Origin of the sequence: Streptomyces changanensis (genome assembly GCF_024600715.1) — a bacterium.
Taxonomy (GTDB): domain Bacteria; phylum Actinomycetota; class Actinomycetes; order Streptomycetales; family Streptomycetaceae; genus Streptomyces; species Streptomyces changanensis.
In genome coordinates this window covers 4,280,125-4,337,034 of the sequence record NZ_CP102332.1, presented here as the reverse complement: position 1 = coordinate 4,337,034, position 56,910 = coordinate 4,280,125, and the positions used below count along the sequence as shown (strand labels likewise).

Genomic DNA, 56,910 nt, shown 5'->3' with positions numbered 1-56,910 from the left:
CGACTACCGGGTCGTCTGCACGATCGACAACGGAGAGCTCGTGGTGTGGGTCGTCCACGTCGGGCATCGCGCCACCGTTTACGACACCTGACGCCGACTGATCCAGCGTCAGAACATCCCGCACCCATCCAGCACGGTGACAGCGAAGGGGTCGACTCCGGGAGGAGTCGACCCCTTCGACCGCACGCCTGACGGATCACCCAGCGCGGTAACGGATTCATCACACGTTGAAGCGGAACTCCACCACGTCGCCGTCCTGCATCACGTACTCCTTGCCCTCCATGCGGGCCTTGCCGGCGGCGCGGGCCTCGGCGACCGAGCCGGTGGCGACCAGGTCGTCGTAGGAGATGACCTCGGCCTTGATGAAGCCCTTCTGGAAGTCGGTGTGGATCACACCGGCCGCCTCGGGGGCCGTCGCGCCCTTCTTGATCGTCCAGGCGCGGGACTCCTTCGGGCCGGCCGTCAGGTACGTCTGGAGGCCCAGGGTGGTGAAGCCGACGCGGGCCAGGGTGGCGAGGCCGGGCTCCTCGGCGCCGACGGACTGCAGGAGCTCCATGGCGTCCTCGTCGTCCAGCTCGGCGAGGTCCGCCTCCAGCTTGGCGTTGAGGAAGATCGCCTCGGCGGGGGCGACCAGCGCGCGCTGCTCGTCCTTGAACGCCTCGTCCGTCAGCTCGTCCTCGTCGACGTTGAAGACGTAGAGGAAGGGCTTGGTGGTGAGCAGGTGGAGGTCGTGGAGGAGCTCCGCCTTCTCGCCGCCCTGGACGATGCCCTGCGAGAAGAGGGTGTCGCCGCGCTCCAGGATCTCCTTGGCGGCCTCGACCGCCGCGACCTTCGGCGCCACGTCCTTCTTGATCCGGGACTCCTTCTGGAGGCGCGGAAGAACCTTCTCGATGGTCTGGAGGTCGGCGAGGATCAGCTCGGTGTTGATCGTCTCGATGTCGTCCTTGGGCGAGACCTTGCCGTCGACGTGGACGACGTTCTCGTCCTTGAAGGCGCGGATGACCTGGCAGATCGCGTCCGACTCGCGGATGTTCGCGAGGAACTTGTTGCCCAGGCCCTCGCCCTCGCTCGCGCCGCGCACGATGCCGGCGATGTCGACGAAGTCGACCGTCGCCGGGAGGATGCGCTGGGACGAGAAGATCTCGGCCAGCTTCGTCAGCCGGGCGTCCGGGACGCCGACGACGCCGACGTTCGGCTCGATCGTGGCGAACGGGTAGTTGGCCGCCAGCACGTCGTTCTTGGTCAGGGCGTTGAACAGGGTCGACTTGCCGACATTCGGCAGGCCGACGATTCCGATCGTGAGCGACACGTTGGCGACTTCCCTAGAAGTGTGGATGGTGGGCCGACCCCCCAGTTTACGGGCGCGCCGGGCCCCGCCGCGACGGGCGGGCGGACGGCGCCCGACGGGAGGACTTCACGCCAAGGTCACTCCAAAGGTGTGTCCCATACCGGTTTTGCCGCCCTCCCCGGCCTACTTTGTTGACGTGGAGCAGCACAGGAGCAGTCCCCCCCGGCGCCCGCGGCGACCGCGGCCGCAGGCCCCCGCCGCGCCCCGGGGCGCGATCGCGGAGGGTCCGGCCGCGTACCCGGCGAGGCCCCGGCCCGCGGCGCCGCCCGGCGCGCGGCCCGGTGGGCGGCGGACCGCGCCGCCGGTGGTGCACGCCCTGCGGCGGCTGCCGAACCCGCGCCTGACCGGGATCGGCGGCGGTCTTTTCGCCTCGGCGACGATGCTGCTCATCGGCTGTCTGGACTGGTTGCTCTTCGACGGTTCGCCGCTGGTGTACGGGCTGCTGTTCCTGCCGGTCAGCGCCGCGACGGCGCTGTGGGTGCGGGGACCGGACCTGGTGACGGCGCCGATCAGCGTCCCGATCGCGTTCGCCGTCGGGGTCGTGCCGATCGCCGGCGGCGAGGGCGGGATCGGCGGGCACACGATGGCCGTCATCACCGCGCTCGCCGTGCACGCCGGGTGGCTGTACGGGGGGACCCTGGTGGCCGGCGTCATCACGTCGGTACGGAAGGTACGCCTCATGGGCCGCCGGCAGCGCGCCGCGGCGCAGGCGCAGGCGCAGGCACAAGCCCAGGCCCATGCCCAGGGCCGGGCCACGGCGGCCCAGCGACGCCCCTGACGTCGAGCGGTTCGACAGGGGCGCGCAGCGGGACCGGGCACCGGTGGCCGTGGGCCGGGGCGGTGGGGCGTACGACATGGGACGGCCCCGCCGCACCAGGGGGGTGGTGCCGCGGGGCCGTCGCCTGTGGGGCGCGCGCGGGGCGCGGCGCCGGGGGCCGGGGGGCCGGGAGCCGGGGCCGTCAGACGGTGGTGACGACCTCGGTGTAGTCGAGGCGCGGAGAGCGCGGGTACCAGGCGTCGGGGCCCGGGCGGCCGATGTTGACGATCATCAGCGGGGTGTGGTCGTCGTCCAGGAACTCCTTCTGGACGCCCGCCGGGTCGAAGCCGGTCATCGGGCCGGCGGCGAGGCCCGCCGCACGGACGCCGACGATGAAGTAGGCGGCCTGGAGCGCGGCGTTCATGCCGGCGGCCGACTCGCGGGCGGCACGCTCGGCGAAGAAGGCGTCCTTGGCCTGCGGGAACGCCGGGAAGAGCCTCGGCAGCTCCTCGTGGAACTCGTTGTCCGCGGCGAGGATCGCGACGAGCGGCGCCGTCGCGGTCTTGGCCCGGTTGCCCTCCGCCATCAGCGGCACCAGGCGCTCGCGGGCCTCGGCGGAGCGGACGAGGACGATGCGCAGCGGCGTCTGGTTGAAGGCGGTCGGACCGTACTTGACCAGGTCGTAGATCGCCTGGACCTGCTCCTCGGTCACCGGCTCGTCGGTGAACGTGTTGGCGGTGCGGGCCTCGCGGAACAGGAGGTCCTGGGCGGCGGGGTCAAGGACGAGGGACATGGGGGTGGTGCCTTCCGACGTACGAGGTCAGGGGTGCCGCGCGGCCCGCGCGACACCTCCACCGTACGCCGATATAGATGAAGCTTCAACTAAAGCGAGGGCGCGGTGCCCCGCCTCACACCCGCCGTCGATCCCGCGGCCTACGTGTCGGCCCCGGCGCCGTCCCCGCGCTCCTCGGCGAGTGACGCGTCGAGCCGCGCACGGGCGCCCTCCAGCCAGTGGCGGCAGACCTTCGCCAGCTCCTCGCCGCGCTCCCACAGGGCGAGCGACTCCTCCAGCGTCGTACCGCCGGCCTCCAGGCGGCGGACCACGTCGACCAGCTCGTCGCGGGCCTGCTCGTACCCGATCGCCGCGCCGGTCTCCGTCACCGCCACGGTCGTGTCCGTCGTCGCCGCGTCCGTCGAATTGACTGCCATGCCCTCCACCCTACGGTCGGTCCCCGGCGCCGCCGCCGTCCACGCGTCGTACCGTGAACGCGCCGGCGGCCACCCTCGCCCTCAGTTCCTCGTCCCCCGCCACGTCGCCGGGCGAACGCACCACCGTGCCGTCGGCCCGCTGGAGCACCGCGTACCCGCGCTCCAGAGTGGCGGCCGGGGAGAGGGCCACCACGCGCGCGTGGGTGTGGGACAGCTCGGAGTCGGCCCGGTCCAGCAGGTGCCCCAGCACCCGCCGGCTGCGCGCGAGCAGCGCCTCGACCTGCGCCTGCCGCTCCTCGACCATCCGCTGCGGGTGCTCCATCACGGGCCGGGCCAGCGCGTGCGCCAACCCGCGCTCCTCGCGCTCCAGCACCCCGCGCACGCAGCGCAGGGCCCGCTCCCGCAGGGCGTGGACGCGGTCCAGCTCCTCGCGCACGTCGGGGACGACCTTCTTCGCCGCGTCCGTCGGCGTCGCCGCGCGCAGGTCGGCGACGAGGTCGAGCAGCGGCGAGTCCGGTTCGTGGCCGATCGCGGAGACCACCGGGGTGCGGCACTCGGCCACCGCCCGGACGAGCTGCTCGTCGGAGAACGGCAGGAGGTCCTCGACGCTGCCGCCACCCCGCGCGACGACGATCACGTCCACCTCCGGCAGCCCGTCGAGCTCCCGCACCGCCCGCACCACCTGGGGCACCGCGTGGACGCCCTGCACCGCGACGTTGCGCACCTCGAAGCGGACCGCCGGCCACCGCCGCCGCGCCACCTCCAGCACGTCCCGCTCGGCCGCCGACGCCCGGCCGCACACGAGCCCCACCAGCTGCGGCAGGAACGGCAGCGGCCGCTTCCGCTCCGCCGCGAACAGGCCCTCCGCCGCCAGCGACCGCTTCAGCTGCTCCAGCCGGGCCAGCAGCTCACCGATGCCGACCGGCCGTATCTCCGCGGCCCGCAGCGACAGCTGGCCGCGCGGCGCGTACCACTCAGGCTTGGCGTGCACGACGACCCGCGCGCCCTCGGTCACCAGGTCGGCCACCGCGTCGAAGGTCTGGCGGTAGCACGTCACGCTCACCGAGATGTCGTGCGACGGGTCGCGCAGCGTCATGAAGACCACTCCCGCGCCCGGCCGCCGCGACAGCTGGGTGATCTGGCCCTCGACCCAGATGGCCCCGAGCCGGTCGATCCACCGCCCGATGAGCCGCGACACCTCGCCGACGGGCAGGGGGGCTTCGGCAGACGTAGTCAGTGGCATACGGGGAGCGTACGCGCCACCCCCGACAACACGCCGGTCCCCCGTCCGGGGCGGGGCGGGGGCGTACGGCGCCGTCCGGGGGCGGGTGGTGGCGCCTGGGGGCCCACGGCGTACGGGACGTACGGGCCCGCGGGAACGTACGGGCGTACGGAGACGTACGGGGGGCCTGCGGGCGTACGGGCGCCCGCGGGGCGTGCCGGCCTGCCGGGGGGCTCCGGGCGTACGGGTACCCGCGGAGGTACGGAGGCGTGCGGGCCTGCGGAGGCGTGCGAGCGTGCGGGAACTCCGGGCTGATCCACCCACCCTTACGATGGGGGGCATGACTCCTACGCCTCCTGCCCGCCGGGTCCTCCTCGCCGCTCCCCGTGGTTACTGCGCGGGCGTGGACCGCGCCGTGATCGCCGTGGAGAAGGCGCTGGAGCAGTACGGCGCTCCGATCTACGTCCGGCACGAGATCGTCCACAACAAGTACGTCGTGCAGACCCTGGAGCGGAAGGGCGCGATCTTCGTCGACCGGACGGAGGAGGTGCCGGAGGGCTCGATCGTGATGTTCTCCGCGCACGGGGTCGCGCCGACCGTCCACCACGAGGCGGCCGAGCGGAAGCTCGCGACGATCGACGCGACCTGCCCGCTGGTGACGAAGGTGCACAAGGAGGCCGTGCGCTTCGCCCACGAGGACTACGACATCCTCCTCATCGGCCACGAGGGCCACGAGGAGGTCATCGGCACCTCCGGCGAGGCCCCCGACCACATCCAGCTGGTCGACGGCCCGAAGGACGTCGAGAAGGTCGAGGTCCGCGACCCGTCCAAGGTCGTGTGGCTCTCCCAGACCACGCTCTCGGTCGACGAGACGATGGAGACCGTCGACGCCCTGAAGGAGAAGTTCCCGCTGCTGGAATCGCCGCCGAGCGACGACATCTGCTACGCCACGCAGAACCGTCAGCTGGCCGTGAAGCAGATGGGCGCCGAGGCGGACCTCGTCATCGTCGTGGGCTCGCGCAACTCGTCGAACTCCAAGCGCCTGGTCGAGGTCGCCAAGCTGGCCGGCGCGCACGAGGCGTACCTCGTCGACTTCGCCGAGGAGATCGAGGAGGCGTGGCTGGAGGGCGTGTCCACGGTCGGCGTGACCTCCGGCGCCTCGGTGCCCGAGGTGCTGGTCGAGGGCGTGCTGGAGTGGCTGGCGCAGCGCGGCTTCGCGGACGTGGAGATCGTGAAGGCGGCGGAGGAGTCCATCACCTTCTCGCTGCCGAAGGAGCTCCGCCGCGACCTGCGCGCGGAGGCCGCGGCCCTCAACAAGGGCTAGCCGGGTCGAGGCACCAGGCTGGTCCGGGTCGAGACACCAGGGCTGGTCCGGGCCGACGGGCCATCGGCGGGAACGACGTGCCGGTGGCTTGAAACCGTCGGCGCGGTATCTTCCTCCCGCGGCGCGTCGAGCGTCCCTCCGCGCCGCGTCAGGGAGGGAAACACATGCGCACATCACTGCTCCGGCGCCTGGCCACGGCGGCCACGGCGCTGGGGCTCACCTCGCTCGGGCTCCTCGCGGGCGCCGCGCCCGCGCAGGCCGCCATCGGCGACTGCCCGGCGGGGTACTTCTGTGCCTGGAAGACCGACAACGGCACCGGCACCATGTACAAGACGAACACGGACAGGGCGACGCTGGGGGCCTGGGACAACACGTTCCGCTCGGTCGTCAACCGCACGTCCCGGCACGTCTGCCTGCACGACGACCCGAACCACGGCCGGACCGGCTTCGTCGACGCCTGGGCGCCCGACGCGCGGGGCACCGAGTGGGGCCACTCGCAGGGCAACGTCAGCTCGGTGAGGTTCGTCCCCACGTTCCGCGAGTGCCACGCCCCGCCGTTCCCCCAGTGGTACGCCGGCACCGCGCCCCGGGCGAAGGACCACGGCGACCTGAACGCCGACCGCCGGGCCGACTTCCTGGTCCGCGACAAGGCCGGCCGCCTGTGGTTCCTGCCCGGCGACGGCACGGGCAAGCTGGTCGGCAGCGGCGGCTGGAACGTCTTCAACGGCCTCGTCCGGCACGGTGACCTCAGCGGTGACGGCCGCGAGGACGTGATCGCCCGCGAGACGGCCACCGGCAAGCTGTGGCTGTACCCGGGCACCGGCACCGGTGGTTTCGGCGCGCGCACGCTCATCGGGAACGGCGGCTGGAACGCCATGAGCCGGCTCGTCGGCTACGGGGACCTCTCCGGCGACGGCCGCGCGGACCTGCTGGCCGTCGAGAAGACCACGGGCAGGATCTGGCTGTACCCGGGCACGTCCACCGGCACCCCCGGCGCGCGCAAGCTCATCGGCAACGGCGGCTGGAACGCCATGAACGCCCTGGTCGGCGCGGGCGACATGAACGGCGACGGCCGGGCCGACCTGATCGCCCGCGAGGCGTCCACCGGGAAGCTGTGGCTGTACCCGGGCACGTCCACCGGCACGCTCGGGGCGCGGGTGCTGGTCGGTTCCGGTGGCTGGAACGTCATGGACGGCGTCTTCGGCCTGGGCGACGTCACCGGGGACGGCCTCGCCGACCTCGTCGCCACCACCACGGGCGACTTCGTCGGCGAGGAGTGCCGGGGCGTGGGGTGCCAGCTCGTGTACAGGGGCCGCGGCACCGGCTCGGTGGAGCCGGGCATCACGGTGGCCACCGACTGGCAGTGGCTGAACGGCGCCTTCTGACGCCTGCCGGTCCGGCTCCGGTCCTCCCCGTAGGGGCGGGACCGGGGCTCCGGGGAAGGGCTCCCGCCTCCGGGCGGGGGCCCTTCCCCGCGTACGGGGCCGCCGCCGGGGCCCGTCGCGGCCCGGTCCGGGCGCGGTCGACGGTCCTGCCCGTGACGCCGGGCGCCGACCCGTAACGTGGTGTCCATGAACGTCTTCGGAGTGGACATCGGCGGGTCGGGGATCAAGGGCGCTCCCGTGGACCTGGAGCTCGGCGACCTGGCGCAGCCCCGCCACAAGGTACTCACCCCGCAACCATCGACGCCCTCGGACGTCGCGGACCGCGTCGCGGAGGTCGTCACGCACTTCGGCTGGTCGGGGCCGGTCGGCGTGACGTTTCCGGGCGTGGTGACCGGTTCGACGATCCGTACGGCGGCCAACGTCGACAAGGCGTGGATCGACGTGGACGCGGCCGAGCTGCTCGGCGGGCGGCTGGGCGGCCTGCCGGTGACGGTGCTGAACGACGCGGACGCGGCGGGCGTCGCCGAGATGACCCACGGCGCGGGCCGGGGCCGCCGCGGGACGGTCATCCTGCTGACCTTCGGCACGGGCATCGGCAGCGCGGTCTTCACCGACGGGCGCCTCCTGCCCAACACGGAGCTGGGTCACCTGGAGCTGCACGGCAAGGAGGCGGAGAAGCAGGCCTCCACCAAGGTCAAGGAGGACAGGGACCTCAGCTGGCAGGAGTGGGCCCACCGGGTGCGCAAGTACCTCGCCCACCTGGAGATGCTCTTCTCGCCCGAGCTGTTCATCGTCGGCGGCGGGGTCAGCCGCAAGGCGGAGAAGTTCCTGCCCCTGATCGACGACGTGCGCGCGGAGATCGTCCCCGCGCAGTTGCAGAACAACGCCGGCATCGTCGGCGCCGCGATGGCCGCGGCACGCTGACGCCGGCCGGGACCCGGTCCCGGACCCGGCCCGCTGACGCGGGGCCTCGCCCGGACCCACGGACCCGCCCGTCCGGCGCCCGGCAGATGCCGGGCGCCGGACGGGCGGGTCCGTGGGTCGTGTGGGTGGGCGCGCTCAGCCCTTGCCGGCGGCCTCGGGCTCCGCGGCGGCTCCGGACTCCGCGGCGGTGTCGGGCTTCGCGGCGGTCGTGGGCTTCCCGACCGTCGCGGGCTTCCCGTCGGGTGCGGGCGTCTCGGTGGTCGTCGCGGGCTTCCGCGCCTTCTCGGACTTCAGGGCCGCGGCCATCTCGCCGAGGCGCTCGAAGGACGCGGTGCCGGTGACGACCGTCGTGACGCCCTCCTGGCGCAGGACCAGGGCGTCGTACTTCTCGCCCTCCCAGCGCTCCCACGCCCGGCCGGCGATCCGCTGCACCTCGCCCGTGTCCCGGGCGTCGTGGGTGACCTGGACGATGTACCGCGTCGCGGGGCCCGTGGACTGCTCCACGCCGACGTACTCGCGCTCCGGCGTGAGGTAGCCCAGGTGCCAGGAGTCGTCGTTCTGCCGGCTGTACGACACCGACGTCGGGCGCCACTCCTCGCCCAGCCCCTTCGGGGCCAGCACGGGGTAGGGCGCGGCGCGCTGGGCCGTCACCAGCTCGATGCCGTAGTCGACGGGCTTGATCGGGTCGGCCTGGTCGTCGTGCGGGACGAAGAGGTAGATCACCGCCGCGACGGCGCAGATGACCGTCATCGACTGGAACATCCCGCGCACTGTCTGCTTGCCTCGCATACCTGCCACGCCCCCTATGGTCGCATCAGGGCGTCGTGCTCATACGTGGGCCCCTCTGCTCAATTTGTCGACGTACCGATAGAGTCGCAGCACCCTCTTCACCACCGGCCGTCGCCGTACAGAAAGGTGCGCTCCGATGACCGAGCATCATCTGCCGTCCGAACTCGTGGTCTCCCCCGAGGCCCCCGACCGCAACCTCGCCCTGGAGCTGGTCCGCGTCACCGAGGCGGCTGCCATGGCGGCGGGCCGCTGGGTCGGCCGCGGTGACAAGAACGGCGCCGACGGCGCGGCCGTGCGGGCCATGCGCACCCTCGTCAGCACCGTCTCGATGAACGGCGTCGTCGTCATCGGCGAGGGCGAGAAGGACGAAGCGCCCATGCTGTTCAACGGCGAGCGCATCGGTGACGGGACCGGCGCCGAGTGCGACATCGCCGTGGACCCGATCGACGGCACGACGCTGACCGCCAAGGGCATGCCGAACGCCATCGCCGTGCTCGCCGCCGCCGACCGGGGCGCCATGTTCGACCCGTCCGCGGTCTTCTACATGGACAAGCTCGTCACCGGCCCCGAGGCGGCCGACTACGTCGACATCGACGCGCCGGTCTCCGTGAACATCCGCCGCGTCGCCAAGGCGAAGAACTCCACCCCCGAGGACGTCACCGTCGTCATCCTGGACCGGCCCCGCCACGAGGGGATCGTCAAGGAGATCCGCGAGACCGGCGCCCGGATCAAGTTCATCTCGGACGGCGACGTCGCCGGCTCGATCATGGCGGTCCGCGACGGCACCGGCGTGGACATGCTCATGGGCATCGGCGGTACGCCCGAGGGCATCATCAGCGCCTGCGCCATCAAGTGCCTGGGCGGCGTCATCCAGGGCAAGCTGTGGCCGAAGGACGACGAGGAGCGCGGCCGCGCCCTGGACGCGGGCCACGACCTGGACCGGGTGCTCTCCACCAACGATCTCGTCCGCGGCGACAACGTCTTCTTCGTCGCGACCGGCATCACCGACGGCGAGCTGCTGCGCGGGGTGCGGTACCGCTCCGAGACCGCCACCACGTCGTCGCTCGTGATGCGGTCGAAGTCGGGCACGATCCGGCAGATCGACTCGACGCACCGGCTGTCGAAGCTGCGCGCGTACAGCCAGATCGACTTCGACCGGGCCAAGTAGCCGGGCCGGGCGGGCCGGCCCCGGGCCGGGCCGGCGGCGGGGCTTTCGGCGGTACGAAGAGGGGCGCTCCCAGTGCGGTGGGAGCGCCCCTTCTCGTGCGGGCCGTGCCGCGTCGCGCCCGCGGTGGCTCAGGGCCGTGCCGTCCGTGTCGTCCGCGCCGCCCGGCGGGCGGTCAGCCGGCGGCGGCGATCTGCTGGCCGGCCGTCGCCGCCTTCTTCAGCTCCACGTCGCGGCGCCGGCGGCGGGCCAGCACGACGCGGCGCTCGGCGGCGGTGAGGCCGCCCCACACGCCGTACGGCTCGGGCTGGAGCAGGGCGTGCTCGCGGCACTCGACCATGACCGGGCAGCGGGCGCAGACCCGCTTCGCGGCCTCCTCGCGGGCCAGTCGGGCGGCCGTGGGCTCCTTCGAGGGGGCGAAGAACAGTCCCGCCTCGTCGCGGCGGCACACCGCCTCCGTGTGCCAGGGACCACCCTCGTCCTCCCGCGCCGGAACGCGCTGGGACGGGACGGCGGCGACCTGGAGGGGCTGATGCGGCAGTGGCAGCACGGTCTACTCCTGACGACGGCTATCGCGGGCGAGAGAGACGATGCAGCAAGCCCTACCCGCTGTACGCACGCCTATGCACTGCGTGGCGTGTGCTCCCAGGGGGTGGGACGCGGTACGGCCGAAAAGCGACGGTCGAGGTGCGGCGGGCCGCCTTGACCCCGGCCGGCGGCCGACGCGCGCGGGCAGTGGTCGGGCGGTCGGCGGCCCGTGCGCGGGCGGCGGGCGGCCGGCGCGCGGTCAGTGGCCGAGGTGTTTGCGGAGCTTGGCGTGGAGGAGGTCCGCGATGAGCTTGCCGCGCTTGGGGCGCGCCTCGACGTTGCCGAGGACCGTGTAGCCGTTGACGACGACGACCGGCGCCTCGGGGTCGGCGGCCTCCAACGTGACCACCTCGAAGTTGCCGAGGACGCCCGCGCCGTTGCCGCGCAGGGAGACGTTCTCCGGGACGCGCACCTCGACGTTGCCGAGGATCGAGATGGCGTTGACGGTGGTGAGGCGCTGGGTGAAGGTGGCCTCGGTGAGGTCGATCTCGATGTTGCCGAAGAGGGAGAAGGCCGTCGTGCGCGCGGCGACGCGCCACCGGCCGCGGCGGGTGGTGCTGGAGAAGACCGCGACGAGCTTCTCCTCCGGCTCGCCGTACGCCCCGGAGGCGTCGGGGAGGCCGCGGTCCGCGGCGGTGCCCGGGGCGGACCGCGCGTCCGGCGCGGCGGGGAGGTCGCCGACGAGCGGCTCCAGCTCGCCGAGCGTCTTGGCCCGGTACGTGGCGTCGATCCGTTCGGCGTGCTCCTCGGCGTCGAGCCGCCCCTGGGCCAGCGCCTCCGCGAGGATGTCGGCGACCCGGTCGCGGTCGGCGTCCGAGGCCCGCATCGCCGGGGCCGTCCCCGAAACGGCCGCCGGGGCCGGCGCCGCGGGGTGCCGCTCGGGCCGCTTCTGGGGCTGCTTTTCGAGGTCCACCGCGTCAGCGTAGCGAAACGCGATAGATCGCGACCAGAGCGGGATGAGCCTTACCTCACAGACCTCCGGGCGCCGGGGCGTCTTACGCTGGGGGACGCGTTGCCGATGGGGGCCGCGCCGCTGTCTGCCGAGTGAGGAATGGCCGTCATGCCAGAGTTTGCGTACTCCGATCTGCTCCCCCTGGGAGAGGACACCACGCCCTACCGCCTGGTGACCTCGGAGGGTGTGTCCACCTTCGAGGCCGACGGGCGGACGTTCCTCAAGGTGGAGCCGGAGGCGCTGCGGAAGCTGGCAGCGGAGGCCATCCACGACATCCAGCACTACCTGCGGCCCGCGCACCTCGCGCAGCTGCGCCGGATCATCGACGACCCGGAGGCGTCGGGCAACGACAAGTTCGTCGCGCTCGACCTGCTGAAGAACGCCAACATCGCGGCCGCCGGTGTGCTGCCGATGTGCCAGGACACCGGCACGGCGATCGTCATGGGCAAGCGCGGCCAGAACGTGCTGACCGAGGGCGAGGACGAGAAGGCCCTGTCGCGCGGCATCTACGACGCGTACAAGAACCTCAACCTGCGCTACTCGCAGATGGCCCCCCTCACCATGTGGGAGGAGAAGAACACCGGGTCGAACCTCCCCGCGCAGATCGAGCTGTACGCGACGGACGGCGGCGCGTACAAGTTCCTCTTCATGGCCAAGGGCGGCGGCTCCGCCAACAAGTCGTTCCTCTACCAGGAGACCAAGGCGGTCCTCAACGAGACCTCCCTGATGACGTTCCTGGAGGAGAAGATCCGCTCCCTCGGGACGGCCGCCTGCCCGCCGTACCACCTCGCGATCGTCGTCGGCGGCACGTCCGCCGAGTTCGCGCTGAAGACGGCGAAGTACGCCTCCGCGCACTACCTGGACGCGCTGCCGTCCGAGGGCTCCGAGCTGGGCCACGGCTTCCGCGACGAGGAGCTGGAGAAGAAGGTCTTCGAGCTGACGCAGCGCATCGGCATCGGCGCGCAGTTCGGCGGCAAGTACTTCTGCCACGACGTGCGCGTGGTGCGCCTGCCGCGGCACGGCGCCTCGCTGCCCGTCGCCATCGCCGTCTCCTGCTCGGCGGACCGCCAGGCCGTCGCGAAGATCACCGCCGAGGGCGTCTTCCTGGAGCAGCTGGAGACCGACCCGGCGCGCTTCCTGCCCGACACGACGGACGAGCAGCTGGACGAGGCCGGTGACGTGGTGCGCATCGACCTCAACCAGCCCATGGACGCCATCCTCGCCGAGCTGACGAAGCACCCGGTCAAGACGCGGCTGTCGCTGACCGGCCCGCTGGTCGTGGCGCGCGACATCGCGCACGCCAAGATCAAGGAGCGGCTGGACGCGGGCGAGGAGATGCCGCAGTACCTGAAGGACCACCCGGTGTACTACGCCGGCCCCGCCAAGACGCCCGAGGGGTACGCGTCCGGTTCCTTCGGCCCGACGACGGCCGGCCGCATGGACTCGTACGTGGAGCAGTTCCAGGCGGCGGGCGGCTCCAAGGTGATGCTGGCCAAGGGCAACCGCTCGCAGCGGGTCACCGACGCGTGCGGCGCGCACGGCGGCTTCTACCTGGGCTCGATCGGCGGCCCGGCGGCGCGCCTGGCGCAGGACTGCATCAAGAAGGTCGAGGTCGTCGAGTACGAGGAGCTCGGCATGGAGGCGGTCTGGAAGATCGAGGTCGAGGACTTCCCGGCGTTCATCGTGGTGGACGACAAGGGCAACGACTTCTTCCAGGACCCGGCCCCGGCGCCGACCTTCACCTCCATCCCGGTGCGCGGCCCCGGGCTGGTGTGACCGTGTGAGCGCCACGGGCCCGGTCACCGTCACGGTGGCCGGGCCCGTCCGCGTGTCCGGGGCTACGCGAAGCGCTGCTTCGCCGTCCCGTCGCACGCCTGGAGCCGCAGCGGGTCCTTGGCCGCGGCGAGGGTGAGGCACAGGGAGGGCGCCGCGGCGGGGCGCAGGGTCGCGCCGTCGCGGACGAACCGCTGGTGGGCCGCGCCCGAGCAGTTCCACAGGACCAGCGCCCTGCCCGGCTGGTAGGCGGCGCCCGGTACGTCCAGGCAGCGGTCGTGGGTCAGGGCCGTGTGGATCGACCCGCGCGCCGGGTCGTACCACCAGTCCTGGTTGCGCCCGGCGTGGCAGTCCCAGCCGCCGACCGCCGTGCCGTTGCGGGTGACGGCCCCGGAGACGTCCACGCACGTGCCGGTCGCCTCGCCCCGCAGCGGCGTGAACGCGTCGTCCCACGCCCCCGGCCGCAGGACCGGCCTGCCCGTGGACGCCGGGTCGGCGCAGCCGGCCTCGCGGGCGCCCGAGGCGTACAGCTGGGTCAGGCAGGAGGCGAAGGCGGCGTGGCCGGCCGCGTTGGGGTGGAAGGACTGCCGGACGGAGTTCTCGTCCGGCAGTCCGGGCTTGGACAGGTCGACGTACAGGCCGCGCGCCCAGGCGTCGTCCATGCAGACCTCGTGCCCGTGGAAGAGCCGGGAGTTGTCGAGGTACACGGCTCCGGTGTTCGCCGCCGCCCTCCGCATGCCGCGCGCGAAGGCGGGGACGGCCGTGTCGCGGCCCCAGACGGTGTCGGAGTCGTAGCCGAGGCCGCCGCAGACGAGCTTGCCGGGGAAGTCGGGGTTGTCGGGGAAGTCGGGGCCGATGGGACTCGGGTAGCCCATGACGACGAGCTTGTAGTCGCCGTCGGCGTAGCCTGCGTCGCGCATCACGGTCCGCAGGTCGCGGATCGTCTGCTCGACCTTGGGTACGAGGGCGTCGACGCGGGCCTGCCAGCCGGGGGCGTACTTCGGCGCGCAGGGCCCCTGGAGGGTGAGGTAGCGCAGGACGCAGTCGGTCATCACGGGGCCGAACTGGAGGTCGTCGTTGGCGCCGGCCACCAGGAGCACCATCCTGAGGCGGGTGTTGCGGGCCTTGACGGCGAGGTTGTCGCTCTGGACGAGCTCGTCGGCGTACTGCTTGCTGCCGCCGATGCGGATGTGGGGTGTGGCGGCGCCGGAACAGGAGACGTTGTAGGTGACGTCGGCGGGGATGCCGGTGCGGTGGATGGCGGCCTGCGGCGAGCGGTGGCACCAGTTGTCGGGGCCGTTGGTCGGGGGCTCGTACGTGCCGACGCCCTCGCCGGAGATCTCGCTGTCGCCCAGGGAGACCAGGGCGGTCTTCCGCTCGGCGAAGGGGCGTTCGGCGGGGCTGCCGTACAGGGCGGTGGCCTCGGCCGCGCGGACGCGCTCCAGCTCCGGCGGCAGGGGCACCGGGGCGGTGGTCCGCGCGGCGGCGGCCGGGGCGGCGGTGGGCGGGGTCGCCTGGGCGGCGGGTGCGGTGAGGGCGGCCGCGAGCGCGGCGACCGTGACCGCGACCGTGCATCCGAGTTTCCGTCTGGTGCGCGCCATTGCGCCTCCTGGAAGTGGGGTTACCCACGGTTTTTACTGGCCGGTAGAGCAGTTGGGAATAGCGTGCGCCGGACGGGCGCTCAGTTTCTGCGGGAGGTTGGGACGATGACCGACACGAGGGACCAGCGCGGCGGCGCCGACGGCGACCACCGGATCGAGCACGACTCGATGGGGGAGGTACGCGTCCCGGCGCACGCCAAGTGGCGCGCGCAGACGCAGCGGGCCGTGGAGAACTTCCCGGTCTCGGGCCAGCGGCTGGAGCGGGCCCACATCGCCGCGCTGGCCCGGATCAAGGCCGCTGCGGCGAAGGTCAACGCCGAGCTGGGCGTCCTGGACCCGGAGGTCGCCGAGGCGGTGCGGGCGGCCGCGGCGGAGGTGGCGGAGGGCCGCTGGGACGACCACTTCCCCGTGGACGTCTTCCAGACCGGTTCCGGCACCTCCTCGAACATGAACATGAACGAGGTCCTGGCCACGCTCGCGGGCGAACGGCTCGGCGACGGACGGTCCGTGCACCCCAACGACCACGTCAACGCCTCCCAGTCGTCCAACGACGTCTTCCCCTCCTCGATCCACATCGCGGCGACCGCGGCGGTGACCGGCGAACTCATCCCCGCCCTGGAGCACCTGGCCGCGGCGCTGGGTCGGAAATCGGCCGAATTCGCGGACGTCGTCAAGTCGGGCCGCACGCACCTGATGGACGCCACGCCCGTCACCCTCGGCCAGGAGTTCGGCGGGTACGCGGCGCAGGTGCGGTACGGCGTCGAGCGTCTGCGGGCGTCCCTGCCCCGCCTCGCCGAACTGCCCCTGGGCGGTACGGCCGTCGGTACGGGCATCAACACCCCGCCCGGCTTCTCCGCCGCCGTCATCGCCGAGGTGGCGCGGGACACGGGGCTGCCGCTGACCGAGGCGCGCGACCACTTCGAGGCGCAGGGCGCCCGGGACGGGCTGGTCGAGACGTCGGGCCAGCTGCGCACGATCGCCGTCTCCCTCACGAAGATCGCCAACGATCTGCGGTGGATGGCCTCGGGGCCGCGCACCGGCCTGGCCGAGATCCGCCTGCCGGACCTCCAGCCCGGGTCGTCGATCATGCCGGGGAAGGTCAACCCGGTGGTCCCGGAGGCGGTCCTCATGGTCGCCGCGCAGGTCGTCGGCAACGACGCCACCGTCGCAACGGCCGGCGCCGCCGGCAACTTCGAGCTGAACGTCATGCTGCCCGTGATGGCGAAGAACCTGCTGGAGTCGATCCGGCTCCTCGCCAACGCCTCCCGCCTGCTCGCCGACCGGACCGTCGACGGCGTCACCGCCGACGTCGAACGGGCGCGGGAGTACGCCGAGTCGTCGCCGTCCGTGGTGACGCCGCTCAACAAGTACCTGGGGTACGAGGAGGCCGCGAAGGTCGCCAAGCGGTCGCTGGCCGAGCGCAAGACGATCCGCGAGGTCGTCCTGGAGGCCGGGTACGTGGAGCGCGGCGCACTGACGCTCGCCCAGCTCGACGAGGCCCTGGACGTCCTGCGGATGACCCGCCCGTGACGTGCCACTGACGCGCGACCGACGGGCCACTGGCCGAAAAGCGTCGCTCGGGCCACCCGTGTCCGCGTCCGTCCGCCGCGGCCGCCACCCGTGGGCCCCACCGCCCACTCATCGCCGCTGACCTGCGGTGTCGGCGCCCCCTGCGTCGGCGGCCCGTGACGTGGATCGCGGACGGGCGCCCCGGTCCGGTCCTAAGATCTGCGCATGACAGCGGAGACGACGGGCCCGGTACCGGGGGCAGCGGGTGGGGCGGACGACGACGGTGCGCGCTGGGCGCCGGGTGACCGGATCCTGTGGCGGTACCGCGACAACGGCGACGGCCACGTCCACATCTGCCGGCCCGTGACCGTCGTCCGGGACACCCCGGACCTGCTCGCCGTCTGGATGGCGCCCGGCACCGAGTGCGTCAAGCCCGTGCTCGTCGACGGCACTCCCGTCCACGACGAACCGCTCGCCACCCGCTACACCGCTCCGCGCACCACCACGCGGGCGCGGTGGATCGGGACGGGCGTCCTCAAGCTGGCCCGCCCGGACGAACCGTGGTCCGTCTGGCTGTTCTGGGACCACGGCTGGGACTTCCGCAGCTGGTACGTCAACCTGGAGGCGCCGCGGGTCCGGTGGTCCGGGGGCGTCGACTCGGAGGACCACTTCCTCGACATCTCCGTCTTCCCCGACCGCACCTGGCTGTGGCGGGACGAGGACGAGTTCGCCCAGGCCCAGCGCGCCGGGCTCATGGACGCCGCGCAGGCCCGGCGCGTCCGGGAGGCCGGCGCGGCCGCCGTCGAGGTCATCCGGGCCTGGGGCGCCCCGTTCGCGGACGGCTGGGAGAACTGGCGGCCCGATCCGGCGTGGGGCGTGCCGGAGCTCCCGGCCGACTGGGATCGCACCCCGGCGCGCACGGCTCCATGAGACCCTTGATGCGCCCCTGGGGAGTAACCGTAGGATCGTCCTCCGCCGGACGGCCGACCCGGCCCCGCAGCATCAACCACCGAGTACCGGATACGAACTGACCGTAAGTCACCTACGAGGGGGTGGAGCCGTGGCGGAGGTGTGCACGGATCCGTCATCCCGTGTCGACGCCGCACCCAGAGCGGGTATAGCGCCTGACAGAGCGAGTGCATCGCCTCACCGGCCCGGACGGACGGAATCCCACGCGTGACGGAGCAGCCCACGTCCCACGAAGGCCGGCAGCCGTTCGCTGCCCGGCCGCAGGAACGCACCCGGCCCCGGCAGGAGGCCCCCGAGCCGGGCGGCACCTCCCCCGCGCCCGCGCACGGCCGGCCGCGTCCCGGCGCCCCGGTGCCGCCCGGGTCCGGCCGCCGCACGCCCGCGTCGGGCGGCGGCGCGGAGGCGGAGGCGGCCCGGCAGGCGGCCCGGTCGGGCGAGGCGGCCGCCGCCGCCCGGCAGGCGGCCGCGACCCCCGCCGGCAAGCGCGCCGCGGCCGCCCCCGGAGACGCCCGGACGCGCGCCGCCGCGAGCGCGGCCCCGCCCGGCGAAGGCCCGGACGGCGGCGCCGGCGGGCCCCGCGACCTGCCGGACGCCGCCGCCCTGCCGCGCCCCACCAGCGTGTCCGGCGCCGCCACCCCGGCGCACGGCACCCTCCCCGGCCAGTCCGGCGGCACCCCCGGCGGGCCGCAGGAGCCGGTGGGCACCGCGCGGCGCGAGGGCGACCGGCTGCGGTTCGTCGGCGCGGCGACGCGCCGCATCGCGCGCGGCATCGACCTGGACGAGATCGTGCTGGGGCTGTGCCGGGCGACCGTGCCGACCTTCGCCGACGCGATCCTCGTCTACCTGCGCGACCCGCTGCCCGTGGGCGACGAGCGGCCGGTGGACCCGTTCGTCCTCCGGCTGCGCCGCGCCGACCGGCTGCGTCTGACGGGGGACGACACCCTGGACCTGAGCCTCCTCCCGGCCGGCCCCGTCGTCGCGCCCGACACCGAGCAGACCCCGGCCGCCGAGCTGTGCGAGGTCCGCCCCGGCGGCCCGCTGGCGGAGGTGCTGCGCGGGGTCAGGCCGGTGTTCGGCGACTCCGCGGCGGCCCGGGCCGCGCTGCCGGAGCTGGTCGGCGACGGCCGCTCCCTGCCGTCCGGGCACCGCGCGATCCTCGCGCCGCTGCGGGGCCGCCGGCGCGTCATCGGCGCCGCCGTCTTCCTGCGCCGCCCCGACCGCGCGGCCTTCGAGCCGAACGACCTGCTCGTCGCGGCGCAGCTGGCGACGCACACGGCGCTCGGCATCGACAAGGCGGTGCTGTACGGCCGGGAGGCGTACATCGCGGACGAGCTCCAGCGCACCATGCTCCCGGAGAACCTGCCGCAGCCGACCGGCGTGCGCCTGGCGTCCCGCTACCTCCCGGCCGCCGAGACGGCCCGGGTCGGCGGCGACTGGTACGACGCGATCCCGCTGCCCGGCAGCCGCGTCGCCCTCGTCGTGGGCGACGTCATGGGCCACTCCATGACCTCGGCGGCGATCATGGGCCAGCTGCGGACGACGGCGCAGACCCTCGCCGGGCTCGACCTGCCGCCGCAGGAGGTGTTGCACCACCTCGACGAACAGGCCCAGCGGCTGGGCGAGAACCGCATGGCGACCTGCCTCTACGCGGTGTACGACCCGGTCGCGCACCGCATCACCATCGCCAACGCCGGCCACCCGCCGCCCATACTGCTCCACCTGGGCGGCCGGGCGGAGGTGCTGCGCGTCCCGCCGGGCGCGCCGATCGGCGTGGGCGGCGTCGACTTCGAGGCCGTCGAACTGGACGCCCCGGCGGGCGCGACGCTGCTGCTGTACACCGACGGCCTCGTCGAGTCGCGGCTGCGGGACGTGTGGACCGGGATAGAGCAGCTGCGCGAGCGGCTGGCGGCGACGGCCCAGCTGACGGGCCCGGACCACTCGCCGCCGCTGGAGGCGCTCTGCGACGACGTGCTCGACATGCTCGGGCCGGGCGACCGGGACGACGACATCGCGCTGCTCGCCGCCCGGTTCGACGGAATCACGCCGAGCGACGTCGCGTACTGGTTCCTGGAGCCGGAGGACGCCGCTCCGGGCCGGGCCCGCCGGCTGGCCCGCAAGGCGCTGGCCCGCTGGGACCTGGAGGAACTGACGGACTCGGTGGAGCTGCTGGTCAGCGAGGTGGTGACCAACGCCGTGCGGTACGCGTCCCGGCCGGTCACCCTGCGGCTGCTGCGCACCGAGGTGCTGCGCTGCGAGGTCGGCGACGACTCGCCGCAGCTGCCCCGACAGCGCCGGGCGCGCGACACCGACGAGGGCGGGCGGGGCCTGTTCCTGGTCAACCGGCTGGCCCGCCGCTGGGGCGCGACGCGCCTGTCGACCGGCAAGGTGGTGTGGTTCGAATTGCCGACGCCGGGGTGAGCGGCACGGCGGCGGGCGGTGGGCGGGTCCTGGCGGGTGCGGGTCCGGGCACGGCCCCGGCGGGCGCGTGTCCGGCGTACGGGTCCCGGCGGGTGCGGCCGGGCGGCGCGTGTCCGGCGGGCGCGTACGCACCGCGCGGGGGCGCCCGGTGGGTAGCCGATGCGCCGGCCCGCGTCGTTGTCGAAGGCGCGGTCGCGGCGTACGCGCCCGATGGGTATGACGAAGGCGGCCGGGCCCCACCAGGGGCCCGGCCGCCTTCGTCGTACGGCCTGCGGTTGTCGCAGCCGTCTCGCGTACCGCGGGCGCCGCGAGCGCCGGGGCTTGCGGCAAGCGCCCCGGACGGTCGCGCCGGTGCTACGGCCGGATGCGGGCGCCGTCGTCCGGGCCGCCCCCGGTCTCCGGTTCGAAGCCCGACCCGCCGATGGTGCCCGGCTCCGGGCTCCGCGACGGCGAGCTCGACGGCGAGCCCGTGGACTGACTCGGCGTGGGGGCCGGCGGGGGGCTGCTCGACGTGACCGGGTCGCGGGTCGACGGCGACGAGGACGGCGTGGAGCTGGGCTCGTCGTCCGGCGTGTCACTGGGCGAGGGGGACGGCGAGGGCGAGGTGCTCGGGGACGGCGATCCGGTCCCGGGCTCCGGCTGTCCGTCGCCGTACTCGATGACGTCGAGGTCGAAGCGGGCGTCGGAGCCGCCGCCGAGGGCGTCCAGGGTGTAGTCGGCCCAGATGCGAGCGGGGAAGCCGCCGCCGTTGGCGCGGCCGGAGTTGGCCGTGCCGGTCAGGGTGACCTGGGTGCCCTTCTTGGTGTCCTCGCCGAACAGCGCGACCACGGTGGTCAGTTCGGGGGTGTACCCGGCGAACCACGCGGACTTGTTGTTCTCGGAGGTGCCGGTCTTGCCGGCGGCCTGGTAGGCAGGGGTGCTCGCCGCGCGGCCGGAGCCCTCGCGGACGACGCCGGTCAGCACGGAGGTGACGGTGTCCGCGGTCTCCCGGCTGACGACCTGCGCGCCGATCGGGTCGGCCGGCTGCACCGTGCGGTCCTGGTGCTCGGCCGCCTTGACGATCGACGGCGTGACCTTCTTGCCGTGGTTGTCGAGCGTCGCGTACGCACCGGCCATGTCCCAGGTGGAGGCGCCCATCGTGCCGAGGGACATCGCGGGGGACTCGACGAACGCGTCGCCGTCCTTCAGGCCCAGGTCGAGGGCGGTCTTCTTCACCTTGCCGGGGCCGACGTCGACGATCATCTGGGCGAAGACCGAGTTGATCGACTTGTTCATGGCCCGCTGGACGGTGACCTGGCCGTAGCTGATGTCGTCCTCGTTCTCCGGGGCGAACGGGGTGTCGCCGCCCTTCACGGGACGCTTGCTCGTGCCGTCGTAGTGCGTGTTGACGCCGATCCGGCGGCCGTCCTGCGTCCGGGAGGAGTTCTCCAGGGCGGAGGCGAAGACCAGCGGCTTGAAGGTGGAGGCGGGCTGGTAGTCGCGCCGGGTGGCGTTGGACATCCAGTGCTGGGTGGCGCCGACGCCGCCGTACAGGGCGACGACGTGGCCGGTCTTCGGGTCGACGGAGGTGGCGCCGGCCTGGACGGTCGCGTCGACCTCGTTGCCCTCGCGGTCGAGCTGGTCCTCCAGCTCATCGCCGACCGCCTCGACGAGCTCCTTCTGGCGCTTCTTGTCGACGGTGAGGGTGATCGTCCAGCCGCCGGCCCGGATGTCCTCCTCCTTGACGCCCTGCCGCGCCAGCTCCTGGTTGGCGGCCTCGACCAGGTAACCGGTCTGGCCCTCCATGCCGGGGGCGGCCTTCGGGGCCTGCGGCTCGGGGAACACCATCGTCTTGCGGGCGGCCGGGTCCAGCCAGTTCTCCTCGACCATGTTGTCGAGGACGTAGTCCCAGCGCTCCAGGACGAGCTTGCGGCTGGAGGGCGAGGCGGACGTCCAGTCGTACTGGCTGGGGGCCTGGAGCAGCGCCGCCAGGTAGGCGCCCTGCGGGACCGTCAGCTTGTCGGAGTCGACGCCGTAGTACGCCTGCGCGGCGGCCTGGATGCCGTAGGCGCTGCGCCCGTAGTAGCTGGTGTTGAGGTAGCCCTCGAGGATGTCGTCCTTGCTCTTGCGCTGGTCGACCTTGAGGGAGATGACCAGCTCCTTGAGCTTGCGCGTCACGGTCTGGCTCTGGTCGAGGTAGTAGTTCTTGACGTACTGCTGGGTGATGGTCGAGCCGCCCTGCTTGCCCTTGCCGGTCACCGTGTTGACCACGCCGCGGGCCGTGCCCTTGAGGTCGACGCCGGAGTCCTCGTAGAAGGTCTTGTTCTCCGCGGCGACGAACGCCTTCTCGACCGGGTCGGGGATCTTCTCCAGGCCGACGTTGGAGCGGTTGACCTTGCCGCTGCGGGCGAGGATCGTGCCGTCCGCGTACTTGTAGATGTTGCTCTGGAGCTCCGCCTCGGCGTTGGCGGTGGGGACCGGGACGAGCAGGTAGACGGCGTACAAGCCGCCCATGGCGAGCAGGCAGAACACGAAGAGCGTTCCCAGGAGCTTCCGCCAGGTGAAGAAGCGGCGTATGCCTCCGCCACCCCTCTCGGCCCGGCGCGCCCCGCGCTGCCGGGTCCGACGCGATTCCGCTCGGCCCATGGCTCCGTCGCTCCCGTTTGTCGATGTTCGTTCCGTCGCGCTTTTCGGTCACCTACGTCCGGATCAGCTCAGCAAGCTAACCCGCACCAGCCGACATAGACCAACGGATCCTGTCTTTTCCGGACGTGACAAAGAGCACCCGTCCCCAAGGAACCGACTCACAGGGGGTGGACAAGGTTGCGACGCGCGCTAAAGTGATATCACTTTGCTTCACCGAAGAGAGCACAGAATCGGGGGGAACCATGACCACACCCACGTCCGGGGCCGGCGGGACCGCGTCCGGGGCCACGCAGGGGACCGTGAGCGGCACGGCGAGCGGGACGACGGCCGCCGCGTCCGCCACGGCCGGCGTCGCGACGGGCGGCCAGGACGGGACGCGGGCCGCGCAGCCGGGGATACGGGAGTTCGCGGCGTACAGCGTCGGCGGCGGGCTCGCGCTTCTCGCCGGCCTGGTGGGCCTGGCCGCGGGAGTCTGCCTGGTCGTCGCGGGCGCCTCCGTCGGTGAGGACACCTCGCTGGGCGCGCGGGTCGGGCTCATCGCGGCCGGCGTGCTCGTGGGCCTCGCGGCGCTGTTCGCGATGTGCGGGCTCAACATGGTCGCGCCCGGTGAGGCCCGGGTCGTCCAGCTCTTCGGCCGCTACCGGGGGACGGTCCGCAAGGACGGGCTGCGCTGGGTGAACCCCCTGACGTCCCGGGTGGCGATCTCGACCCGCGTGCGGAACCACGAGACCGCGGTCCTGAAGGTCAACGACGCCTACGGCAACCCCATCGAGCTCGCCGCGGTCGTCGTCTGGCGGGTCGAGGACACGGCGCAGGCCATGTTCGAGGTCGACGACTTCGAGCAGTTCGTCTCCACGCAGACGGAAGCGGCGGTCCGGCACATCGCGATCGAGTACCCCTACGACTCCCACGACGAGGACGGCCTGTCGCTGCGGGGCAACGCCGAGGAGATCACCGAGAAGCTGGCGGTCGAGCTGCACGCGCGCGTGGCGGCCGCGGGCGTGCGCATCATCGAGTCGCGGTTCACTCACCTCGCGTACGCTCCGGAGATCGCCTCCGCGATGCTCCAGCGCCAGCAGGCCGGGGCGATGGTGGCGGCGCGCCAGAAGATCGTCGAGGGCGCGGTCGGCATGGTCGAGCTGGCGCTCGACCGGATCGCGGAGCGCGACATAGTGGAGCTGGACCCCGAGAGGAAGGCGGCCATGGTCTCCAACCTGATGGTGGTGCTGTGCGGTGACCGCTCGGCCCAGCCGATCGTCAACACGGGCACGCTCTACCAGTGACCGCCCGCCGTGAGCGCAAGCAGGTGCTGCTCCGCCTCGACCCGGCGGTGTACGAGGCGTTGGCGCGCTGGGCCTCGGACGAGCTGCGCAGCGCCAACTCCCAGATCGAGTTCCTGCTGCGCCGGGCGCTGTCCGAGGCCGGGAGGATGCCCTCGTCGCCGACCCCGCTCCCCCGGCGCGGCCGCCCACCGAAGGAGCCACCGGCCGGACAGCCGCCCGCGCCTCCGCCCCACCCGACGCGGCCCCGGCGGACACCGCCGGAGTAGCCGCCGCCCCGCCCGGGGGGAACCGGGCGGGGCGGCGGGGCGTCACCGTCCGGTATGGACACGGGTGCTTCGACGAGCGGTACCGGCGGCGGTCCGGCGGACGGCTCGGGCGCGCCGGGTACCGGTGGTAGTGGCGCGGCGGGCGGCACGGTTCCGCGGGGTACCGCTGGTGGCGCGGGGGCCGGAGGCCGCGGCGCCGGACCGGCGCGTGGCGCGGGCACGCCGGACACCGCCGGCCGCCCGACGGGTGGCGCGGGCACACCGGATGCGCCGGCCGCCCGGTGGGCGACCCGATGGGCCGAGGCGCCGCCGGCCGCCCGGCGGACGGCGCGGGCGCGCCGGGTGCCGGCGGCGGGCCGGGGCGCGGGACGCGGGGGCGGGACGCGCGGGGGCGGACGGCCTGGTCGCGGGGGCGGGTGGTGGTCGGGCTCGCCGCGCTCGTCGCCTGGCTGATCGTGTTCCACGGGACCGTGCCGGACCTGCCCGGCCGGCCGGCGAGCCTGCTGGAGGCGTTCCTCCCGTGGCTCGGCCTGGCCGTGCCGGCCCTCGTGGTGGCCGCCCTCGGGCGCCGCTCGGCGGTCGCGCCGCTCGCCGCCCTGCTGCCGGCCGCGGCGTGGACGGGCCACTTCGGGGACGGACTGCTGCCGGCCCCTGACGGGCCGTACGACCTCACGGCGGTGCAGCACGACGTCAGCGACGAGAACGCCGACCCGGCCGGCACCGCCCGGGACCTCGCGAGCGTCGGGGCGGAGCTGATCGCACTGGAGGAGGTCACACCGGCGGCGCTCCCGGCGTACCGCGCGGCCCTCGCGGGGCGCTACCCGCACCACGCGGTGCGCGGCACGGTCGGGCTGTGGTCGGTGTATCCGCTCGGCGACGTACGGGCACCGGACATCCGGCCCGCCGGTATCGGCGCCGGGTGGCGGCGCGCGCTGCGGGCGACGGCGGCGACCCCGCGCGGCGACCTCGCGGTGTACGTGGCCCACCCGCCGTCCGTACGGCTCACCGCGCGGCGCGGCTTCGACTGCGTCCGCCGCGACGCGAGCGCCGAACTGCTGGGGGCGGCCCTGGCGGCCGAGCGGCTGGACCGGGTGGTCCTGCTCGGCGACCTCGACGGCACCGTCGACGAGCGCGGGCTCGCGCCGCTCACCGCGCGGCTCGACACCGCGCGCTCCCGCCCGGCCTTCAGCTGGCCCGCGTCGGCACCCCTGGCCCGCATCGACCAGGTCCTTGCCCGCCGCGCCGAGGTGACACGCGTGTGGACCCTGCCGCGGACCGCCTCGGACCACCTGCCGGTGGCGGCGCGCCTCAGCTACTGACGACCGGGGGCACCGGCAGCGAGCAGCGGGCAGGCGAGCGCAGGGAACCGGCCACGTATACACGACGTGTATACGCCGGGTGTACAGTGGCGTCCATGTCCATCGGTCACACCCTCCTCGGCCTCCTGGAGGCCGGGCCGCGCCACGGCTACGACCTCAAGCGCGCCTTCGACGAGAAGTTCGGCCACGATCGGCCGCTCCACTACGGGCAGGTCTACTCGACCATGGCCCGGCTCCTGAAGAACGGGCTCGTCGAGGTCGACGCCGTCGAGCCGGGCGAGGGTCCCGAGCGCAAGCGGTACGCGATCACCGGGGCCGGCGTCACCGACGTCGAGCGGTGGCTCACCAGCCCCGAGAAGCCGGAGCCGTACCTCCAGTCGACGCTGTACACGAAGGTGGTGCTCGCCCTGCTCACCGGCCGCAGCGCCACCGACCTGCTCGACACGCAGCGCGCCGAGCACCTGCGGCTGATGCGGGAGCTGACCCGCCGCAAGAAGGGCGGCGACCTCGCCGACCAGCTGATCTGCGACCACGCGCTGTTCCACCTGGAGGCCGACCTGCGCTGGCTGGAACTGACCGCCGCGCGCCTGGACCAGCTCGCCGAGACGGTCCGGGGGGCGGCCCGGTGACGGCGGACGGGACCGCCCACGGGGCCACGCACGGAACGGCCACGACGACAGCGACGACGGGGACAGGGACGCCGTCGGGGACGGGGACGGCCACGCCGTCGGAGGCGCCCGGCGCGACGGGTGGCGCGACGGGCGCGTCGGCGCCGCTGCTGCGCGCCGAGGGCCTCGACAAGGCGTACGGCCCGACCACGGCCCTGGCCGGGGTGTCGTTCGCCGTCCAGGCCGGCGAGGTCGTCGCCGTCATGGGCCCCTCCGGCTCGGGCAAGTCGACGCTGCTGCACTGCCTGGCCGGGATCGTCCGCCCGGACTCCGGCACGGTGACCTACGACGGGCGCGACCTCGCCACCCTGTCGGACGCCCGGCTGAGCGCGCTGCGCCGGGGCGACTTCGGGTTCGTGTTCCAGTTCGGCCGGTTGGTGCCGGAGCTGACCTGCGCGGAGAACGTCGCCCTGCCGCTGCGCCTGGCCGGCGAGCGCCGCAGGTCCGCCGAGCGGCGGGCGGTGGAGTGGCTGGAGCGCCTGGAGACCGCCGACATCGCCGGCAAGCGGCCCGGGGAGGTCTCCGGCGGACAGGGCCAGCGCGTCGCGGTCGCCCGCGCCCTGGTCACCGCGCCCCGCGTGGTCTTCGCCGACGAACCGACGGGCGCCCTGGACTCACTCAACGGCGAACGGGTGCTGGAGCTGCTCACCGACGCGGCCCGGGACACCGGCGCCGCCGTCGTCCTCGTCACGCACGAGGCGCGGGTCGCCGCGTACGCGGACCGCGAGGTCGTCGTGCGCGACGGCCGGGTGCGGGACCTGGCGGGTGTGGCGTGAGCGGTCCGCGCGGCGCCCTGCGGGATCTCGGGCTCGGCGCGCGGTTCGCCGTCACGGGCGGCCGCCGCTCCTGGGCGCGTACGGTCCTCACGGCGGTCGGGGTGGGACTGGGGGTGGCCCTGCTGTTCGTCGCCGCGTCGATCCCGCACATGCTGGAGGCCCGCGAGGGCCGCACCGACGCGCGGCAGGCGTCCCTGGACGAGGCGCCCGTCTCGGCCCGCTCGTTCCGGTACGTCGAGGTCTCCACGCTGTACCGCGACGACACCGTCCACGGCGTGGCGCTGCGCCCCGACGGCCCGGACGCTCCCGTGCCGCCCGGGGTCGCGGCGCTCCCCGGGCCGGGCGGGATGGTCGTGTCGCCCGCCCTCGCCGAGCTGCTCGCCTCGCCGGAAGGGGCGCTGCTGAAGGGCCGCTTCCCCTACCGGCAGGTGGGCACCATCGGTGACGCGGGCCTCGCCGGACCCGGCGAGCTGTTCCTGTACGCCCACGACCCCGGGATCGCCGACGCGCCCCGGGCGTCGCGCGCCGACCGGTTCGGGCACGGCACCGGAGAGCGGCCCCTGGAGGGCCCGCTGCTGCTGATCGTGGTCCTGGCCTGCGTCGTGCTGCTGCTGCCGGTCCTGGTGTTCGTGGCGGTGGCGGTCCGCTTCGGCGGGGAGCAGCGCGACCGGCGGTTGGCGGCGCTGCGCCTGGTCGGCGCGGACGCGGGCATGACGCGGCGCGCCGCCGCGGGCGAGGCACTGGTGGGAGCGGTGTTCGGCCTGGTGCTGGGCGGGGTGTTCTTCCTGCTGGGCCGGCAGCTCGCGGGCCGGGTCACGGTGTGGAACGTCAACGCCTTCCCCGGCGACCTGGTCCCGGAGCCGGTGCTCGCGGCCGCCGTGGTGACGGCGGTGCCGCTCTGCGCGCTCGTCGTGACCCTGTTCGCGCTGCGCGGCGTCGTCGTCGAACCACTGGGCGTCGTCGCGGGCCGTGTGCCGCGGCCCCGGCGGTCGTGGTGGCGCCTGGTGCTCGCCGCGTCCGGTCTCGCGCTGCTGCTCCCCGCGGGGCGGCTGTACGCCGAGGTCGCGTCGCTCGACACGTACCGGGTCGCCGTCGGCGCCCTGCTGGCGCTGACGGGGTTCACCGCGCTGCTGCCGTGGCTGGTGGAGGCGGCCGTGCGGCCGCTGCGCGGCGGCCCGCCCTCCTGGCAGCTGGCGGTGCGCCGGTTGCAGCTGGGCAGCGGTACCGCGACCCGCGCGGTCGGCGGGATCGTCGTCGCGGGAGCCGGGGCCATCGCCCTGCTGATGATGTTCGGCGCGGTGCAGAGCGACTTCATGCGGCCGACGAACATGGACGAGGCACGCGCCCAGCTGCAGGTGTGGTCGGCCACGGCGGACGCCCGGACGGCCCGCGGGCTGATCGACGAGGTGGACGCGGCGCCGGGCGTGGAGGGCGTCGTCGGTGTCGTCCAGGCGGGCGCCCGGCGACCCGGTCCGCTGCGCCCCGGCGAGGGCTTCGTCCCGCGGACCGCGCTGACCGTCGCGGAGTGCCCGTCCCTGCGCGAGCTGGGCGAGCTGCCCTCCTGCCGGGACGGGGACGTCTTCATCGCCCGTGCGCACGGCCGGGAGGGCCCGGACGACGCGTACCTGGCCGAGACGGCGCGGCCGGGCGCGCTGGTGGACCTGCGCGACGAGGGCGAACGGCCGGTGCTGTGGCGGGTCCCGGCGACGGCCCGGCTGGTGGACGCGCGCCGCGACCCGATGGGCGGGATGCCGTTCGGGATCCACGCGACGCCCGGCGCGCTGGACGCGGCGCTGCTGGAGGACGCCGAGACGGTGGTGATGGTCCGGCTGGACCCGGCCGTGCCGGACGCCGATGAGCACGCGCGGAACGCGGCGGCGCGGGTCGATCCGCTGGCGCGGGTGGAGGGCATCCAGGACATCGAGCGGGACCGGCAGTACACCAGCGTCCGCACGGGGGTGCTGGCCGCGGCCACGGTGACGATGGGGCTGATCGCGCTGTCCCTGCTGGTGTCGATGGTCGAGCAGCTGCGGGAGCGCCGCGGGCTGCTGGCCTCCCTGGTCGCCTTCGGCACGCGCCGTACGACGCTCGGCTGGTCCGTGCTGTGGCAGACGGCGCTGCCGGTGGCGCTCGGGCTGGCGATCTCCGTGGCGGGCGGGCTGGCGCTGGGGGCGGCGCTGCTGCGGATGATCGACAAGACGGTGGTCGACTGGTGGGTGTTCCTGCCGGTGGTGGGGGTGGGCGCGGGGCTGGTACTCGTGGTGACGCTGCTTAGCCTGCCACCCCTGTGGCGCCTGATGCGCCCGGACGGCCTCCGCACGGAGTGACCCGCCGGCTCCGGGCGGCAGCCGCGGCCGTACGCGACGGGCGGCGGGCGACCGGCACGTCCGTACGCCGCCGACCGGGGCCCCGTGCGTCCGCCGTCCACCGGCCGCCGACCACCTGACCGCCGACCCGCCGACCCGCCGACCGCCCGACGCCGACCGCCGACCGGGGCCCGTGCGCCCGGCCGTCCACCGGCGACCGGGCGTACGGGCGTGCCCCGGCCGGGGCGCCCCGCCGCTCGCGGTGGGCGCGCCCCGGCCGTTCCGGCGCTCAGGGGCTGTCGACCCGGGCGACCCGCACGGGCAGCGAGGCCAGGGCCTCGCGCAGCGCCCCGGCCAGCTCCTCGAACTCCGCCTGCCGGGCCGCCCCGGTCCGCATGGCGAGGGCGATCCGGCGCGACGGGGCCGGATCGGCGAAGTACCCGGTGACCAGGCTGGGGTTGCGGCCGGTCTCCACCTTCACGGCGGTGCGCGGCAGCAGGGTCACGCCGAGCCCGCCGGCCACGAGCTGGACGAGCGTCGACAGGCCCGCGGCCGTCGTGGTCACGGCGGCGCCGTCCGTGCGGCCGGCCTCCCGGCAGATGTCGAGGGCCTGGTCACGCAGGCAGTGCCCCTCGTCGAGGAGCAGCAGGTGCAGTTCGCGCAGCGCGTCGCGCGGGATGTCGGTGCGGCCGCCGAGCCGGTGGTCGTCCGGCGTGACCAGCACGAAGTCCTCGTCGAAGAGCGGGAGCTCGGTGACGCCCGGGACACCGAGCGGCACGGCCAGCAGCAGGACGTCCAGCCGCCCGGCGGCGAGGCCCTCCACCAGCGAGTACGTCTGCTCCTCGTGCACCTGCAGGTCGAGCTCCGGGTACCGCTCGTGGACGAGCCGCAGGACGGTCGGCAGCAGGTACGGGGCGACGGTCGGGATCACGCCGAGCCGCAGGACGCCCGTGAAGGGCGCCTGGACGGCCTCCGCCTCCTCCAGCAGCTCGCCCACCGCGTCGAGCACGGCCTTCGCCCGTACCGCCAGGCGCTCCCCCGCCGGGGAGAGCAGGACCCTACGGGTCGTACGCTCCAGGAGCTGGACACCGAGTGCCTCTTCGAGTGCCGACACCGCGCCCGAGAGGGCGGGCTGGCTCATGCCGATCGCGGCCGCCGCGTCCCGGAAGTGGAGGTGCTCGGCCACTGCCACGAACGCGCGGAGCTGCGCCAGGCTGGGCTGTTTACCCTTTTGTAGGGATGTCATGGAGGAGACCACTGATAACCACCTTCGATCAACGCGACCCAGTCTAGCTATTTCCCTGATCAATGCACGCCGTGCCATGCTGGCGATCGTCCAACCCCCACGGATGACCCCACAAGGGAAATCCCCGCCACTAGGAGAGCGTGTGCTCACTGTCGGTGACCAGTTCCCCACGTACGACCTCACCGCTTGTGTGTCGCTGGAGAGCGGCAAGGAGTTCGAGCAGATCGACCACAAGTCCTACGAGGGCAAGTGGCGTGTGGTGTTCTTCTGGCCGAAGGACTTCACCTTCGTCTGCCCGACCGAGATCGCCGCGTTCGGCAAGCTGAACGACGAGTTCGCGGACCGCGACGCGCAGGTCCTCGGCGTCTCCGGCGACTCGGAGTTCGTGCACCACGCCTGGCGCAAGGACCACGACGACCTGCGTGACCTGCCCTTCCCGATGCTCGCCGACTCCAAGCACGAGCTGATGCGCGCGTGCGGCGTCGAGGGCGAGGACGGCTTCGCGCAGCGCGCCGTCTTCATCGTCGACCCGAACAACGAGATCCAGTTCGCCATGGTGACCGCCGGCTCCGTCGGCCGGAACCCCAAGGAGGTCCTGCGGGTCCTGGACGCCCTGCAGACCGACGAGCTGTGCCCCTGCAACTGGAGCAAGGGCGACGAGACCCTTGACCCGGTCGCGCTGCTGGCCGGCGAGTGACCAACCGGAACGGGTGAACCACCATGTCCCTTGACGCCCTGAAGTCCGCCGTACCGGACTACGCGAAGGACCTGAAGCTGAACCTCGGCTCGGTCATCGGCAACAGCGACCTCCCGCAGCAGCAGCTGTGGGGCACCGTCCTCGCCTGCGCGATCGCCTCGCGCTCGCCGAAGGTGCTGGCGGAGCTGGAGCCGGAGGCCCGGGAGAACCTCAAGCCCGAGGCGTACACGGCGGCCAAGTCCGCCGCCGCCATCATGGCGATGAACAACGTCTTCTACCGCACGCGCCACCTGCTCTCCGACCCGGAGTACGGCACGATGCGCGCCGGTCTGCGGATGAACGTCATCGGCAACCCGGGCGTGGAGAAGGTCGACTTCGAGCTGTGGTCGCTCGCCGTCTCCGCGATCAACGGCTGCGGCCAGTGCCTCGACTCGCACGAGCAGGTGCTGCGCAAGGCCGGCGTGGCGCGCGAGACGATCCAGGAGGCGTTCAAGATCGCCGCGGTGATCCAGGCGGTCGGCGCGACGCTGGACGCGGAAGCGGTGCTCGCCGAGTAATCGCCGCACGACGCGACGTGGAGGAGGGCCCCACCGGCAGCGGATGCCGGTGGGGCCCTTCTCCGTCGTGTGCTCAGTCGGCGCCGGGGGTCGGCACGGACGAGGGCTGGATCCCCTCCGGGGGCGCGCCGCGCAGCACCTCCATCAGCTTCCGCATGTCCTCCACCATGGGCCCCTTCACGTCGGTGAGCGCGGGGACCTCCTGCTCGTCGGGCGACTCGTGGTCCTCCCCGTCCAGGTCGTACTCGTGGACCAGGCTGACGGAGAGGCCGAGGACGGTGTGCCCGTCCAGCACGACGAGGTCGGCGTACGACGCGCCGTCGCCGAAGTACGCCTGCTCCCCGAGTCCCACCACCGGCTGCGGCTCGGGCCCCTCGTCGAGCAGCGACTGGCGCTCCTTCGCGTCGAACTCGGCGCCCGGGTCGACCTGCCGGTGCAGCTCGTAGCGGATCGTCACCTCGTACGTCGTGGGCTGTTCGCCGAGCTGGACGGAGCAGTACGCGCGGTCGAGCGCCGGGTGCCGGGTGGAGTCGTCGCTGGTGGTCGCGCCGCGTTTGCCGTAGGCGGCGACGAGGGAGGAGAGCGGTGCCTCGGCGCACAGCCCGTCGGTGGCCCGGTAGCCGCCGAGGTCCGGGCCGCGGTCGAGCGCCTGGTGGACGGCGAGCCCGCCGCCCCACACGACGGAGGCGACCAGGGCCCCGCCGAGCGCCCAGGGCCAGGGCCGGCCGCGCGGGTCGCGGACGCCGGCGGCCGGGGCGTCGCCCGCCGGGACCCGTGGCCCGCCGCCGGGACCGCCGGACGGCGGGCCACCGACGCCTCCGCCGCCGCCCGCGTACGGCCCGGCGGCCCCCGCCCGGGGAGCCGACGCGCCGGTGTACGGCCCGGCGGCGCCGCTGCCGGGCGCTCGGGCGCCGGGGTCGGGGCCGCGGACCGGTTCCCCGTCGTCGTCGAGCAGTTCGAGGTCGGATATCACGAGCGGTCCGAGGGGTCGGCACGGTCCGAGGGGTCGGTCCGGTCCGAGGGGTCGGTCCGGTCCGAGGGGTCGGTCCGGTCCGAGGGGTCGGTCCGGTCGGCGGGGTCGGCGGCGGGACCGGGGGGCGTCGGGGGTGCCGGCCGCGACTCCGCCCCCGACCCGGGCACGGGCGCGGGGGCGGGGGTCGCCGCGGCGCTCGCGGTCGCCGTCGCGGTCGCGCCGTGCGGCGCGGGCAGCCGGCGCAGGGCCTGTTCCTCGCTGTACGCGCGGAGGTAGACGACGACGGTGTTGGTGACGGCGACCAGGGGCACGGCGACGACCGCACCGCCGATGCCGGCGACGAGACCGCCCGTGGCGACCGTCAGGACGACGGCGAGGGGGTGCACCCGTACGGCCCGGCCGAGGATGAACGGCTGGAGGACGTGCCCCTCGATCTGCTGCACGGCCAGCACCACCAGGAGCACCATCAGCGCGGTGAACACGCCGTTGGTGACGAGGGCGACGACCACGGCGAGGGCACCGGAGATGACCGCGCCGACCAGCGGGATGAAGGCGAAGAGGAAGATGAACACGCCCAGCGGCACCGCGAGCGGCACGTCGAGGAAGTAGATGCCGAGACCGATGAAGATCGCGTCGATGAGCGCGACGATCACCGTGCCGCGGACGTACGCGGTGAGGGTGCGCCAGGCGCGCGGCCCGGCCCCGGCGACGCCCGCCCGGGCCTGGGCGGGCATCAGCCGCAGGGTCCACTCCCACACCTTCCGCCCGTCGTAGAGGAGGAAGAGGGTCGAGAACATCGCCAGCAGCATCCCGGTGAGCACCTCGACCATGACGGTGACGCCGGTGAGGCCCGCGGAGGTGATCTCCTCGGTGTTGGTGCCGATGGTGTCGCTGAGGTTCTCGGCGATCTCGTTGATCTGGCTCTCGGTCACGTGGAACGGGCTGTCCAGCGCCCAGCGCTTCAGCTCCTCGATGCCGTCCCGCACGCGCGCGGAGACGTCACCGAGGTTGTCCATGACCTGCCACACGACGAACCAGCCGACCAGCCCCATGATGACGAAGCCGGTGACGGCCGTGACGGCGGTGGCGACGCCGCGCGGCAGTCCGGTCCGCCGCAGCCGGGCGACGGTCGGCTGGAGCAGCGCGGTGATGAGGAGCGCGGCCACGAAGGCGAGCACGACCAGCTGCACCGCGCTGATGATCTTCATCAGCACCCACAGGGTGCCCGCGAGGACGAGCAGCCGCCAGCCGGCCTCGGCGGCGACGCGCACGCCCCACGGCACGGCGTCCGCGGGGTCGGGGCGGGCGGCGACGGCCGGCGCGTACGCCGGCGGCGCGGGGACGATCCCGGGGGTGGGGGCGTCCTCGCCGGGTCCGCCGGCGCCCGCCGCGGTCCCGGCTCCGGGGCCCGGCGCGCCGCGCCGCATGCCCGACGGGCCGGTGGGGGGTACGCCGCCGGGGCCGTCGGCCTCCGCCTCGGCCCGTTCGCGACGCTCTTCCAGCTGCCGCCCCATACGGCTCAGTCCGGCACCCAGCCGGCCGAGCCACCCTGGCACTCTCGACATGTTCTTCCCTTTTCCCCCACCACTCCCCCGGAGTTCCGGTTCCCCGACGGTACACGCACAAAGCCCCTCACCGAAGGACGGTGAGGGGCTCCGTGATGTCGGGGGCCGGCGTCAGTACCAGTGGTTGGCCTGCCAGAACGACCAGGCGCCGCAGGGGCTGCCGTAGCGCTCGTTCATGTAGTTGAGGCCCCACTTGATCTGGGTGGCCGGGTTGGTCCGCCAGTCGGCGCCCGCGGAGGCCATCTTGGAGCCGGGGAGCGCCTGGACCAGGCCGTACGCGCCCGAGGACGGGTTTTGCGCACGGTAGTTCCAGGTGGACTCGTGGTCCACGATGTTGCTGAAGCACTGGAACTGGCCGCCCGGCACCATCTGGCGTGCCATGGCCTGCACTTCGGCGACGGAGTACGAGGACTGGGCGGCGAAGCTGGAGGCGTCGCGGACGGCGTCGCGGTCGGCCCGCTCGCGGGCTTCCTCGCGCTCCTTCTCCGCCTTCTCCTTCTCGGCCTTCTCCTTCTCGGCGGCGGCCTTCTTCGCCTCGGCGTCCTTGGCGGCCTGGAGGCGCGCGGCCTCCCAGGCGGACTGCTGGGCGGCGGTGTCCGCGGCGGCGGCCTGCGCCTCCGCCTGCTGCGTCAGGGACGCGACCTGTACCTGGGCCTGCTCGCCGGCGGGGATGTCCGCCAGGAGCGTGGCGTCGGCGGCGGTCGCCTCGAACTTCTCCGGGGCCGCCTGCGGGTTGCCCGCGGCGACGCCGACGACGGCGCCGACAGTGGTGACCGCGGTGGCCGACGCCACCGCGAATCCCCGGACCGAGATCCGGCTCACACGGTTTCCTTCCAGCATCGCCCGCACGGGTGACCTCGCGGGCGCGATCGTGCCCCTGACACTGGTCCCCCACTCACTGGGTCACGGGGGACACGGGCCCGGTGGGCGACTCCCCTGCGGGAGCGCCGCGTGGTGCTCGGGCGGCATACGGCGGACGGCTGTTGAGTTGTGACCGCCACGGATCCGTGAGGATGTGGCTGTGCCGTATGCGGGGCCTGACGGAAGCAAGACTCTGCCGGAAGCGCTCGGCGGGTGGCAATTCCTCGCCGCGTGTGAAAGCTCACACCCCGCCCGTCACAGGAGTTTTGACGAAAGGGGCGCGCGACGCGGAGCCGCCCGGCTAAGCTCTCGCGCTCCGCCGGGCGGCCCCAACTCCGTTGGGTGATGGTCGGCTGGGATACGGTCAGATATGTCCGTCTTCCAGCATTTCGGTCACCAACGCGGCGATCTGCGAGCGCTCCGACCGGGTGAGCGTGACGTGCGCGAAGAGCGGATGACCCTTCAGCTTCTCGACGACGGCGACGACTCCGTCGTACCGCCCGACGCGCAGGTTGTCCCGCTGGGCGACGTCGTGGGTGAGCACCACGCGGGAGTTCGCCCCGATCCTGGAGAGCACGGTCAGCAGGACGTTGCGCTCCAGGGACTGCGCCTCGTCGACGATGACGAAGGCGTCGTGGAGGGAGCGGCCCCGAATGTGCGTCAGGGGCAGGACCTCCAGCATGTTGCGGGCGGTGATCTCCTCGATGACCTCGCGGGAGGTGACGGCGGAGAGCGTGTCGAACACCGCCTGCGCCCACGGGCTCATCTTCTCGGCCTCGCTGCCCGGCAGGTAGCCGAGTTCCTGCCCGCCCACGGCGTACAGGGGCCGGAAGACCATGACCTTCTGGTGCTGGCGGCGCTCCAGGACCGCTTCGAGGCCGGCGCACAGCGCCAGCGCGGACTTGCCGGTGCCGGCTCTGCCGCCGAGCGACACGATGCCCACGTCCGGGTCGAGCAGCAGGTCCAGTGCGATGCGCTGCTCGGCGCTGCGGCCCCGGAGGCCGAACGCCTCCCGGTCGCCCCGCACCAGCCGCACCGCTCCGTCGGGTGTGGTCCGGCCGAGCGCCTTGCCGCGCGCCGACTGGAGGACCAGCCCGGTGTGCACGGGCAGCCCGGCCGTCTCGGGCAGCTCCAGCGTCTCCTGCGCGTAGAGCAGGTCGACCTGTTCGGCGGAGAGCGGCACGTCGCACATGCCGGTCCAGCCGGACTCGGTGATGGCCAGCTCAGCCCGGTACTCCTCGGCGAGGAGGCCGACGGAGGACGCCTTGATCCGCAGCGGGAGGTCCTTGGAGACGACGGTGACGTCGTACCCCTCGGCCTGGAGGTTGCGCGCCACGGCGAGGATCCGCGAGTCGTTGTCCCCGAGCCGGTAACCGGCCGGGAGGACGCCCGGGTCCGAGTGGTTGAGCTCCACCCGCAGGGACCCTCCGAGGTCGCCGACCGGGATGGGGGCGTCGAGGCGGCCGTACCGGACGCGCATGTCGTCCAGCAGCCGCAGCGCCTGGCGGGCGAAGTAGCCCAGCTCGGGGTGGTGCCTCTTGGCCTCCAGCTCCGTCACCACCACGATCGGCAGCACGACCTCGTGCTCCTCGAAGCGGGACATGGCGTTGGGGTCGGCCAGCAGGACGCTGGTGTCGAGTACGTAGGTGCGCCGGTCGTTCATACGGCGCTTGGTGCTGGTCACCACGGAAGGACAGACCCCCTCTGTTAGAGGCACGTGAGGTCGGTTGCGACTGCGGTGGCGTCGCGGGGGGATGGACCGGGCTCGGGCCACGATGCGCGGGGCCGCGACACCGGCCCTCGGTCGTCCTGGTGCAAAGGGCCTCCCGGGTGAGCGGGCTTCGTACCGCTCACTCTCGCAAGGGATATGCCCTTCTCGCCGCCCCACCATGCCAGGAGAGCCCTTGGCATATGACACCCCGTCCGGCGGCCGGCCTCGACCGGCCTCGACCGGCCGCGGACGGTCGTCGGTTCGGGGCGTCGGGGGGCGGGGCGCGCCGACGACGGGCGGCGGGCGGCGGCTCGCCGGGGGCGCGTTTGGGGCGCGGGGGCGGGTGTCGGCGCGGGGGCGGGCGCCGGCGCGGCGGCGGCCCACCGAGGGTGCGGCCCTGGCGGGGGCGCGGCCGGGGTGGGCGCGCGGCGGGGGGGGTGGGCGCGGCCGGGGCGCGGCCCGGGGTGGGCGCGGGGCCGTTGCCGGGAGCCGTTACGGGAGCCGGGCGGCCGGGCCGCTGCCGGGAGCCGTGTGGGGTCCGGGTGCGGGGCCCCGGGCGCAGGGCCGCCCGGCGGGAGGGCGAGGCGTACGGGGTGAGGCGGCGTACGGGGTGGCGCGGGGTCAGGTGCCGTAGCGGCGGTGGCGGGCGGCGTAGTCGCGCAGCGCGCGGAGGAAGTCGACCTTGCGGAAGGCCGGCCAGTGGACCTCGCAGAAGTAGTACTCGGAGTGCGCGCTCTGCCAGAGCATGAAGCCGGAGAGGCGCTGCTCGCCGCTGGTGCGGATCACCAGGTCCGGGTCGGGCTGGCCGCGCGTGTACAGGTGCTCCGCGATCATGTCGATGTCGACGACCTCGGCGAGCTCCTCGAAGGAGGTGCCCCGCTCGGCGTGGTCCAGCAGCAGCGAGCGGACCGCGTCGGCGATCTCCTGCCGGCCGCCGTAGCCGACGGCGACGTTGACGAGTATCCCGTCGATGTGCCGCGTCGCCTCCTGGGCCTCCTTCAGGACCGCCTGGGTGCGCTGCGGCAGCAGGTCCATGGTGCCCACGTGGTGGACGCGCCAGCGGCCGTCCGAGGCGATGGTCCGGACCGCGTCCTCGATGATGCCGAGGAGCGGCACGAGCTGCGCCTCGGGCCGGTTGAGGTTGTCGGTGGACAGCATCCAGAGCGTGACGACCTCGACGTCCGTCTCCGCGCACCAGCCGAGCAATTCCATGATCTTGCTGGCGCCGGCCTTGTGGCCCTGCTCGGGCGTGCCGCCGGACGCCTTCGCCCAGCGGCGGTTGCCGTCGAGGATGACGCCGATGTGCTTGGGCACCTGGGCGTGGTCGAGGCGGCCCTCCACCCGGCGCGCGTAGAGCCCGTACACCAGGTCGCGCAAGTTCACCGATCCCACCTCTCGCCTACGGGGCAGCGGACGCCCCGGAGCCCGCCACATTACTGGGCCCGGCGGACGACGGCCCAACCCAGGTGTGTCACAACTCCGTGATAGGGAGAAAGCATGTCCGCATCCCCCGTGCACCGCGCCGCCGACGACCGGTACGACTCCATGGAGTACCGCCGCACCGGCCGCAGCGGCCTCAAGCTCCCCGCCGTCTCCCTGGGCCTCTGGCACAACTTCGGCGACGACCGCACCCTGGAGTCCCAGCGCGCCATCCTGCGCCGCGCGTTCGACCTGGGCGTCACGCACTTCGACCTGGCCAACAACTACGGCCCGCCGCCCGGCTCCGCCGAGCTGAACTTCGGCAAGATCTTCGCGCAGGACTTCCGCCCGTACCGGGACGAGCTGGTCGTCTCCACGAAGGCCGGGTACCTCATGCACCCCGGTCCGTACGGCGAGTGGGGCTCCCGCAAGTACCTGCTCTCCTCGCTCGACGCCTCGCTCCGGCGGATGGGCCTGGAGTACGTCGACATCTTCTACTCGCACCGCTTCGACCCGCACACGCCGCTCGAGGAGACCATGGGCGCGCTCGCCACCGCCGTGCGGCAGGGCAAGGCGCTGTACGCGGGCGTCTCGTCGTACTCCGGCGAGCAGACGGTCGAGGCGGCCCGGCTGCTGCGCGAGATGGGCGTCCCGGCGCTGATCCACCAGCCGTCCTACTCGATGATCAACCGGTGGACGGAGGAGGACGGCCTCCTCGACACGCTGGAGGCCGAGGGGATGGGCTGCATCGCGTTCGCGCCGCTGGCGCAGGGACTGCTCACGGACAAGTACCTGAAGGGCGTCCCGGAGGGTTCGCGGGCCTCGCTCGGCAAGTCGCTGGACCCCGGCCTGCTCTCCGAGGAGGTCGTACGGCGGCTGCACGGCCTCGACGGGATCGCGCGGCGGCGCGGCCAGTCCCTGGCGCAGCTGGCGCTGACGTGGGTGCTGCGCGACGAGCGGATGACGTCCGCGCTGATCGGCGCGTCCAGCGTGGGGCAGCTGGAGCAGAACGTCGCGGCGCTCGGGGGGCCGGCCCTCACCGAGGAGGAGCTGCGGGAGATCGACTCGTACGCCGTCGACACCGAGGGCGTCAACATCTGGGCCGCGCGGGGCTGACCGGCGCGGCCCGACCGGCCGCCGAGCGGTAGGGGCCCCGCGGGGGCGTCGGGCTCGGCGGCCGGGGCGGGGGCAGAGAAAACGGGCCGGTCCGTGGGGGGGATACGGACCGGCCCGAGGGGGGGTTTCCACCATAACCCTTCATAAGTCGTGGCGCGCGCCACGACATGCCGCCACTACGCTCCGGAAACGCCCGGTCGCGCTCCGGGCATGGTCCGGGGTGGTGCGGAGCCCGGTGGGGAGGCCCGGCGTGTCCTCCCCAGGGGGGACCCCACGGCCGGGGCCCAGGGTTGACGCTCCGGGGGTTGGGGGGGGTGGGGCGTGATGGGCGGGCCTCAGCGGTGGGCGAGGGCGCCGAGGAGGACGCCGAGCAGCGCACCGCCGAGCATGAACGGACCGAAGGGGATCGCGGTCCGGCGGTGCGCGCGCCGCAGCACGACGAGGCCGAGCCCGTACAGGGCACCGAGGGCGAACCCGGCGAACGCGCCCGCCAGCAGCACGTCCCAGCCGTACCAGCCGAGCGCGCAGCCCAGCGGGAGGGCGAGCTTCACGTCCCCGAGGCCCATGCCGTTCGGGTTCACCAGGAACAGCGCGAGGTACGCCGCGCCGAGCACGAGCCCGCCGAGGACGGCCGTCCGCCACGAGCCGGCGGTGCCGGGCAGCGGCGCGGCGGCGGCGAGGAGCACCGGCACGGCCGCGGCGAGCGGCAGGGTGAGGGGGTCGGGGAGGCGGTGCACCCGCCGGTCGACCACCGCGAGGAGCAGGGCGACCGGCACGGTGAGCAGCCACACGGCCAGCTCCGGCCGGTGACCGGTCGCGGCGGCGAGGGCGGCGCAGGCGGCGGCGCCCACGACGGGCGGGACGACCGCCGGGCGGGTACGCGGTCGGGACCGGTCGGTGGGGGGCGGTGGTGGGGGCGCCGCGCCGGGCGGGGCGGTGGCGGGACGGGCGGCGGGGGCGCAGACGGGACAGTGGGCGGGGCCGAGCCAGCCGCGCGGGCCGGGGGCGTACGGGTGCCCGGCGGGGCAGGCGGCGTGCCAGGGCTGGTCCGGTTCGACGGCGAGCCGGTACGCGGCGCGCTGCACGAGCACCCCCGCGACGGCCCCCCACAGGGCGGCGGCGACGATCAGGGTGACGTCCACAGGGCCGACCTTAGTGGGGGATGCCGGGTGGATGTCGTGAGCAGGTCATGGGGCCGGGCCGGTTCAGGCGGGGACGGCGGGGGCGCTCCGGGGGCGTGTTCGCGGCGGGGCGGGGGTCCGGTGGGCGGGGCCGGGGGCGTGTTTTCGGTGGGGAGATGGTCCGGGGCGTGCTTCCGGCGGGGCGGGGGGTCCGGGGGGTTTCGGCGGTGGGGCGTGGCAGGGGCGTTCCGGGGGCTTCCGGCGGGGGGCGGTGGCGGGGGTGTTCCAGGTGGCTTGCGGCGGTGGGGGTGGGCGAGGCGGTGGGGTCGTACCGTTCGGGCATGGCGAAGTGGCGGGACGGGACGGGCATCCTCAGGGTCGTGGAGGGCGGCAGCGCCGGGAGCGGGGGCGGGAACAGGGACGGGGACGGGGACGCGGGTGTCCCGGTGGAGGTCGCGGCGACGTACCGGGCGCGGGCGCGGGGGCTGCTGGGCCGGGACGGGATCGACGGGGCGATGCTGCTGACGCCGTGCGGCAGCGTGCACACCTTCCGGATGCGGTTCGCCATCGACGTGGCGTACCTCCGGCGTGATCTCACGGTCCTCGCGGTCGTGCCGGGGATGCGGCCCGGGCGGCTGGGGCTGCCCCGGATGCGCGCCCGGCACGTGCTGGAGGCGGAGGCCGGGGCGATGGAGCGGTGGGGCGTGCGGCCGGGCGTGCGGCTCGCCGTGGACCCGTCCGGTCAGGGCGGGCCGGGGCCGAGCAGCGCGAACGCCCCGTAGGCCGCGGACGCCGCCGCGAGGACGGCGAGGACGGCCGCCGCGTACCGGTCGCGGAGCCGGGCGAGCGCGACGGCGGCGGGGAGCAGCAGCGGGAACGCCGGCATGATCAGGCGGGGCCGGGAGCCGAAGTAGGCGGCGCCGACGAGCGACACCGCGACGACGGCCAGGGTGTAGACGAGGACGGGCAGCGGCTGCCGCTGCCGCACGCACAGCCACACGGCCCAGCCGAGGACCGCGAACGCCGCGAGGAGGCCCACGCCCGCGAGCGGCTGGGGGCCGGTCAGCTGCCCCCACGTGAACCGGGCGAGGGCCGCGCCGCCGTCGATGCTGTTGCCCCAGGCGGCCTGGACGTCGAAGTACGCGGTGGGGCTGCCGACCCGCACGGCGACGTACACGACGTACGCCAGCCAGCCCAGCGGTGCGAGCAGCACGCCCGCGACGAGCCCGGGGGTGACGCGCCGCTCGCGGACCACGGTGGCCAGCGCGGTCACGCCGACCGCCGCGACGACCGCGACGGCGGACGGTCGGGTCAGCCCGGCCAGCGCGGCGAGGGCCCCGGCGGCGACCCAGCGGCCGCGCAGCACGGCGTACAAGGCCCAAGCGGCGAGCGCCGTGAACAGCGTCTCCGTGTACGCCATGGACTGGACGAACGCGGTCGGGTACACACCCCACAGCACGGCCAGCACGATCCCGGCGCGCCGCCCCGCGAGGTGGGAGCCCACCGCGTGGATGCCCCAGGCGGCGGCGAGCGACGCGACCCAGGCGACGACGAGCCCGGCGCCGGCGGCGGTGAGCGGCAGCACGTCGGACAGGGCCCGTTCGAGGGCGGGGAGGAGCGGGAAGAACGCCAGGTCGGAGTGGACGCTGCCGTCGGGAAGGACGGTCTCGTACCCGTATCCGTGCTCGGCGACGCGGACGTACCAGACGGCGTCCCAACGGCCCGACAGGCGGTGCCAGGGGTCCTCTCCGGCCGCCGCTGCGGCGACGAGGAGGACGGCGACACCGGCCAGGCGCGCCGCCGCGTACCCCAGCAGGGCGGGGGCGGCGGAGGCGAGGCGGTGCGGTCTTGCCGGCCGATCGGGGGGGTCCAGGAGCACTGGCCGATTATGCCGCCGGGGGTGCGGGGGCGGGCGGGGTCGGTGGTGTGAGGTACGTCCCGGCGAGGCGGGGAGGTGGGCCGGGGTGGGGTCGGGGGGCCCGGGGCGGGGCGGAGGGCTGTCGTCCGGTGGGGGCCGGCTGGTTGGGTCGGGGGCGGGGCGCGTCGACGACCGGTCGGCCGCCGGGGAGGGGGACCGATGCGTGCGCGGGCGATGACCGTGGTGGTGGCGATGGTGGTGACGGGGGCGGGCCTGTCGGCCGCCGGGTGCACGGCGGGCGGGGACGCGGGTGCGGGCGGGGAGGGAGTCTCCGCGAGGAAGCGGCCCTCGCCGGTGGCGGAGTCGCCGGGCGGGCGGTCGGAGCCGCCCCGGCCAGAGGCGTCCCGGTCCGGGAAGCCCCTGCCGCAGGTGCCCCGGCCGGAGGTGCGGGAGGGGCACCGGCAGGTCGCGGCGGGTGGTCCGCGGCGGGGCCACGGTCACCTGGGGACGGTCCGGTTGCCCCCGGGCGTGACCTGGGTGGACGTGAACTGCCTGGCGGATCCCGGTGCGCCCCCGTCGCCCCGGGTCCGGATCACCGTCGGCACCGGCATGTCCTGGTCCTTCACCTGCGGCGGGAAGGGCGACGGCGACGGGAGCGGGGACGCGGTGCACCGGCAGGCCACACAGATGGAGGTCTCCAGCACCGGTGGGGGTGCCGTCGAGGTCGAGGCGCCGGCGACCGTCCAGTGGAGCGCGAGCGTCCAGGTGGCGGTGCCGGGCGCCTGACGGGCGGACGGGCGGACGGGCGGACGGGCTGACGGGGTCAGCCGCCGGTCGGGAAGGAGACCTCCACGCGGCGGTTCTTCCTGCGCCCCTCCTCGGTGCTGTTGTCGGCGATGGCGTACTGCTCGCCGTAGCCGCGGATCTCGTACGTGACGTTCGAGGAGGCCAGCATCGGGGAGAGGACGCCGTGGACGGCGTCCGCGCGCTGCTTCGACAGGACGTCGCCGTGGACGGACGAGCCGAGGTCGTCGGTGAAGCCGAAGATGCGGATCTTGGAGGCGTTCCGCTTCTTGATCTCCTCGGCGATGGCGGCGATGCGGGAGTTCGCCTCGGGCGTCAGCTTGGCGCTGTCCTTGCCGAAGAGGACCTCCGCCTGCAGCGCGAACTTGAGGTTGGTGCTGGTCTCCTCACGCCGTTCCTCACCGCCCTGGGACTCCACGATGGAGACGATGGGCAGCACCTTGGCGCCGGCGAGCGTGGCGCCGTCGCGCATCTTGAGGCCGGGCGCGGTCGGGTCCACCTCGGGCGGCGGCACCGTCGACTCCGTACCGGGCGGCACGCTCGGCGTCTCGTCGGCGCGCGCGGCAGGGGGAACGGTGAGCTGGACGGCGGTGGCGAGGACCAGCGCGGCGAGGAGCGTCGCGACGGGGCGACGGGCCGGGATCGGCGTACCCATCACGAGAGCTCGATCGTGGCGGGGGACATCTTCGGCAGTTGGAACTCCACCTGGGTGATGGTCGACGGGGGGGCGGGGAACTGGGCGAAGATGACGATCGACTCGCCCCCCTTCATGGTGGTCACGCCCGTCGTCGTCAGAGGGAAGCCCTCGGTGTCCCGCAACACGTAGTACCGCTTCTTCTCCGACTTGTCGATGAGCGTCGCGCCGGCGAAGGACGGTCCCGTCTTCTTGACGTGCAACTCCTCCCCGTTCCATTCGAGGGGAGCGTCCAGGGTGCCGGAAGTGGTGTTCTTCAGCGTGCCCGTGACGGTGAGGAAGCCCCCTTGCTCCCTGGCGGCGCTGTGGATGACGAGCTCGAAGCCACCGGCACCGTTGATTGTGGCCAAGGTCTTGTCGGTGATCGAGTCCTCGGCCTCGCTCCCACTCTTCGGGCCGTCGGGGGCGGCGGGTGCGGATGAGACGCTGCCCGACTTCCCCTGCTGCCCCTCTGCACCGTCGCCACCCCCGGCGTCTCCACCGCAGGCCGTGAGCAGGAGGGACAGCGTCACCGCCGCCACGCCTGTCACGGCAGCACGCGTGGTCGCTCTGCATCGCTTACCCATGAGTGCCATTCCTTCTGCGTTCCTTCACGGTCAGTTCCCGGCCAGCCGGATCTCGAAGAGGTCCGCCATGTCCGGAAGGTCGTCGGGGTCCAGTTCCAGCTGTGTGCCGTCACAGTCCAACGAGCCGAGAACCGGGGCGTCCACGTCTCCGGTGCCGTCCGCCGGCTCGGCGGACTCGTCCGGATCGGCCGGATCGGCCGGATCGGGTTCGGAGGACTCGGCCGGCTCTGGCGGCTCGGCGGGTTCGAAGGCGCACAGGGGTGTGACGACTGCGGTGGCCGTGGCGACCGCATGCTGTCCTTCCGTACCCGGCAGGATGGTGTCCCCCACCGGCTTCGCCGACCGCACCGTCACCGTGAAGCCCCAGCGGCCGTCGCCGAGTGGTGCACAGCCCTCCACCGCGGCGCCGTTGCGGGCCGCGTAGGCGTGGCTCGCTCCACAGCCGTCCTCCCCGACCAGCACGCCGTCGAAGAGGTCACCGAGGGCGTCACCGTCGAGACCACCCAGCCGGTACCGGTCCCTCGACTCCTTGGCCGCAGCCAGCGCGGCGGCGTCCGCCGCCGACTGTGCGCCGTTGCGTGTGGCTCCGGCCTGGCCGACCGCGAAGAACGCCAGCGCGAGGAAGAGCAGGCTCGCCACCATGAAGACGTACAGCGGCGAGGCCTGTCCGGTGTCCCGACGGAAAGGGTTTTCGGCGGTCAGCTGCCGATGATCTTGCTGACCTGGGTGCGCAGCCCGGTCGCGATGGTGTTGCCGATGCCCGACCCCACCACCGCGGCGATGATCACCCCGACCAGGATGATGATGCCCACGTACTCCACAGCGCCCTGGCCTCGGTCCGCGCGGTGTTTCAGGTGGTCCGTCGTGGTCTTCACCCAGGTGCCCACGTACACCTTGGCCTGAGTCAGGGCCTTCAGTGCGATGTTCGACATGGCGGTCCCCTCCGGGATCGGGATCGTGCGGGTCTTCTGTGACGGGTGTGCGTGGTGCGGAGGTCGTCCCGGTGGTCACGCGGGTGATGGCGTGGCCGTACTCAGGGTGAGCCCCCTTCATCATGGGCCCCAACGCCCCTGCGTGGGACCGAATCGGGAACCGGGATGTGATTCGGTGGTCGGTCACGGTCCGTCCTGCCCCCCTTCGTCCCGACTGTGCCGGATCGCCCGGCGGGGTCGGGGTGCCCACGTCCCCCTGCCGTTGACTCGGCAACGAATGTCCCATATCCGCTTGCGTAAGCGAAGGGTCTTCGGGACATTCCGCGCGGTGATTTTCCGGCTCGATGTCAGTGCGCGGAGGGGCCGTTGGCGCCGAGCGGTCCCGATCGGGGCGGGGGGTGTGTGCGGTCGCAGACGGCGGCCGGGTGCCGCTGTGCGTCATGTCAGCCGCCCAGGAGGTCGCCGAGGTCGACGCCCGAGCCGTAGTAGAAGCTCAGCGCGATGAGGATCATCGTGGCCGGCAGCATCACCAGCGTCACCACGAGCGTGGTCTTCGGTACGGCCTTGGCGGCGGCGCGGCGGGCGTTCTGCGCGTCGGTCCTGCGCATGTCGTTGGCGATCTGTATCAACGTGTCGACGATCGGCGCGCCCAGTTCCTCGCCCTGCTGCAGGGCGGTGACGAACATCGACACCTGTTCCGAGGCGTTGCGCCGGCGCAGCTGGTCGAACGCCTCGCGGCGGCTGACGCCCATGTCCATCTGCCGCAGGGTGATGCGCAGTTCGTCGGCCCAGGGGCCGGAGTACTTTTCGGCGACCCGCTCCAGCGCCTGGCGGAAGCCCAGGCCGGCGGAGACGACGACGGCGAGGACGTCGAGGAAGTCCGGCAGGGTCCGTTCGATGTCGTCCCTGCGGCGGCGGATGGCGATGCGCAGCAGGACGTCGGTCCACGTGAGGCCGTACGCGAGGACGACGGCGGCGACGACCGCCTGGCCGCGCAGCAGCATCGCCAGGGCGGCGGCCACGCCGAGGGAGCCGTAGACGGCGCGGCGGGCCGCGTACCGGTCGACGGTGAGGCCGCCCGGGTTGCCGGCCATGTCGAGGCGGCGGCGCAGGGCGTCGACCCGCCGGGGGCCCATCAGGCGCAGTACGGCCGGTGCGTGGCGCATGCCCAGCCGGTCGACGCCCGAGGCGACGGCGGTGGTGCGGGTGGCGCCCACCTCCAGGGCGACGGCGAGGTCGCCGGGGAGCCGGGCCTCGGCCCGGTAGAGGCGTACGCCGTGGAAGGCGCCGTACACCGCGAGGGCCGCCAGGGCGGCGAGCAGGAGGACCATGTCGGGTTCCGTTCCTTCCCCGGCGCCTCAGACCCGCACCCGGGAGAGGCGGCGGATCATCACGAAGCCGGCCGTGTACAGCGCGAAGGCGACGACCGAGCCGACCTGTCCGGCGACGGATCCCGTCATCTTGTCGAGTGCGCCCGGGTTCATGCCGTTGATCATGAGGAGGAAGCCGAGGCCCAGCAGCGGCAGGGCGAAGGCGGTCACCTTGACCTGGGAGAGCAGGGTGGTCACCTCGCGGCGGGTCTCCTTGCGCTCGTCGAGCGTGCCGGTGAGGTTGCGCAGGGAGCCGACGACCTGGCCGCCGGCCCGGTTCGACAGGACGAGGGTGGTGACGAGGACGACCAGTTCGCGGGAGGGGAGCCGGTCGGCGAGGTCGCCGAGCGCGTCGTCGAGGCTGTGGCCGACGGCGAGCTGGTCGGCGACCCTGCGGAGCTCCTCGCCCGCCGGGTCGTCGAGCTCGTCGGCGGCCATGGCGATGGCGGTGCGGAGCGCGAGCCCGGCCTGGGTGGCGTTGGCCAGGACGCGGGTCAGTTCGGGCAGCTGGTTGATGAACGCCTCGGTGCGGCGCTGGCGCTGCCAGCCGAGGAAGGCGTCCGCGCCCCACAGGCCGGCGAGGACGGCGAGGACGCCGAAGAACGGGGCGAAGACGGCCGACACGACGAGGTACGCGGCGAGGAGGACCGCGGCGGCGTAGACGGTGTACTCGCCGGGCGTGACGTCGAGGCCGGTGACGGCGAGCTTCCGTTCGAGGCGGCGGCCCGCCCCGGTCGCGCGCAGCCGGCGGTCCAGACGGGGGAACCGGCGGCCGCGGCCGGCGATCGGTACCGGGCCCGTGTGGGTCATCCGGGCCACGAGCGCCTTCTGCTGCGCCCGGCCCGCGGCGTAGCTGTGGACGCCCACGACGGCCAGGAGGCCGGCGAGCAGCGTCACGCCGAGGGTGAGGAGCGGGAGGTTGTCCATCGTGTCGTCGTCTCGTCCGTCGTCTCGTTCGTCGTCGTTCGTCGTCGTCTGTCGTCGTCTGTCGCCGTCCGTCGGTAGTCCGCTCGGCGGTCACTCGTCGGCCGTTCGCTCGTCGCTCGCTCGTCGGTCGTTCGGTCGTCGGTCGGTGGTCCGTCGGGGCTCGGAGGGGCTTGGCAGCGGCGGGGGGAGGTGGCCTCGGTTACGCGGCCGTGCCGCGCGTCGCCAGTTGGGCGTCGTCCAGGGCGACGCCGAAGGCCGCCGGGGTGGGCTCGTTGTACATGTACAGCCGTTCGGCGACCCGCCGGGGCAGCGGGTGGTGGGTGAACCTGCCGTACACGCGGCCGTCCGGGGCCATCGGCTGCGCCTCGAACCGGCAGACGGTCACGATGCGGTACTCCTCGCGGCCGTGGGAGTCGAGCATCGCGACCTCCGTGATCCGTCGGGAGCCGTCGGCGTGCCGGGTGAGCTGCACGAGGACGTCGACGGCGCTGTTGATCTGGTCCTTGATGGCGACGAACGGCACCTCGACCTCCGACATGGACGCCAGGGTCTGCAGCCGCGTCAGCGCGTCCTCCGCGCTGTTGGCGTGGACGGTGGCGAGGGACCCGTCGTGGCCGGTCGACATGGCCTGGAGCATGTCGAGCGTCTCACCGCCGCGCACCTCGCCGACGATGATGCGGTCGGGGCGCATGCGCAGCGAGTTGCGGACGAGGTCGCGGATGGTGATGCGGCCCTTGCCCTCGACGTTGGGGGGACGGGACTCCAGGGTGATGACGTGGGACTGCTGGAGCCGGAGTTCCGCGGAGTCCTCGATGGTGACGATGCGCTCGCCGTCCGGGATGAGGCCGGAGAGGGCGTTGAGGAGGGTGGTCTTCCCGGTGCCGGTGGCCCCGGAGACGATGACGTTGAACTTGGCGCGGACCAGTCCGGCGAGGAGCATCACCATGTGCTCGTCCAGCGACCCGAGGGCGACCATCTCGTGGAGCGTGAAGGCGCGGGGGAAGCGGCGGATGGTGAGCACGGGGCCGCTGAGGGAGAGCGGCGGGATCACGACGTTGACGCGTTCGCCGGAGGGGAGGCGGGCGTCGACCATGGGGTTCGACTCGTCCACGCGGCGGTTGACGGTGGAGACGATGCGCTCGATCGTCTGCATGAGCTGCTCGGTGGAGGAGAAGCGCATCGGGAGGCGTTCGAGCCGGCCGTGCCGCTCCACGTACACCTGCTCGGGGCCGTTGACCATGATCTCGCTGATGGAGGCGTCCTCCAGGAGCGGTTCGAGGATGCCGAGACCCAGAGCCTCGTCGACGACGCGGCGGATGAGCTGCGCGCGCTCGGTGGAGGACAGGACCGGGCCCTCGCGGCTGATGATGTGACCGAGGACCCGTTCGAGGCGGGCCCGGCGGTCGGCGGCGGGGAGGGCCGACATCTCGGCGAGGTCGATCTCCTCCAGGAGCTTGCCGCGGTAGACGCCGACGAGGTGGTTCTCCTCGCCGTCCCTGCCGCCGGCCGGCTCCGGGGTGGTGATGCGGGCGCGCAGGCTCACGGGGTCCCTCCCTCGCTGCTGGTCACGGGCATGGTGGTGGTCCTGGTGACCGGGTCGAAGCTGAGGAGGGGCAGGACGGCCGGGATGGAGACGGTGACGGAGGCCGTCACCGCCTCGCCGTCGGAGGGCGCGCTGACGGAGGCCCCGTCGGCGAGCCAGCCGCTCATGGCGGCCTGCCCCGCGGACGCGCCGTCGCCGCCCTGCGAGGCGACACGCGCGGCGGCCCGGGAGGCCATACCGGCCTGTTGGACGGCGTACGCGACGATGCCGAGCTGGACGGCGGCGAGCGCGGCGAGCATCAGGATGCCGACCCAGCCGGCGAACTCCACGGCCGCCTGGCCCCGGTCCCGGGGGCGCCGGGGCCCGGCGGGGGCCGTGGCTGTGGCCGAGGTCGGTGCCGGTGCCGGTGCCGGTGCCGGGGGCGAGATTGTGGTCGGGGTCGGGGTCGGGACTGCGGTCCCGGCCGGGGCCGAGGCCGGGGCCGAGGCCGGGGCCGGGGCCGAAGTCGGGGCCGAGGCCGAGGTCGAAGTCGGGGCCGGGGCCGAAGTCGGGGCCGAGGCCGAAGTCGGGGCCGAGGCCGAAGTCGAAGTCGGGGCCGAAGTCGGGGTCGGGGCCGAAGTCGAAGTCGGGGTCGGGGCCGAAGTCGAAGTCGGGGCCGAGGCCGAAGTCGAAGTCGGGGCCGAGGCCGAAGTCGAAGTCGGGGCCGAGGCCGAAGTCGAAGTCGGGGCCGAGGCCGAAGTCGGGGCCGAGGCCGAAGTCGGGGCCGAGGCGGGGGCCGAGGCCGGGGCTCGGGTCGGGGTCGGGGGCCTCATCCGCCTCACTCCTCCCGCTCGTCGGCCGCGGCCGCGTGGCCCCGGACGGTGAAGGGAAGGTTCGCGCCGGGGAAGAGGGCGGGTACCTGGAGGGACACGTCGGCGGTCACCAGGCCGCCACCGCCCCCGCAGGAGGTACTGGCCGACCAGGCGCCGGAGAGCTTCGACTGCGCGGCGGCGGCGCAGTCGCCGCCGACCGCTCCGGCGCGGGCGGCCTCGTCGGCGGCGTTGCCGGCGAGGGCGTACGTGTAGCCGATGAGCGTCGCCTGCCACAGCAGGAGGAGCGTGCCGAGCACGACGGGGACGAGGCCGGTGAACTCGACGGCGACCTGTCCCCGGTCACCGGCCGGCCCCCGCAGCCGCCGGGACCATCGGGGCCCTCGAGGCTTGCGGGGCTGACGGGACCATCGGGGCCGCCGGGGCCGCCGGCATCGGCCGGAGGCCCCAGAGGCCCCAGAGGCCCCGGAGGCCGGGGCCGCACCGGTCGCCCCGGCCACGCCGAGGCCCACGGCCGCACCTCCGACCGCCCCGGGCTCCGCGGCCGTACCGGGCCCCGCGGGCGCTCCCGGCGCCCCGGCCGCCGGAGGCGCCGAGCCGCCCGCCTCCGCGCCGCCATCGCACACGCCACCGACGTCACGGGGACGTTCGCCGACCCCGCGGGGGCGTCCGCCGTCCCCCTCGCGGCGTCGGTCGCCCCCGTCGCGGCGTGCGCCGGGTGTCCGTGCGGGTACGGGTCCCATGGGCCGCCCCTCCCCTCTCCCCTGTCTCCGCTACTTCCGGCGGGCGCGGCGCAGACCGGCCGCGCCGCGGTCCCCCCGGAGCCTGCCCGGCCGGTCGGCGGCCGACTCCGGGGCCTTCACGAGGTCCAGCTCCCCGGCGAGTGCCCACAGTGCCTGCTTGACCGCCGACTTGGCCTCCAGTTCGTGCATGCGGCCGGAGTCGACGTACGGCTGGAGTTCGCGGAAGGCGGCCGGTACGGCGGTGCGGGCGGTCCGGGTGCCGGTGATCTTCTCGACGAGCGACGGTTGGATCTCGGTGTTGCGGGTGTGGCGGTTCACGACGGTCGTGGTGTCCTCCGCCTTGCGGATGCGCAGCCGATCCCAGAGCCTGACGAGCCGTTTGGCGGCCCGGACGGCGACCACGTCCGGGGTGACGACGAGGACGGCCGTGTCGGCCATCTCCACGGCCGCGGCGTTGGCCGAGCCCATCTGCGTGCCGCAGTCCACGACGACGACCTCGTAGCGGTGGCGCAGGGCGCTGACGATCTGGCGGGCGGACCGGTCGGTGACCTCCTCGCCGCGTTCGCCGTCCGCCGGGGCGAGCAGCAGGGCGAGGCCGGTGGGGTGGGTGTACAGGGCGTCCTGGAGGACGCGGGGGGTGAGGTCCTGGATGGCGGCGAGGTCCACGGCGGACCGCCGGAACTGGACGTCGAGGTAGGAGGCGACGTCCCCGGCCTGGAGGTCCAGGTCGACGAGGGCGGTGCTGCGGCCCGACGCGCGGGCGGCGAGGGCCAGCTGCACGGCGGTGACGGTGGTGCCGACGCCGCCCTTGGCGCCGCTGACGGTGACGACGGTGCCGCCCGGCCCGGTCGGCCCGTCGCCGCCCTGGCCGAGGTGGCGGCGCACCCCGGCGGCCCAGGCGGCGGCGGAGTGAACGCGCTGGGCGAGTTCCTCGTACGACAGGGGGAGGCCGACGAGGCCGCGGGCGCCGGAGTCCATGGCGGCCGAGTACAGGCCGGGGCCGGTGTCGGCGGTGAGGAGGACGACGGCGACGGCGGGGAAGCGGAGGGCGACCTCGCGGATGAGGTCGAGGGCCGGGACGGGGCCGATGCGTTCGTGGACGAGGACGACCTCGGGCAGCTCGTCGACGGAGACGGCGGCGGACCGGGCGAGGGTGTCGATGAGCGTGGTGGAGTCGCCGACGGGCACGGGGAGCGCCGGTTCGGTGTCGGGGAGCTGGCCGAGCAGCGTGGTGACGGCCCGGGCTGCGTCGGGGTCGCCGACGGCGGGGAGGACGCGAGTGGTCATCCTGCTGCCTGTCCCCTCACTTGTTCTTGTCTTCGTCGAGCGTGTACGTCGATTCCCCGGGTTTCAGGGTGGCGGGGCCGTCGGAGGGGAGCAGGGCGAGGCGTACGTGCTCCGCGAACGACTCGGCGTACGCGACGCGCTGGGCGTCCGCGGTGGTGAGGGCGAAGGTGATCGGCACGGCCTCGCCGCCGGCGGGACCGGTGCGGTCGTTGTCCCGCTGGTCGATCGGGGTGAGCCGGCCGACGTCGAGGACGCGGGCCCCGGCGACGATGAGGCGCGACTCGGCGACGGCGTTCTTGCCGCGGCCCTCGTCGTCGAAGGTGGCGAAGATGTTCACCCGCGCTCCCGCGGTGATCTTGCCGGCGACGCCGGTGGAGGCGTCGATCATGATGGCGATCTCCTGCTGGCCGCTCTCCAGGGCGGGCCGGTCGGCGACCATGTCCTTCTGGAGGAGCGAGCCCTTCCGGAGCTCCGCGACGGCGATCTTGCCGCGGATGGCGGTGAGGTCCCGTATGGCGCCGGTGGAGAGCCACCGCTCGGGCATCGTGATCTTCTCGAACTGGGCGGGCCGGAGCGCGGCGTAGGCCGGTACGTCCGCCTTGACGCGGTACGCCGTGACCTCCGGTCCCACCTTCGCCTGGACGTCGCTGATCACGACGACGACGCCGGCGAAGGCGCCGAGGGCGCACAGGACGGACAGGACGAGCAGGATGACACCACGGCGCTGGCGTGCGTTCATCGGCGGGACGACCTCGTGGGGGTGCGGGCGGAGGAGGGGCGGGGGCGCGGGGGCGCTGCCCCGGGGGCGGTCACGACGCGTGTCTCATCGCGGCCCCCGGGGGGAGCGCGGCGGCCGGGCCACTGGGCGCGCCGGTCCCGGGCTGGGGCGGTACGAGCGGGGCGGAGCAGAACCCGCAGCGGTCGCCGAGGAGTTCGCTGCGGCACCAGGGGCAGGTCTCGCGGCGGACCGACGAGACGAGCTGGTGGAGGACGGGCAGATCGGGCAGGTACGCGGCGAACTCGACCAGCTTGGGCGTACCCCACCAGGCCCGTGATCCGGCCGGTGGCGGGACCTCGTCGACGCCCTGGACGCGCCAGGCGGGGGCGAGCGTTCCGGTGACCCAGTCGGTGGTGAGCGGGCCGCGTGCGACGACCATGCGGGTGGCGAAGTCGGGCCCGGGCAGGGGCCGGTCGTCCGGGGAGCCGAGCCGGGTGAGGTGCGGCGCCGGGGTGGCGAGGACGGCGAACTGGGAGCCGGGCATCCAGGACTTCGCGTGCGCCTTGAGCGTCACGGGGACGCGGTCGAGGCGGGCGACGGAGTTGAGGACGGCGCCGGCGTGGACGTAGTGGGCGAGGAGCCGGGCGGCGGTCGCGAGGACGCCGGGTCCGAAGTCGCAGAGGGAGAGCTGCCGCAGCTGGCGGGCGAGCACGGCGACGCCGAGCGGGGGCAGGTCGAGCGGCAGCAGGGCCATGCGGTCGCTCTCCAGGAGCGCGCGGACGGTGTGCAGGCGGCGCACGTGGTCGGCGGGCGTGGAGGACGGGTAGAGCGCGATGAGGTGGCCGTGCTGGTCGAGGAGGGTGCGGACGTCGGCGAGCGCGGCGGCCAGGGGCTGTTCGCCGGGGGCCGGGAGGACGGCCGCGGCGGGGGTGTGGTGGTCGGTCGGCGGCAGCACCAGGTCGGGACTGGTGACGGCAATCGCGGTCGGCACGCTGGTTCCCCGTTCGGTCCGGCCACCGGTGTTCCCGGCGCGTCGCGGTCGCCCGCGACACTGCTGCTCCGTGTGTGCTCCCACCCCGCACTTTATCGGCGGGGACGGGGCGGGAGAACCGCTTTCGGACTCCTCGTGGCGGTCCCTGCGCACCGCGTGCGGCCGCAAATGGGGCGAAGGTGGCGGAAGTTGACCGAACGTCGGCATCAGCGGCCGGTCGACGGGGCCCGACCGGGCCCAGCCGGGCCGCGCGAATGGCGCCCCATCGGACCGCGGCCGAAGTCCGGGCGGGGACGGGAACCTTGACAAGGGCATTGGTCTGGACCAACTTGTACGGGCACGCACCACGGTGGCCACCGTCCCGCACGCCCCCTGCCGACTCCCCACCCCCGCACCCCACTTCCCCACTCCCCCACCGGAGGCAGCACAGTGGACCGCACCAGAACGCTCACCGGCGGCGCGCTCGCGCTCGCCGTGGCGTCCGGCCTCGTCCTGACCGGCGGCACCGCCCCCGCCGCCGCCGAGGACCGCAACGTCGCCAGGAACGCCGGCTTCGAGTCCGGCCTCACCGGCTGGACGTGCTCCGCCGGCAGCGGCGCCGTCGTCACCTCGCCCGTGCACGCGGGCACCGGCGCGCTGAAGGCGACGCCCGGCGGGCTGGACAACGCCCGCTGCTCCCAGACCGTCACCGTCAAGCCGGGCTCCACGTACCGGCTGAGCGCCTGGGTGCAGGGCGGGTACGCCTACCTCGGCGCGTCCGGCACCGGCACGACCGACGTGTCGACCTGGACGCCCGGCGCGGCCGGGTGGCAGCAGCTGACCACCTCCTTCACCACGGGCCCCGGCACCACCTCGGTCACCGTCTACACGCACGGCTGGTACGGGCAGGCCGCCTACCACGTCGACGACGTCTCGGTCTTCGGGCCGGACGGCGGCGGCAGCGGCGACCCGGACCCGGTCGTGCCCGCGTCCCCGGCCGGGCTCGCGGCCGGGGCGGTGACCCCGTCGTCCGTCTCGCTGAGCTGGAGCCCCGTCAGCGGCGCGACCGGCTACCACGTCTACCGGGACGGCGCCCGGGTCCAGTCCGTCTCCGGCACCTCGGCGACCGTGACGGGGCTCGCCGCCGACACCTCGTACGGCTTCCAGGTCTCCGCGGCCAACGCGGCCGGCGAGTCGGCCCGGTCGGCCACCGTCACCGCCCGCACCGCACCCGGCGGCACGAACCCCCACCCCACCGTGCCCAGGCACGCGCTGACCGGCTACTGGCAGAACTTCGACAACGGCGCCAAGGTCCAGAAGCTGCGCGACGTGCAGGCGCAGTACGACATCATCGCGGTGTCGTTCGCCGACTCGACGAACACGCCCGGCCAGATCGTCTTCAACCTCGACCCGGCCGTCGGCTACGCCTCGGTCGCCGACTTCAAGGCGGACGTCGCGGCGAAGAAGGCCGCCGGCAAGTCGGTGGTCATCTCGGTGGGCGGCGAGAAGGGCAACGTCACGATCAACAGCGACGCGTCGGCGACGGCCTTCGCGAACAGCGCGTACGCGCTGATGCAGGAGTACGGCTTCAGCGGCGTCGACATCGACCTGGAGCACGGCATCAACTCCGCCTACCTGACGAAGGCGCTGCGCCAGCTGTCGGCGAAGGCCGGCCCCGGGATGGTGCTGACGATGGCCCCGCAGACCATCGACATGCAGAACACGGGCACCGAGTACTTCAAGACGGCGCTCGCCGTGAAGGACATCCTCACGGTCGTCAACATGCAGTACTACAACAGCGGGTCGATGCTCGGCTGCGACGGCAAGGTGTACGCGCAGGGCTCGGTGGACTTCCTCACCGCGCTCGCCTGCATCCAGCTGGAGGGCGGCCTCGACCCCTCGCAGGTCGGCCTCGGCGTGCCCGCCTCGCCGCGCGGCGCCGGCAGCGGTTACGTCGACCCGTCGATCGTGAAGAACGCCCTGGACTGCCTGACCCGCGGCACCGGCTGCGGCTCGTTCAAGCCGTCGAAGACCTGGCCGTCGCTGCGCGGCGCGATGACCTGGTCCACCAACTGGGACGCGACCGCCTCGAACACCTGGTCCAACGCGGTCGGCCCGCACGTCCACAACCTGCCGTGACGCGGTGGCCCGCCCGCCGGCGCACCGCGTCGCCGGCGGGCGGGCCGTACCGCGCCTACCAGGGCAGCTCGCGCACCTGCTGCACGCAGAGCACCACGAACAGCAGTCCGGCCGCGCCGAGGACGCCGTTGCTCAGCGGCCCGTTGCGCCACTCGGCGGGCGTGCGGGAGGAGTTCAGCAGCCACACCAGCGTGACGGCGAGGAACGGCATGAAGAACGCGCCGATCACGCCGTAGACGATGACCAGGCCGAACGGCTGGTCCAGGAAGAGCAGCGCCATCGGCGGGAACGTCAGCCACAGCAGGTACGCCCGGAAGGGCAGCGACCGCTCACGGGCGCCGACCGCGGCCGCCTCGCCCGGGGTGGCCGCGCCGCGCGAGCGGAAGTGGGCGACGAAGTCCGCGAACATCAGGCTCACGCCGTGCCACACGCCGATGAGGGACGTGAGGGAAGTGGCGAAGAAGCCGACGAGGAACAGCTTGGACGTGACCGTGCCGTACCGGTCCGCCAGGATCCCGGAGAGGTCGAGGAGGCCCTTGTCCCCCTTGGCGAGGGCGATGCCGGAGGAGTGGAGCAGTTCCGCGCCGACGACGAGCATGGCGACGACGAAGACGCCGGTGGTGAGGTAGGCGACGCGGTTGTCCAGCCGCATCACCTTGATCCAGGAGGTGTCCGTCCACCCCTTGGCGTTGACCCAGTACCCGTACGCGGCGAGCGTGATCGTGCCGCCGACGCCGCCGATCAGGCCGAGGGTGTAGATCAGCGAGCCGTCGGGGAGGACGGGCGCGAGACCGGCGAGGGCCCGCCCGAGGTTCGGGGTGACGCGCACGGCGAGGTAGAGCGTGACGACGAACATGACGCCGACAAGGAGCGTCATGACCTTCTCGAACACGGCGTACCGGTTGAACCAGACGAACGCCAGCCCGGCCAGGCCGCACAGGACGGCCCACCACTTCAGGTCCATGACGCCCGGGAACAGCGCCTGGAGGGGCAGCGCGCTGGAGGACATGGCGGCGGCACCGTAGACGAAGCCCCAGATGGCGACGTACACGGCGAAGTAGCCGGTCGTCCAGGCGCCGAGGCTGCGCCAGCCGTCGAAGAGGGTGCG

The 56,910-nt window shown here is 73.9% G+C and carries 52 protein-coding genes and 1 pseudogene (2 of these 53 cut by a window edge); 23 read left to right on the top strand and 30 right to left on the bottom strand.

What is annotated here, in order from left to right:
• Positions 1–91 (top strand): annotated as a pseudogene (locus tag NRO40_RS19410) (type II toxin-antitoxin system RelE family toxin); its annotated part reaches 168 nt to the left of the window's first position; the annotation flags it as partial.
• Positions 92–220: 129 nt separating this feature from the next.
• Here NRO40_RS19410 and ychF read toward each other — a convergent pair.
• Positions 221–1,309, bottom strand: a complete 1,089-nt coding sequence (ychF, locus tag NRO40_RS19405; protein WP_058940584.1) for a redox-regulated ATPase YchF — start codon at positions 1,307–1,309, stop codon at positions 221–223.
• Positions 1,310–1,652: 343 nt separating this feature from the next.
• Between ychF and NRO40_RS19400 the strand changes: the two genes are divergently transcribed.
• Complete coding sequence (locus NRO40_RS19400; RefSeq protein ID WP_058940583.1) at positions 1,653–2,126, top strand: DUF6542 domain-containing protein; 474 nt, start codon at positions 1,653–1,655, stop codon at positions 2,124–2,126.
• A 181-nt stretch (positions 2,127–2,307) separates the two neighbouring features.
• Here NRO40_RS19400 and NRO40_RS19395 read toward each other — a convergent pair whose 3' ends face one another.
• From NRO40_RS19395 to xseA, 3 genes are all read right to left on the bottom strand, one after another.
• Positions 2,308–2,898 (bottom strand): malonic semialdehyde reductase, encoded by a 591-nt coding sequence (locus tag NRO40_RS19395; RefSeq protein WP_058940582.1) that lies wholly within the window; start codon positions 2,896–2,898, stop codon positions 2,308–2,310.
• Positions 2,899–3,038: 140 nt separating this feature from the next.
• Positions 3,039–3,314: an exodeoxyribonuclease VII small subunit gene (locus tag NRO40_RS19390; RefSeq protein ID WP_058940684.1), complete on the bottom strand. Its 276-nt coding sequence runs from the start codon at positions 3,312–3,314 to the stop codon at positions 3,039–3,041.
• 10 nt (positions 3,315–3,324) lie between these two features.
• Positions 3,325–4,557, bottom strand: coding sequence for an exodeoxyribonuclease VII large subunit (gene xseA / locus NRO40_RS19385; RefSeq protein WP_058940581.1), 1,233 nt, complete (start codon positions 4,555–4,557; stop codon positions 3,325–3,327).
• A gap of 319 nt (positions 4,558–4,876) precedes the next feature.
• Between xseA and NRO40_RS19380 the strand changes: the two genes are divergently transcribed.
• The 3 genes from NRO40_RS19380 to ppgK all read left to right on the top strand — a co-directional run bounded on the left by NRO40_RS19380 (position 4,877) and on the right by ppgK (position 8,169).
• Entirely contained in the window at positions 4,877–5,860 is a 984-nt protein-coding gene (locus NRO40_RS19380) for a 4-hydroxy-3-methylbut-2-enyl diphosphate reductase (RefSeq protein WP_058940580.1), read from the top strand.
• Between the two features lie 164 nt (positions 5,861–6,024).
• Positions 6,025–7,245: an FG-GAP-like repeat-containing protein gene (locus tag NRO40_RS19375; RefSeq protein ID WP_058940579.1), complete on the top strand. Its 1,221-nt coding sequence runs from the start codon at positions 6,025–6,027 to the stop codon at positions 7,243–7,245.
• Positions 7,246–7,431: 186 nt separating this feature from the next.
• Entirely contained in the window at positions 7,432–8,169 is a 738-nt protein-coding gene (gene ppgK, locus NRO40_RS19370; RefSeq protein WP_058940578.1) for a polyphosphate--glucose phosphotransferase, read from the top strand.
• 135 nt (positions 8,170–8,304) lie between these two features.
• Here ppgK and NRO40_RS19365 read toward each other — a convergent pair whose 3' ends face one another.
• A complete protein-coding gene (locus NRO40_RS19365) occupies positions 8,305–8,958 on the bottom strand; it encodes a DUF4245 domain-containing protein (RefSeq protein ID WP_198549257.1) in 654 nt (217 codons plus the stop codon).
• A gap of 136 nt (positions 8,959–9,094) precedes the next feature.
• Between NRO40_RS19365 and glpX the strand changes: the two genes are divergently transcribed.
• On the top strand, positions 9,095–10,126 hold the full coding sequence (gene glpX / locus NRO40_RS19360; protein WP_058940577.1) for a class II fructose-bisphosphatase: 1,032 nt from the start codon (positions 9,095–9,097) through the stop codon (positions 10,124–10,126).
• A 172-nt stretch (positions 10,127–10,298) separates the two neighbouring features.
• On the opposite strand, the gene NRO40_RS19355 is transcribed toward glpX, so the two are convergent.
• Together NRO40_RS19355 and NRO40_RS19350 are read right to left on the bottom strand one after the other, a co-directional pair.
• Entirely contained in the window at positions 10,299–10,673 is a 375-nt protein-coding gene (locus tag NRO40_RS19355) for a WhiB family transcriptional regulator (RefSeq protein ID WP_058940576.1), read from the bottom strand.
• Positions 10,674–10,910: 237 nt separating this feature from the next.
• Entirely contained in the window at positions 10,911–11,624 is a 714-nt protein-coding gene (locus tag NRO40_RS19350; RefSeq protein ID WP_058940575.1) for a DUF1707 SHOCT-like domain-containing protein, read from the bottom strand.
• 147 nt (positions 11,625–11,771) lie between these two features.
• Between NRO40_RS19350 and NRO40_RS19345 the strand changes: the two genes are divergently transcribed.
• Positions 11,772–13,439 carry a fumarate hydratase gene (locus NRO40_RS19345; RefSeq protein ID WP_257375454.1) on the top strand — a complete coding sequence of 556 codons (1,668 nt, stop codon included), beginning with the start codon at positions 11,772–11,774 and terminating at the stop codon, positions 13,437–13,439.
• A gap of 62 nt (positions 13,440–13,501) precedes the next feature.
• On the opposite strand, the gene NRO40_RS19340 is transcribed toward NRO40_RS19345, so the two are convergent.
• Positions 13,502–15,037, bottom strand: a complete 1,536-nt coding sequence (locus NRO40_RS19340) for a ricin-type beta-trefoil lectin domain protein (RefSeq protein WP_058945486.1) — start codon at positions 15,035–15,037, stop codon at positions 13,502–13,504.
• A gap of 105 nt (positions 15,038–15,142) precedes the next feature.
• Between NRO40_RS19340 and NRO40_RS19335 the strand changes: the two genes are divergently transcribed.
• The 3 genes from NRO40_RS19335 (at position 15,143) to NRO40_RS19325 (ending at position 19,933) form a co-directional block, all read left to right on the top strand.
• Positions 15,143–16,567 (top strand): class II fumarate hydratase, encoded by a 1,425-nt coding sequence (locus NRO40_RS19335; RefSeq protein ID WP_058945485.1) that lies wholly within the window; start codon positions 15,143–15,145, stop codon positions 16,565–16,567.
• 204 nt (positions 16,568–16,771) lie between these two features.
• Positions 16,772–17,476, top strand: a complete 705-nt coding sequence (gene fomD, locus NRO40_RS19330; protein ID WP_058945484.1) for a cytidylyl-2-hydroxypropylphosphonate hydrolase — start codon at positions 16,772–16,774, stop codon at positions 17,474–17,476.
• 246 nt (positions 17,477–17,722) lie between these two features.
• Positions 17,723–19,933, top strand: coding sequence for an ATP-binding SpoIIE family protein phosphatase (locus NRO40_RS19325; protein WP_257375453.1), 2,211 nt, complete (start codon positions 17,723–17,725; stop codon positions 19,931–19,933).
• A 354-nt stretch (positions 19,934–20,287) separates the two neighbouring features.
• On the opposite strand, the gene NRO40_RS19320 is transcribed toward NRO40_RS19325, so the two are convergent.
• Positions 20,288–22,558 carry a transglycosylase domain-containing protein gene (locus NRO40_RS19320; RefSeq protein ID WP_058944941.1) on the bottom strand — a complete coding sequence of 757 codons (2,271 nt, stop codon included), beginning with the start codon at positions 22,556–22,558 and terminating at the stop codon, positions 20,288–20,290.
• Positions 22,559–22,800: 242 nt separating this feature from the next.
• Here NRO40_RS19320 and NRO40_RS19315 point away from each other — a divergent pair, with 242 nt between their 5' ends.
• From NRO40_RS19315 to NRO40_RS19290, 6 genes are all read left to right on the top strand, one after another.
• Positions 22,801–23,841, top strand: a complete 1,041-nt coding sequence (locus NRO40_RS19315; RefSeq protein WP_079047481.1) for an SPFH domain-containing protein — start codon at positions 22,801–22,803, stop codon at positions 23,839–23,841.
• Positions 23,838–24,107 carry a hypothetical protein gene (locus NRO40_RS19310; protein ID WP_058944942.1) on the top strand — a complete coding sequence of 90 codons (270 nt, stop codon included), beginning with the start codon at positions 23,838–23,840 and terminating at the stop codon, positions 24,105–24,107. The genes NRO40_RS19315 and NRO40_RS19310 overlap by 4 nt, the downstream gene beginning before the upstream one ends.
• Before the next feature lie 416 nt (positions 24,108–24,523).
• Positions 24,524–25,426, top strand: a complete 903-nt coding sequence (locus tag NRO40_RS19305; RefSeq protein WP_058944952.1) for an endonuclease/exonuclease/phosphatase family protein — start codon at positions 24,524–24,526, stop codon at positions 25,424–25,426.
• A 95-nt stretch (positions 25,427–25,521) separates the two neighbouring features.
• Positions 25,522–26,055 (top strand): PadR family transcriptional regulator, encoded by a 534-nt coding sequence (locus tag NRO40_RS19300; protein WP_058944943.1) that lies wholly within the window; start codon positions 25,522–25,524, stop codon positions 26,053–26,055.
• A gap of 146 nt (positions 26,056–26,201) precedes the next feature.
• Positions 26,202–26,870 (top strand): ABC transporter ATP-binding protein, encoded by a 669-nt coding sequence (locus NRO40_RS19295; RefSeq protein ID WP_058944953.1) that lies wholly within the window; start codon positions 26,202–26,204, stop codon positions 26,868–26,870.
• Entirely contained in the window at positions 26,867–29,197 is a 2,331-nt protein-coding gene (locus tag NRO40_RS19290; protein ID WP_058944944.1) for an FtsX-like permease family protein, read from the top strand. Before NRO40_RS19295 ends, NRO40_RS19290 begins: the two co-directional genes overlap by 4 nt.
• A gap of 268 nt (positions 29,198–29,465) precedes the next feature.
• Here the strand turns inward: NRO40_RS19290 and NRO40_RS19285 are convergent, their stop codons facing one another.
• Entirely contained in the window at positions 29,466–30,422 is a 957-nt protein-coding gene (locus NRO40_RS19285) for a hydrogen peroxide-inducible genes activator (protein ID WP_079047482.1), read from the bottom strand.
• Positions 30,423–30,564: 142 nt separating this feature from the next.
• Here NRO40_RS19285 and NRO40_RS19280 point away from each other — a divergent pair, with 142 nt between their 5' ends.
• Complete coding sequence (locus NRO40_RS19280; protein ID WP_058944945.1) at positions 30,565–31,119, top strand: peroxiredoxin; 555 nt, start codon at positions 30,565–30,567, stop codon at positions 31,117–31,119.
• 23 nt (positions 31,120–31,142) lie between these two features.
• Positions 31,143–31,676: an alkyl hydroperoxide reductase gene (locus NRO40_RS19275; RefSeq protein WP_058944946.1), complete on the top strand. Its 534-nt coding sequence runs from the start codon at positions 31,143–31,145 to the stop codon at positions 31,674–31,676.
• A 73-nt stretch (positions 31,677–31,749) separates the two neighbouring features.
• On the opposite strand, the gene NRO40_RS19270 is transcribed toward NRO40_RS19275, so the two are convergent.
• The 5 genes from NRO40_RS19270 to NRO40_RS19250 all read right to left on the bottom strand — a co-directional run bounded on the left by NRO40_RS19270 (position 31,750) and on the right by NRO40_RS19250 (position 38,169).
• On the bottom strand, positions 31,750–32,649 hold the full coding sequence (locus tag NRO40_RS19270) for a hypothetical protein (protein WP_058944947.1): 900 nt from the start codon (positions 32,647–32,649) through the stop codon (positions 31,750–31,752).
• Positions 32,646–34,214, bottom strand: a complete 1,569-nt coding sequence (locus NRO40_RS19265) for an AI-2E family transporter (protein WP_058944948.1) — start codon at positions 34,212–34,214, stop codon at positions 32,646–32,648. Before NRO40_RS19265 ends, NRO40_RS19270 begins: the two co-directional genes overlap by 4 nt.
• 111 nt (positions 34,215–34,325) lie before the next feature.
• The gene (locus tag NRO40_RS19260) at positions 34,326–35,036 is read right to left on the bottom strand and encodes an aggregation-promoting factor C-terminal-like domain-containing protein (protein WP_058944949.1); all 711 of its coding nucleotides are present in this window, start codon (positions 35,034–35,036) and stop codon (positions 34,326–34,328) included.
• A gap of 403 nt (positions 35,037–35,439) precedes the next feature.
• Complete coding sequence (locus NRO40_RS19255) at positions 35,440–36,762, bottom strand: PhoH family protein (protein WP_107115241.1); 1,323 nt, start codon at positions 36,760–36,762, stop codon at positions 35,440–35,442.
• A 645-nt stretch (positions 36,763–37,407) separates the two neighbouring features.
• Positions 37,408–38,169 (bottom strand): isoprenyl transferase, encoded by a 762-nt coding sequence (locus tag NRO40_RS19250; protein ID WP_058941531.1) that lies wholly within the window; start codon positions 38,167–38,169, stop codon positions 37,408–37,410.
• A 114-nt stretch (positions 38,170–38,283) separates the two neighbouring features.
• Here NRO40_RS19250 and mgrA point away from each other — a divergent pair, with 114 nt between their 5' ends.
• Positions 38,284–39,321, top strand: coding sequence for an L-glyceraldehyde 3-phosphate reductase (gene mgrA, locus NRO40_RS19245; RefSeq protein ID WP_058941530.1), 1,038 nt, complete (start codon positions 38,284–38,286; stop codon positions 39,319–39,321).
• Between the two features lie 335 nt (positions 39,322–39,656).
• On the opposite strand, the gene NRO40_RS19240 is transcribed toward mgrA, so the two are convergent.
• Positions 39,657–40,463 carry a prepilin peptidase gene (locus NRO40_RS19240; RefSeq protein ID WP_058941529.1) on the bottom strand — a complete coding sequence of 269 codons (807 nt, stop codon included), beginning with the start codon at positions 40,461–40,463 and terminating at the stop codon, positions 39,657–39,659.
• Positions 40,464–40,783: 320 nt separating this feature from the next.
• Here NRO40_RS19240 and NRO40_RS19235 point away from each other — a divergent pair, with 320 nt between their 5' ends.
• Positions 40,784–41,224 carry a DUF192 domain-containing protein gene (locus NRO40_RS19235; RefSeq protein WP_058941542.1) on the top strand — a complete coding sequence of 147 codons (441 nt, stop codon included), beginning with the start codon at positions 40,784–40,786 and terminating at the stop codon, positions 41,222–41,224.
• Here NRO40_RS19235 and NRO40_RS19230 read toward each other — a convergent pair.
• Entirely contained in the window at positions 41,185–42,321 is a 1,137-nt protein-coding gene (locus tag NRO40_RS19230) for a mannosyltransferase family protein (RefSeq protein WP_058941528.1), read from the bottom strand. The genes NRO40_RS19235 and NRO40_RS19230 overlap by 40 nt on opposite strands.
• Positions 42,322–42,519: 198 nt before the next feature.
• Between NRO40_RS19230 and NRO40_RS19225 the strand changes: the two genes are divergently transcribed.
• Positions 42,520–43,086, top strand: coding sequence for a hypothetical protein (locus NRO40_RS19225; protein ID WP_058941527.1), 567 nt, complete (start codon positions 42,520–42,522; stop codon positions 43,084–43,086).
• A gap of 37 nt (positions 43,087–43,123) precedes the next feature.
• On the opposite strand, the gene NRO40_RS19220 is transcribed toward NRO40_RS19225, so the two are convergent.
• The 8 genes from NRO40_RS19220 to NRO40_RS19185 all read right to left on the bottom strand — a co-directional run bounded on the left by NRO40_RS19220 (position 43,124) and on the right by NRO40_RS19185 (position 49,465).
• Positions 43,124–43,759, bottom strand: coding sequence for an OmpA family protein (locus tag NRO40_RS19220; protein ID WP_058941526.1), 636 nt, complete (start codon positions 43,757–43,759; stop codon positions 43,124–43,126).
• Positions 43,759–44,310 carry a hypothetical protein gene (locus NRO40_RS19215; RefSeq protein WP_232791012.1) on the bottom strand — a complete coding sequence of 184 codons (552 nt, stop codon included), beginning with the start codon at positions 44,308–44,310 and terminating at the stop codon, positions 43,759–43,761. The genes NRO40_RS19220 and NRO40_RS19215 overlap by 1 nt, the downstream gene beginning before the upstream one ends.
• A gap of 84 nt (positions 44,311–44,394) precedes the next feature.
• Positions 44,395–45,066: a pilus assembly protein TadG-related protein gene (locus NRO40_RS19210; RefSeq protein ID WP_079046954.1), complete on the bottom strand. Its 672-nt coding sequence runs from the start codon at positions 45,064–45,066 to the stop codon at positions 44,395–44,397.
• The gene (locus NRO40_RS19205) at positions 45,063–45,296 is read right to left on the bottom strand and encodes a hypothetical protein (RefSeq protein WP_058941524.1); all 234 of its coding nucleotides are present in this window, start codon (positions 45,294–45,296) and stop codon (positions 45,063–45,065) included. The genes NRO40_RS19210 and NRO40_RS19205 overlap by 4 nt, the downstream gene beginning before the upstream one ends.
• Positions 45,297–45,739: 443 nt before the next feature.
• Complete coding sequence (locus NRO40_RS19200; RefSeq protein WP_058941523.1) at positions 45,740–46,627, bottom strand: DUF5936 domain-containing protein; 888 nt, start codon at positions 46,625–46,627, stop codon at positions 45,740–45,742.
• A 27-nt stretch (positions 46,628–46,654) separates the two neighbouring features.
• Positions 46,655–47,593 (bottom strand): type II secretion system F family protein, encoded by a 939-nt coding sequence (locus NRO40_RS19195; RefSeq protein WP_058941522.1) that lies wholly within the window; start codon positions 47,591–47,593, stop codon positions 46,655–46,657.
• A gap of 199 nt (positions 47,594–47,792) precedes the next feature.
• The gene (locus NRO40_RS19190) at positions 47,793–49,136 is read right to left on the bottom strand and encodes a CpaF family protein (RefSeq protein WP_058941521.1); all 1,344 of its coding nucleotides are present in this window, start codon (positions 49,134–49,136) and stop codon (positions 47,793–47,795) included.
• Positions 49,133–49,465, bottom strand: a complete 333-nt coding sequence (locus NRO40_RS19185; protein ID WP_058941520.1) for a TadE/TadG family type IV pilus assembly protein — start codon at positions 49,463–49,465, stop codon at positions 49,133–49,135. The genes NRO40_RS19190 and NRO40_RS19185 overlap by 4 nt, the downstream gene beginning before the upstream one ends.
• A 46-nt stretch (positions 49,466–49,511) precedes the next feature.
• Here NRO40_RS19185 and NRO40_RS19180 point away from each other — a divergent pair, with 46 nt between their 5' ends.
• A complete protein-coding gene (locus tag NRO40_RS19180) occupies positions 49,512–50,000 on the top strand; it encodes a hypothetical protein (RefSeq protein WP_157901811.1) in 489 nt (162 codons plus the stop codon).
• Here NRO40_RS19180 and NRO40_RS19175 read toward each other — a convergent pair.
• The 4 genes from NRO40_RS19175 to NRO40_RS19160 all read right to left on the bottom strand — a co-directional run bounded on the left by NRO40_RS19175 (position 49,954) and on the right by NRO40_RS19160 (position 53,684).
• Positions 49,954–50,244 carry a pilus assembly protein gene (locus tag NRO40_RS19175; RefSeq protein WP_232791011.1) on the bottom strand — a complete coding sequence of 97 codons (291 nt, stop codon included), beginning with the start codon at positions 50,242–50,244 and terminating at the stop codon, positions 49,954–49,956. The two genes, NRO40_RS19180 and NRO40_RS19175, sit on opposite strands and share 47 nt — an antisense overlap.
• Before the next feature lie 474 nt (positions 50,245–50,718).
• The gene (locus tag NRO40_RS19170) at positions 50,719–51,975 is read right to left on the bottom strand and encodes an AAA family ATPase (protein ID WP_058941518.1); all 1,257 of its coding nucleotides are present in this window, start codon (positions 51,973–51,975) and stop codon (positions 50,719–50,721) included.
• A gap of 16 nt (positions 51,976–51,991) precedes the next feature.
• The gene (cpaB, locus tag NRO40_RS19165) at positions 51,992–52,714 is read right to left on the bottom strand and encodes a Flp pilus assembly protein CpaB (protein ID WP_058941517.1); all 723 of its coding nucleotides are present in this window, start codon (positions 52,712–52,714) and stop codon (positions 51,992–51,994) included.
• Positions 52,715–52,784: 70 nt separating this feature from the next.
• Positions 52,785–53,684, bottom strand: a complete 900-nt coding sequence (locus tag NRO40_RS19160) for a hypothetical protein (protein WP_058941516.1) — start codon at positions 53,682–53,684, stop codon at positions 52,785–52,787.
• 429 nt (positions 53,685–54,113) lie between these two features.
• Between NRO40_RS19160 and NRO40_RS19155 the strand changes: the two genes are divergently transcribed.
• Positions 54,114–55,802, top strand: coding sequence for a chitinase (locus NRO40_RS19155; RefSeq protein WP_058941515.1), 1,689 nt, complete (start codon positions 54,114–54,116; stop codon positions 55,800–55,802).
• Positions 55,803–55,857: 55 nt separating this feature from the next.
• On the opposite strand, the gene NRO40_RS19150 is transcribed toward NRO40_RS19155, so the two are convergent.
• On the bottom strand, positions 55,858–56,910 hold the 3' portion of the coding sequence (locus NRO40_RS19150; protein WP_058941514.1) for an Nramp family divalent metal transporter. 312 nt of this gene lie beyond the right edge of the window; only the last 1,053 of its 1,365 coding nucleotides appear in the window; the start codon falls outside the window, past its right edge; the stop codon is at positions 55,858–55,860.

Coding starts and splice junctions, on each gene's coding strand:
- NRO40_RS19235 (WP_058941542.1), top strand. CDS start 40,784: ATGGCGAAGTGGCGGGACGGGACGGGCATCCTCAGGGTCGTGGAGGGC.
- NRO40_RS19220 (WP_058941526.1), bottom strand. CDS start 43,759: ATGGGTACGCCGATCCCGGCCCGTCGCCCCGTCGCGACGCTCCTCGCC.
- NRO40_RS19390 (WP_058940684.1), bottom strand. CDS start 3,314: ATGGCAGTCAATTCGACGGACGCGGCGACGACGGACACGACCGTGGCG.
- NRO40_RS19275 (WP_058944946.1), top strand. CDS start 31,143: ATGTCCCTTGACGCCCTGAAGTCCGCCGTACCGGACTACGCGAAGGAC.
- NRO40_RS19170 (WP_058941518.1), bottom strand. CDS start 51,975: ATGACCACTCGCGTCCTCCCCGCCGTCGGCGACCCCGACGCAGCCCGG.
- NRO40_RS19300 (WP_058944943.1), top strand. CDS start 25,522: ATGTCCATCGGTCACACCCTCCTCGGCCTCCTGGAGGCCGGGCCGCGC.
- fomD (WP_058945484.1), top strand. CDS start 16,772: ATGACAGCGGAGACGACGGGCCCGGTACCGGGGGCAGCGGGTGGGGCG.
- NRO40_RS19365 (WP_198549257.1), bottom strand. CDS start 8,958: ATGCGAGGCAAGCAGACAGTGCGCGGGATGTTCCAGTCGATGACGGTC.
- NRO40_RS19200 (WP_058941523.1), bottom strand. CDS start 46,627: ATGGTCCTCCTGCTCGCCGCCCTGGCGGCCCTCGCGGTGTACGGCGCC.
- NRO40_RS19315 (WP_079047481.1), top strand. CDS start 22,801: ATGACCACACCCACGTCCGGGGCCGGCGGGACCGCGTCCGGGGCCACG.
- NRO40_RS19380 (WP_058940580.1), top strand. CDS start 4,877: ATGACTCCTACGCCTCCTGCCCGCCGGGTCCTCCTCGCCGCTCCCCGT.
- NRO40_RS19195 (WP_058941522.1), bottom strand. CDS start 47,593: ATGGACAACCTCCCGCTCCTCACCCTCGGCGTGACGCTGCTCGCCGGC.
- NRO40_RS19335 (WP_058945485.1), top strand. CDS start 15,143: ATGACCGACACGAGGGACCAGCGCGGCGGCGCCGACGGCGACCACCGG.
- NRO40_RS19265 (WP_058944948.1), bottom strand. CDS start 34,214: ATGTCGAGAGTGCCAGGGTGGCTCGGCCGGCTGGGTGCCGGACTGAGC.
- NRO40_RS19340 (WP_058945486.1), bottom strand. CDS start 15,037: ATGGCGCGCACCAGACGGAAACTCGGATGCACGGTCGCGGTCACGGTC.
- NRO40_RS19375 (WP_058940579.1), top strand. CDS start 6,025: ATGCGCACATCACTGCTCCGGCGCCTGGCCACGGCGGCCACGGCGCTG.
- NRO40_RS19225 (WP_058941527.1), top strand. CDS start 42,520: ATGCGTGCGCGGGCGATGACCGTGGTGGTGGCGATGGTGGTGACGGGG.
- NRO40_RS19345 (WP_257375454.1), top strand. CDS start 11,772: ATGCCAGAGTTTGCGTACTCCGATCTGCTCCCCCTGGGAGAGGACACC.
- mgrA (WP_058941530.1), top strand. CDS start 38,284: ATGTCCGCATCCCCCGTGCACCGCGCCGCCGACGACCGGTACGACTCC.
- cpaB (WP_058941517.1), bottom strand. CDS start 52,714: ATGAACGCACGCCAGCGCCGTGGTGTCATCCTGCTCGTCCTGTCCGTC.
- NRO40_RS19205 (WP_058941524.1), bottom strand. CDS start 45,296: ATGTCGAACATCGCACTGAAGGCCCTGACTCAGGCCAAGGTGTACGTG.
- NRO40_RS19395 (WP_058940582.1), bottom strand. CDS start 2,898: ATGTCCCTCGTCCTTGACCCCGCCGCCCAGGACCTCCTGTTCCGCGAG.
- glpX (WP_058940577.1), top strand. CDS start 9,095: ATGACCGAGCATCATCTGCCGTCCGAACTCGTGGTCTCCCCCGAGGCC.
- ppgK (WP_058940578.1), top strand. CDS start 7,432: ATGAACGTCTTCGGAGTGGACATCGGCGGGTCGGGGATCAAGGGCGCT.
- NRO40_RS19285 (WP_079047482.1), bottom strand. CDS start 30,422: ATGACATCCCTACAAAAGGGTAAACAGCCCAGCCTGGCGCAGCTCCGC.
- NRO40_RS19320 (WP_058944941.1), bottom strand. CDS start 22,558: ATGGGCCGAGCGGAATCGCGTCGGACCCGGCAGCGCGGGGCGCGCCGG.
- xseA (WP_058940581.1), bottom strand. CDS start 4,557: ATGCCACTGACTACGTCTGCCGAAGCCCCCCTGCCCGTCGGCGAGGTG.